General features: G+C 43.4%; 51 protein-coding genes. 21 read left to right on the top strand and 30 right to left on the bottom strand.

Annotated features, from left to right (window positions below; all coding sequences use genetic code 11):
- The first annotated feature begins 61 nt into the window (after positions 1–61).
- From AACQ79_RS12870 to AACQ79_RS12850, 5 genes are all read left to right on the top strand, one after another.
- Positions 62–559, top strand: coding sequence for a tripartite tricarboxylate transporter TctB family protein (locus AACQ79_RS12870; protein WP_010318351.1), 498 nt, complete (start codon positions 62–64; stop codon positions 557–559).
- Positions 560–568: 9 nt separating this feature from the next.
- A complete protein-coding gene (locus AACQ79_RS12865; RefSeq protein WP_017046152.1) occupies positions 569–2095 on the top strand; it encodes a tripartite tricarboxylate transporter permease in 1527 nt (508 codons plus the stop codon).
- Between the two features lie 141 nt (positions 2096–2236).
- Entirely contained in the window at positions 2237–2938 is a 702-nt protein-coding gene (locus AACQ79_RS12860; RefSeq protein WP_019282824.1) for a response regulator, read from the top strand.
- A 27-nt stretch (positions 2939–2965) separates the two neighbouring features.
- On the top strand, positions 2966–4267 hold the full coding sequence (locus AACQ79_RS12855; protein WP_088728827.1) for an ATP-binding protein: 1302 nt from the start codon (positions 2966–2968) through the stop codon (positions 4265–4267).
- A 145-nt stretch (positions 4268–4412) separates the two neighbouring features.
- Positions 4413–4781 (top strand): diacylglycerol kinase, encoded by a 369-nt coding sequence (locus AACQ79_RS12850; protein WP_170899189.1) that lies wholly within the window; start codon positions 4413–4415, stop codon positions 4779–4781.
- Between the two features lie 104 nt (positions 4782–4885).
- Here AACQ79_RS12850 and AACQ79_RS12845 read toward each other — a convergent pair whose 3' ends face one another.
- Entirely contained in the window at positions 4886–5977 is a 1092-nt protein-coding gene (locus AACQ79_RS12845; RefSeq protein ID WP_170899198.1) for an alkene reductase, read from the bottom strand.
- 123 nt (positions 5978–6100) lie between these two features.
- Between AACQ79_RS12845 and AACQ79_RS12840 the strand changes: the two genes are divergently transcribed.
- Positions 6101–7033, top strand: a complete 933-nt coding sequence (locus AACQ79_RS12840) for a LysR family transcriptional regulator (protein ID WP_047689171.1) — start codon at positions 6101–6103, stop codon at positions 7031–7033.
- 93 nt (positions 7034–7126) lie between these two features.
- On the opposite strand, the gene mglC is transcribed toward AACQ79_RS12840, so the two are convergent.
- The 3 genes from mglC to mglB form a co-directional block, all read right to left on the bottom strand.
- Entirely contained in the window at positions 7127–8134 is a 1008-nt protein-coding gene (mglC, locus tag AACQ79_RS12835) for a galactose/methyl galactoside ABC transporter permease MglC (protein ID WP_013856962.1), read from the bottom strand.
- Between the two features lie 10 nt (positions 8135–8144).
- A complete protein-coding gene (mglA, locus tag AACQ79_RS12830) occupies positions 8145–9653 on the bottom strand; it encodes a galactose/methyl galactoside ABC transporter ATP-binding protein MglA (protein WP_013856963.1) in 1509 nt (502 codons plus the stop codon).
- A gap of 137 nt (positions 9654–9790) precedes the next feature.
- Positions 9791–10765: a galactose/glucose ABC transporter substrate-binding protein MglB gene (gene mglB, locus AACQ79_RS12825; protein ID WP_026027227.1), complete on the bottom strand. Its 975-nt coding sequence runs from the start codon at positions 10763–10765 to the stop codon at positions 9791–9793.
- A 551-nt stretch (positions 10766–11316) separates the two neighbouring features.
- Here mglB and AACQ79_RS12820 point away from each other — a divergent pair.
- Entirely contained in the window at positions 11317–11802 is a 486-nt protein-coding gene (locus AACQ79_RS12820; protein WP_231140389.1) for a NifB/NifX family molybdenum-iron cluster-binding protein, read from the top strand.
- Positions 11802–12005, top strand: coding sequence for a (Na+)-NQR maturation NqrM (gene nqrM / locus AACQ79_RS12815; protein ID WP_013856966.1), 204 nt, complete (start codon positions 11802–11804; stop codon positions 12003–12005). Before AACQ79_RS12820 ends, nqrM begins: the two co-directional genes overlap by 1 nt.
- Here the strand turns inward: nqrM and AACQ79_RS12810 are convergent.
- A complete protein-coding gene (locus AACQ79_RS12810) occupies positions 12002–12280 on the bottom strand; it encodes a DUF134 domain-containing protein (protein WP_047689176.1) in 279 nt (92 codons plus the stop codon). The two genes, nqrM and AACQ79_RS12810, sit on opposite strands and share 4 nt — an antisense overlap.
- Before the next feature lie 39 nt (positions 12281–12319).
- Here AACQ79_RS12810 and AACQ79_RS12805 point away from each other — a divergent pair, with 39 nt between their 5' ends.
- The 3 genes from AACQ79_RS12805 (at position 12320) to AACQ79_RS12795 (ending at position 13929) form a co-directional block, all read left to right on the top strand.
- Positions 12320–12727, top strand: a complete 408-nt coding sequence (locus tag AACQ79_RS12805) for a PaaI family thioesterase (RefSeq protein WP_017042460.1) — start codon at positions 12320–12322, stop codon at positions 12725–12727.
- Positions 12728–12831: 104 nt separating this feature from the next.
- Positions 12832–13128: a PTS fructose transporter subunit IIB gene (locus AACQ79_RS12800; RefSeq protein ID WP_170899188.1), complete on the top strand. Its 297-nt coding sequence runs from the start codon at positions 12832–12834 to the stop codon at positions 13126–13128.
- Between the two features lie 6 nt (positions 13129–13134).
- Positions 13135–13929, top strand: coding sequence for a PTS sugar transporter subunit IIA (locus tag AACQ79_RS12795; protein ID WP_088728822.1), 795 nt, complete (start codon positions 13135–13137; stop codon positions 13927–13929).
- Positions 13930–13931: 2 nt separating this feature from the next.
- On the opposite strand, the gene AACQ79_RS12790 is transcribed toward AACQ79_RS12795, so the two are convergent.
- Positions 13932–14834: a helix-turn-helix transcriptional regulator gene (locus AACQ79_RS12790; protein WP_170899187.1), complete on the bottom strand. Its 903-nt coding sequence runs from the start codon at positions 14832–14834 to the stop codon at positions 13932–13934.
- 327 nt (positions 14835–15161) lie between these two features.
- Here AACQ79_RS12790 and AACQ79_RS12785 point away from each other — a divergent pair, with 327 nt between their 5' ends.
- Both AACQ79_RS12785 and manA read left to right on the top strand, forming a co-directional pair.
- A complete protein-coding gene (locus tag AACQ79_RS12785) occupies positions 15162–17060 on the top strand; it encodes a PTS fructose transporter subunit IIABC (RefSeq protein WP_170899186.1) in 1899 nt (632 codons plus the stop codon).
- 153 nt (positions 17061–17213) lie between these two features.
- On the top strand, positions 17214–18410 hold the full coding sequence (gene manA / locus AACQ79_RS12780; protein WP_170899185.1) for a mannose-6-phosphate isomerase, class I: 1197 nt from the start codon (positions 17214–17216) through the stop codon (positions 18408–18410).
- A gap of 95 nt (positions 18411–18505) precedes the next feature.
- Here manA and AACQ79_RS12775 read toward each other — a convergent pair whose 3' ends face one another.
- From AACQ79_RS12775 to AACQ79_RS12715, 13 genes are all read right to left on the bottom strand, one after another.
- The gene (locus AACQ79_RS12775; RefSeq protein ID WP_017042466.1) at positions 18506–18682 is read right to left on the bottom strand and encodes a hypothetical protein; all 177 of its coding nucleotides are present in this window, start codon (positions 18680–18682) and stop codon (positions 18506–18508) included.
- Positions 18683–18941: 259 nt separating this feature from the next.
- The gene (locus AACQ79_RS12770; protein WP_013856975.1) at positions 18942–19217 is read right to left on the bottom strand and encodes a hypothetical protein; all 276 of its coding nucleotides are present in this window, start codon (positions 19215–19217) and stop codon (positions 18942–18944) included.
- Between the two features lie 188 nt (positions 19218–19405).
- Positions 19406–20179: a DUF5718 family protein gene (locus AACQ79_RS12765; protein WP_013856976.1), complete on the bottom strand. Its 774-nt coding sequence runs from the start codon at positions 20177–20179 to the stop codon at positions 19406–19408.
- Between the two features lie 31 nt (positions 20180–20210).
- The gene (gene citG, locus AACQ79_RS12760) at positions 20211–21170 is read right to left on the bottom strand and encodes a triphosphoribosyl-dephospho-CoA synthase CitG (protein ID WP_013856977.1); all 960 of its coding nucleotides are present in this window, start codon (positions 21168–21170) and stop codon (positions 20211–20213) included.
- Entirely contained in the window at positions 21157–21678 is a 522-nt protein-coding gene (citX, locus tag AACQ79_RS12755; RefSeq protein WP_013856978.1) for a citrate lyase holo-[acyl-carrier protein] synthase, read from the bottom strand. The genes citG and citX (AACQ79_RS12755) overlap by 14 nt, the downstream gene beginning before the upstream one ends.
- Entirely contained in the window at positions 21679–23196 is a 1518-nt protein-coding gene (gene citF, locus AACQ79_RS12750; protein WP_170899184.1) for a citrate lyase subunit alpha, read from the bottom strand.
- A gap of 12 nt (positions 23197–23208) precedes the next feature.
- Positions 23209–24084 (bottom strand): citrate (pro-3S)-lyase subunit beta, encoded by an 876-nt coding sequence (citE, locus tag AACQ79_RS12745; RefSeq protein ID WP_029189992.1) that lies wholly within the window; start codon positions 24082–24084, stop codon positions 23209–23211.
- Positions 24084–24383, bottom strand: coding sequence for a citrate lyase acyl carrier protein (gene citD, locus AACQ79_RS12740; RefSeq protein ID WP_013856981.1), 300 nt, complete (start codon positions 24381–24383; stop codon positions 24084–24086). Before citD ends, citE begins: the two co-directional genes overlap by 1 nt.
- A gap of 246 nt (positions 24384–24629) precedes the next feature.
- Complete coding sequence (locus AACQ79_RS12735; RefSeq protein ID WP_013856983.1) at positions 24630–25319, bottom strand: response regulator; 690 nt, start codon at positions 25317–25319, stop codon at positions 24630–24632.
- A 2-nt stretch (positions 25320–25321) separates the two neighbouring features.
- Positions 25322–26953, bottom strand: a complete 1632-nt coding sequence (locus AACQ79_RS12730) for an ATP-binding protein (RefSeq protein WP_212756381.1) — start codon at positions 26951–26953, stop codon at positions 25322–25324.
- Positions 26954–27062: 109 nt separating this feature from the next.
- On the bottom strand, positions 27063–28367 hold the full coding sequence (locus AACQ79_RS12725) for a sodium ion-translocating decarboxylase subunit beta (protein ID WP_029189993.1): 1305 nt from the start codon (positions 28365–28367) through the stop codon (positions 27063–27065).
- 9 nt (positions 28368–28376) lie between these two features.
- The gene (gene oadA / locus AACQ79_RS12720) at positions 28377–30173 is read right to left on the bottom strand and encodes a sodium-extruding oxaloacetate decarboxylase subunit alpha (protein ID WP_013856986.1); all 1797 of its coding nucleotides are present in this window, start codon (positions 30171–30173) and stop codon (positions 28377–28379) included.
- Positions 30174–30200: 27 nt separating this feature from the next.
- A complete protein-coding gene (locus tag AACQ79_RS12715; RefSeq protein ID WP_019281352.1) occupies positions 30201–30440 on the bottom strand; it encodes an OadG family protein in 240 nt (79 codons plus the stop codon).
- 428 nt (positions 30441–30868) lie between these two features.
- Between AACQ79_RS12715 and citX (AACQ79_RS12710) the strand changes: the two genes are divergently transcribed.
- Positions 30869–31399, top strand: a complete 531-nt coding sequence (citX, locus tag AACQ79_RS12710; protein WP_170899183.1) for a citrate lyase holo-[acyl-carrier protein] synthase — start codon at positions 30869–30871, stop codon at positions 31397–31399.
- 113 nt (positions 31400–31512) lie between these two features.
- On the opposite strand, the gene citC is transcribed toward citX (AACQ79_RS12710), so the two are convergent.
- From citC to gyrA, 6 genes are all read right to left on the bottom strand, one after another.
- The gene (citC, locus tag AACQ79_RS12705) at positions 31513–32604 is read right to left on the bottom strand and encodes a [citrate (pro-3S)-lyase] ligase (RefSeq protein ID WP_013856990.1); all 1092 of its coding nucleotides are present in this window, start codon (positions 32602–32604) and stop codon (positions 31513–31515) included.
- A 259-nt stretch (positions 32605–32863) separates the two neighbouring features.
- On the bottom strand, positions 32864–34369 hold the full coding sequence (locus AACQ79_RS12700; RefSeq protein ID WP_170899182.1) for a tripartite tricarboxylate transporter permease: 1506 nt from the start codon (positions 34367–34369) through the stop codon (positions 32864–32866).
- Positions 34370–34380: 11 nt separating this feature from the next.
- On the bottom strand, positions 34381–34875 hold the full coding sequence (locus tag AACQ79_RS12695; RefSeq protein ID WP_019281353.1) for a tripartite tricarboxylate transporter TctB family protein: 495 nt from the start codon (positions 34873–34875) through the stop codon (positions 34381–34383).
- A 95-nt stretch (positions 34876–34970) separates the two neighbouring features.
- Positions 34971–35963, bottom strand: coding sequence for a Bug family tripartite tricarboxylate transporter substrate binding protein (locus tag AACQ79_RS12690; RefSeq protein WP_013856993.1), 993 nt, complete (start codon positions 35961–35963; stop codon positions 34971–34973).
- A 412-nt stretch (positions 35964–36375) separates the two neighbouring features.
- Entirely contained in the window at positions 36376–38022 is a 1647-nt protein-coding gene (locus AACQ79_RS12685) for a methyl-accepting chemotaxis protein (RefSeq protein ID WP_017046166.1), read from the bottom strand.
- Between the two features lie 357 nt (positions 38023–38379).
- A complete protein-coding gene (gene gyrA / locus AACQ79_RS12680; protein WP_017044297.1) occupies positions 38380–41103 on the bottom strand; it encodes a DNA topoisomerase (ATP-hydrolyzing) subunit A in 2724 nt (907 codons plus the stop codon).
- A gap of 294 nt (positions 41104–41397) precedes the next feature.
- Between gyrA and ubiG the strand changes: the two genes are divergently transcribed.
- The 4 genes from ubiG to yfaE all read left to right on the top strand — a co-directional run bounded on the left by ubiG (position 41398) and on the right by yfaE (position 46348).
- Entirely contained in the window at positions 41398–42105 is a 708-nt protein-coding gene (gene ubiG / locus AACQ79_RS12675) for a bifunctional 2-polyprenyl-6-hydroxyphenol methylase/3-demethylubiquinol 3-O-methyltransferase UbiG (RefSeq protein WP_017044298.1), read from the top strand.
- 480 nt (positions 42106–42585) lie between these two features.
- Complete coding sequence (gene nrdA / locus AACQ79_RS12670) at positions 42586–44868, top strand: class 1a ribonucleoside-diphosphate reductase subunit alpha (RefSeq protein WP_017046168.1); 2283 nt, start codon at positions 42586–42588, stop codon at positions 44866–44868.
- A gap of 68 nt (positions 44869–44936) precedes the next feature.
- Positions 44937–46070, top strand: a complete 1134-nt coding sequence (gene nrdB / locus AACQ79_RS12665; RefSeq protein ID WP_010318364.1) for a class Ia ribonucleoside-diphosphate reductase subunit beta — start codon at positions 44937–44939, stop codon at positions 46068–46070.
- Positions 46070–46348, top strand: a complete 279-nt coding sequence (gene yfaE / locus AACQ79_RS12660; protein ID WP_013857000.1) for a class I ribonucleotide reductase maintenance protein YfaE — start codon at positions 46070–46072, stop codon at positions 46346–46348. Before nrdB ends, yfaE begins: the two co-directional genes overlap by 1 nt.
- Positions 46349–46415: 67 nt before the next feature.
- On the opposite strand, the gene AACQ79_RS12655 is transcribed toward yfaE, so the two are convergent.
- Both AACQ79_RS12655 and AACQ79_RS12650 read right to left on the bottom strand, forming a co-directional pair.
- Positions 46416–46670, bottom strand: a complete 255-nt coding sequence (locus tag AACQ79_RS12655; protein ID WP_013857001.1) for a hypothetical protein — start codon at positions 46668–46670, stop codon at positions 46416–46418.
- A 263-nt stretch (positions 46671–46933) separates the two neighbouring features.
- Positions 46934–48172: a CinA family nicotinamide mononucleotide deamidase-related protein gene (locus tag AACQ79_RS12650; protein ID WP_088732332.1), complete on the bottom strand. Its 1239-nt coding sequence runs from the start codon at positions 48170–48172 to the stop codon at positions 46934–46936.
- A gap of 156 nt (positions 48173–48328) precedes the next feature.
- Between AACQ79_RS12650 and AACQ79_RS12645 the strand changes: the two genes are divergently transcribed.
- The 3 genes from AACQ79_RS12645 to AACQ79_RS12635 all read left to right on the top strand — a co-directional run bounded on the left by AACQ79_RS12645 (position 48329) and on the right by AACQ79_RS12635 (position 51952).
- Positions 48329–49267: a DUF3943 domain-containing protein gene (locus tag AACQ79_RS12645; protein WP_228209333.1), complete on the top strand. Its 939-nt coding sequence runs from the start codon at positions 48329–48331 to the stop codon at positions 49265–49267.
- A 202-nt stretch (positions 49268–49469) separates the two neighbouring features.
- A complete protein-coding gene (locus tag AACQ79_RS12640) occupies positions 49470–49982 on the top strand; it encodes a glycine cleavage system protein R (protein ID WP_013857004.1) in 513 nt (170 codons plus the stop codon).
- Positions 49983–50341: 359 nt separating this feature from the next.
- Complete coding sequence (locus AACQ79_RS12635) at positions 50342–51952, top strand: methyl-accepting chemotaxis protein (protein WP_026028013.1); 1611 nt, start codon at positions 50342–50344, stop codon at positions 51950–51952.
- A gap of 54 nt (positions 51953–52006) precedes the next feature.
- Here the strand turns inward: AACQ79_RS12635 and nspC are convergent, their stop codons facing one another.
- From nspC to AACQ79_RS12620, 3 genes are all read right to left on the bottom strand, one after another.
- Positions 52007–53140, bottom strand: a complete 1134-nt coding sequence (gene nspC, locus AACQ79_RS12630) for a carboxynorspermidine decarboxylase (protein ID WP_017046172.1) — start codon at positions 53138–53140, stop codon at positions 52007–52009.
- A 64-nt stretch (positions 53141–53204) separates the two neighbouring features.
- Complete coding sequence (locus tag AACQ79_RS12625; RefSeq protein WP_017044304.1) at positions 53205–54449, bottom strand: carboxynorspermidine synthase; 1245 nt, start codon at positions 54447–54449, stop codon at positions 53205–53207.
- Between the two features lie 16 nt (positions 54450–54465).
- Positions 54466–57354: a pyridoxal phosphate-dependent class III aminotransferase gene (locus AACQ79_RS12620; RefSeq protein WP_170899181.1), complete on the bottom strand. Its 2889-nt coding sequence runs from the start codon at positions 57352–57354 to the stop codon at positions 54466–54468.
- Between the last annotated feature and the right edge of the window lie 317 nt (positions 57355–57671).

Below are 57671 nucleotides of genomic sequence, written 5' to 3'. Positions count from 1 at the left end.
CAATTCATTAACTCGCTGCTACACGGCTCTTTTCTCCCCTATTTTTACCATGGAGTTGGATATGTCGGATCTGCCAACCAAATTTTTCAGCAAAGAATATTTACTGTGCCGCGATCGCGTTGGCGCGTTGATCTTCCTTGTTCTTAGCCTTTGCTACGGCTATCAAACGACTCAAATACCGATGTTTCCCGGTGATGAATATGAACCGTTTAACGCCCAAACCTTGCCGACTCTGCTGACTTACGCTGGAATTGGCCTCTCTTTGTTGATGCTGGTGTTAGGGCAGCCCGATAAACAAAGCGGCGCGGTATTGCACTTCAACTGGAAATTGTTGATTGGTTTTTTAGTGTTGATGGCGCTGTACGGACTTGGCCTAACCTATTTAGGCTTCGTACTGGCCACCAGTTTCTTTCTACTCGCTGGCTTTTATATTTTGGGTGAAAGACGCAAATCAGTGTTATTTGGTGCTTCTTTTCCCTTTGTCATCGCGTTTTATCTGCTGCTTACTCAAGGTTTGGACATTTACCTTGAGCCCGGCGTTATTTTCACACTCTGGTAGGAACTGATTATGTTAGATGGAATTTTACAAGGGCTTTCTACCGCCATGATGCCAATGAACATCTTCATGGTGATTGTGGGCTGTTTCGTCGGTACTTTTATCGGCATGTTACCCGGGCTTGGCCCGATTTCGGCCATCGCGTTGATGATCCCGATCACCTATGGCCTTGAGCCATCTTCAGGTTTGATTTTAATGGCCGGCGTTTATTACGGCGCTATTTTTGGCGGCTCCACTTCCTCCATTTTGATTAATGCTCCCGGATGCTCGGCAACCGTGGTCACCGCGTTTGATGGCTACCCCATGGCGCAAAAAGGCCAAGCTGGTAAAGCGTTAGCCATCGCCGCTTACGCCTCTTTTACAGGCGGAACCTTGTCAGCGATTATGCTCTTGGTCGCAGCGCCTGCACTGGCCAGCGTGTCACTGAGTTTTCAATCCTCTGACTATTTTGCGTTGATGCTACTCGGTCTATCGGCGGTCGCCGCCTTTGCTGGAAAAGGACAAGTCCTTAAAGCATGGATGATGGTTGTTCTTGGCTTGATGCTCTCTACCGTTGGTATTGATAAAGGCGTAGGTGTGGAACGTTTTACCTTTGGCTTAACTGATTTAATGGACGGTTTTAGCTTCCTCTTGCTGGCGATGGCGACATTCGCTTTAGGCGAGACATTAATGGGTATTTTAAAACCGGAAAACGACACGCGTACAGATGAACAGAATAAAATCAGCAACTTGGGCAGTATGAAAATCACCAAGGCAGAATTTAAAGAAGCGGCTCCCGTTTCAATTCGTGCTTCCATTTTAGGTTTTTTCACTGGCGTGTTGCCCGGCGCTGGCGCAACCATCGCCGCATTTTTGAGTTATGGTATGGAGCGCAGCTTAGCGCCCAAAGATAAAAAAGAAGAGTTCGGTAAAGGGTCTTTGCGTGGGCTTGTTGCACCAGAGTCAGCCAATAACGCCGCCTCTAGCGGATCTTTTGTTCCGCTGTTGACACTCGGCATTCCCGGCTCTGGCACCACAGCGATCATGCTTGGAGCCCTGCTCTCTTACGGCATTCAACCTGGCCCTCGTTTATTTGTTGATCACCCTGATGTCTTTTGGTCTGTCATCATCTCAATGTATCTCGGTAATATTGTACTTATCATCCTTAACTTACCGCTTATTCCATATATTTCAAGGCTATTGGCGGTGCCAAGAACCGTATTGCTGCCGATGATTTTGTTCTTCTCAATTACCGGTGTTTATTTGGTTTCGTTTAACACTATGGATGTTTACGTAATGTTGATCGTCGCGATGGGGGCGATTGCTCTACGGTTAGCCAACTTCCCACTGGCACCACTGCTGCTTGGCTTTATTTTGGGTGGATTAATGGAAGAGAACCTTCGCCGCGCGTTGATGATCAGCGATGGGGAGTTAAGCTTCTTGTGGGAACGTCCGATCACTTTCGTGTTTACCGTGCTTGCAGTCGTGATGTTGACTAGCCCACTTGTGGTGATGCTGGCGAACAAACTTCGCTCTTCACCGACCAAAGCAGTTGAATAACAAGAGATTGTATCAATAGAAACTCATCCAACCATACAAAGACCTAGCGAAAATGCTGGGTCTTTGCTTTACTATGCACTTCAAATTTTTCCAATGTCAGCGATTGTCATGTCGTTCATCGTACCTAATCTAGGAGTCTCCATGACGGATAGACACTCTTTAATCATCGTTGAAGATGATCTAAAACTCAGAGAAATGTTAACAGAATACTTTGAAAGTCAAGATATTAGCGTCATTGCCCTTGCTGAAGGTGCCAAAGCGAGCGCGGTCATTTTAGAGCAACAACCAGATATCGTGTTACTGGATTTAATGCTACCCGGTGAAGATGGGCTGACAATTTGTAGACAGATCCGTCCTATGTACAACGGTAAGATATTGATGCTGACCGCCAGTGATGACGATTTTGATCACGTTGCAGCACTGGAAATTGGTGCCGATGATTTTGTGACAAAGCCGATTAAACCACGCGTCTTGCTTGCAAGAATGCGTATGCTATTGCGCAGAGTCGACAGCGAGCCAATTCAAACCGCGAAAACCGTGCTTGAATTTGGGGCCTTGTCTCTCAATCAATCTCGACATCTGTGTGAAATGAATGGTGAGGCCGTAGCGATGACCGACAGCGAATTCGACTTGCTGTGGCTACTGGCATCAACACCAGATCAAGTCCTATCACGGGATGTATTAACCAAAGCGTTACGCGGGATTGAATACGATGGGCTTGATAGAACCGTCGATAACAAGATTGTCATTTTGCGTAAAAAACTCGGTGATGATTCTTCCACACCGAAACGCATTATTACGGTCCGAGGGAAAGGATACCTTTTTGTACCAGACACGTGGTAATGACCACGTATTTTAGAAGAAACCTGTATGCGTCGTATCTACGTTGAATCTTTTGTTGGTTTATTGCTCTTTTTTTTAGCGACACTCATTACCATTGAACTGGTCGTTTACCAGCTTGGTACTGACTACGATTACGTACTTGAAGATTATCAAGCTGAAGCATTTCATGACTTGGTCACTCGTATTTATCAGCATGAAGGTGAAGCCAACACCTTAAATGTACTAAAAGAATATGCCGATAAAACACGACAACTGATAGAGACGCATACTGAAAAGACCTTACCCTCAGATGTGCGAGCGTTTTTCTTTACCACCGCCCCCAATGCCTACACCTACTACGATGATGACCGTTTTTTATGGCTGCGCCTTACGTCCACCTCACCAATTTACAGCTTTAAACCCGATGAAGAATCACCACTGAGGCAAGCCATTTTCTTCGCAGATAATCTCTCACTTTTGCTGCTTGTCGTTGGTTTTGCACTGTACTGTGTGTTGCTGATCTGGTTCATCAGTCGGCGAGTGCGTGAATTGGAAAAAGTGACCTTAGCCTTTGCCGCTGGTGATCTGACCGCTCGCGCCTCCATCAAAAGCGGCGATAAAGTCGGCTCTTTAAACAAAAGCTTTAACTACATGGCGAGCAAAATTTCCGCTTTGGTGCTCAGCAATAAAGCGCTGAGTAATGCCGTGGCTCATGAGTTACGCACTCCTATCTTTCGGATCCAATGGCAAGCAGAAATGTTGGCCGATGAATCTCTGACACCAAAACAAGCGGCGAAAGTCGCCAGTATCATCGAAGATACCGAAGAGATGGAAACGATGGTCGATGAACTTCTTTACTACGCGAAAGTTGAAAGGCCAGAAAACGAACTCAATATGCAGACAATTCAGCTCAATTACTGGCTCGAACCGATACTAGATAAATGGCGCAGCAACAGCATAGTCGAGATCCAGTTGCTACCATTAGCACAAGTCGCCACTTTACAGGTCGATCCATACCTTCTCAAAAGAGCTCTGGATAATTTATTAGGTAATGCTCAGAAATACGCCAAAAGCAAAATAGCCGTTGAAACCTCCGTGATCAACGCAGGTCAAGCAGTGCAAATTGATATCCATGATGATGGAGAAGGGATTGACCCGCAGCACTGGCCATTCATTTTTGATGCTTTTTACAGCGCGGATCTCTCACGTGGAGCGCGACAATCAGGCTTCGGATTAGGCTTGGCCATCGTCAAACAGATCGTTTTACGCCACAACGGCCAAGTATCGGTGGCTAAAAGTGTGTTCGGAGGCGCTTGCTTTACTCTTGTACTACCCGTGGTGGGCGTTTAATATCGGGCCACTTAAGAGAATCAGTGAACTGACGTCATTGATTCTCTTTTTTAACATGAGGGTGCGGGGCGAAGGCTATTTTACGTCTACACGTAATTCACTCATGCCCATTGTCATAGTTATTCATTATTAGGTTGTTCATTTTATGAAACCAGGTCGTACGGGTATAAAGCGTCTGTTTTATGCCACAGGTTATTCAATACAAGGGCTGAAAGCCGCGTGGCTAAACGAAGCCGCTATTCGACAAGAAACTGTCACTTCAATTTTGTTGATTACCACTACTTTCTTTTTGCCTATCACTAAAATTGAGCAAATCATGATGATTGGTTGCTTAGTCTTAGTTGTGATTGTGGAGTTGATGAATTCCGCCGTGGAAGCCGTGGTTGACCGCGTCGGTAACGAATGGCACGAACTCAGTGGCCGCGCCAAAGACATCGGTTCAGCTGCCGTACTGATCGCGTTGATATTTTCTGCATTCACATGGATGTTTATTCTGTGGCCTTATTACTTTTAGCGTATCATTTTGGCGCGCGTTAATGGCTCATTGTTTTATAACGGCCAACCAGTTGTAAAAAAGCCAGTAGAATCATAAAACAAACGACTGCTGGCTATGTCGATTTAGGAATGGTTTGGATAATCTGTATATCCCTTAGTACCTCCACCAAATAAGCAACTTGGATCAAATGCCGATAATGTACGGTTCATTTTCAAACGCTCGACTAAGTCTGGATTCGCAATAAAGGGACGCCCAAATGCGACTAAGTCAGCGTAGCCATTTTCCAAGATTTGGTTTGCTCGCTCAACGTCATATCGGCCTGCAACAATAATGGTATTGGTGAACAGCTCACGTAAATGTCGGCGAAAATCTTCAGGGATTTGTGGAGCATCATCCCAATCAGCTTCTGACAAATGCAGATACGCAATACCGAGTTTCTGTAATTGCTCCGCCGCTTGTAAAATCGTTGGGACGATATCTGGGCAGTTCATATCTTTAAATGTGATGTAAGGCGCCAAGCGAACTCCAACTTTGTCAGCGCCAACCTTATCAATGATTGCACTCACAACTTCCATAAGAAAACGCAAGCGGTTTTCTCTGCTGCCACCATATTGATCAGTGCGATGATTCGAATTGGTTCGCAAAAACTGATCGATCAAATAGCCATTACCACCATGAATTTCGATGCCATCAAAGCCAGCCGCAATCGCATTGTGTGCAGCATTAGCAAAATCGCGTACCACTTGGTTAATCTCTTGCAATGTCATTGCTCTTGGTTCAACGCATTCCATCATCTCACCGGCACTCCCCGGCTGTGCAATCCAGACTTTGGTATCGACTGGAGCAATAGCTGAAGGAGCCATCGGCTTTTGACCTTGTTGAAAAACAGGATGCGATAATCGCCCTACATGCCATAGCTGATTCACTATTTTTCCTCCGCGATCATGCACGGCTTGAGTGACCTGCTGCCAACCCACTATTTGTTCTGGCGTGTATATGCCAGGAGTAAATGAGTATCCTTGGCTATCGTCTGATATTTGTGTTGCTTCAGTAATAATCAGACCAGCACTCGCTCGCTGAGCATAATATTGCGCCATGATGTCGTTGGGAACATTACCCGGTTGACTTGTCCGAGCCCGCGTCATCGGGGCCATTACCAGCCGGTTATTCAAAGAAAGTGGACCGATTTGTGTCGGGGAAAATAAGCTACTCATCATTCAATCGCTCTGTATTGGGTTGTTATCCATAGGCTATAACAAAAGAATCACTAAATAATCTAGCTATAATTAAAAAGAGTATTTAGGATTACTTAACAATAACTGCGATATAGAATCTTAATGAACAAATTATTGAACATGGAGGTCTTTGTTGCCATTGTTGAGCAACAAGGGTTGGCGGCCGCCGCAAAAGCCATCAATATGTCCGCCGCTTCAGTCACACTAAAACTGCAAGAGCTTGAACGCCACTATGGCGTGAAATTGCTGCAAAGAACCACACGTAAAATTGCATTGACGGAAGCCGGCGAACGTTTCTATCCATTATGTTTACAAACCTTAGCCAACATCACTGAAGTCGAGTCTTCGCTATTCGCCGAGAAAACACACTTGGAAGGCAATATAAAAATTTCGGCACCCAAAGATCTCGGGCGACAACATTTATTGCCACTGCTCGACTCCTTCTTAGCAAGGCATCCTAAAATTGTGCCTCAGATTACCTTTAGTGACAGTGTGTTAGGGATATATGAAACAAAACTTGATTTGGTATTGCGTTACGGCACACTCAAAGATAGTCAATTGGTTTCCAGAAAATTAGCAACAAGTCGCCGCGTTCTTTGTGCCTCACCCGCATATTTAGCGTGTCATGGTCAACCGACACACCCAGAGGATCTCAAACAGCATGCTTGCTTGGGTATGCTACGCAAAAGTGAATCATTAACGCGTTGGTCTTTTCTTAAAGGAGATGTCGTTCAAGATATCCTGATCAAACCATCACGTTTGTCTAATGATGGCGAAGTGATTCGTCAGTGGGCACTCGAAGGCGCAGGTATTGCACTCAAATCACAACTCGATATTCAACCCGACCTCAATGCTGGGAAACTCGTTCTTCTCTTGGAAGATTATCGGCAAAGTTTTAGTTCACACGATTTGGCCACAGGATCGGACTTGCATCTGCTCTATCCTAATCGTGATCACCAACCGTCACGTATCAAAATATTGATCGAGGAGATTGTGCGCTATTTTGAAAAACGTACGCTTCCTACTGGGCAATAGCAAAAGAGCGCCGATAAAAGCGCTCTTTGTTTATTTTATTTCGACAATTTTCGGCGATTAAATGTCGAAAATTGTATTTCTGCTCTTAGGCGGCTATTTCTTATTCGCGTACTTCATTGAGTCTAACGCGACAGCGAAAATAATAATGCCGCCTTTAATGATGTACTGCCAGTAAGGGCTCACGCCAATGTAGGTCATACCATAGTTGATCACAGTGAAGATAAGCACACCCGTGACCACACCCGCAATGCTTCCGACACCGCCAGCAAATGACACGCCACCCACAACACAGGCTGCAATCGCATCCAACTCGTACAGGAAGCCAAGGTTATTGGTCGCACTGCCGATACGGCCAGCTTCCAACATACCGCCAAACGCATAGAACACACCCGATAGAGCATACACTTTCAGTAGCGTCAATGGCACATTAACACCAGAAACTTTTGCGGCTTCTGGGTTACCACCGACCGCGAAAATGTTCTTACCAAAAACGGTCTTATTCCACAAAATCCATGTAAAGATAATCGCGATAATGGCGTAGAAGGTTATGTACGAAAACCTAAAATCTCCAAATCGAATAAAACCTTGAGTGAATGAAGAGAAACGCTCATCAAAACCTGCAATTGGAGATGCACCCACCGAATCGTAGTAGAGAGAGTTAATCCCGTAGACGATGATCATGGTGCCTAATGTGGCGATAAACGGCGTTACTTTTAAATAAGCAACAATCACACCGTTCACTAAGCCGATGATCGCGCCGATCGCGCACACACAAAGAATCACAGCCACAATCGGCACGTCACCAATGCTAGGGAATACTTTGTTGACGTTATCAATTGATTGTAAAAGTGTTGCCGAAATTACAGCGGCTAAACCCACTTGACGTCCAGCAGAAAGGTCGGTTCCTTGCGTTACAATCAGCCCCGCCACACCCAATGCAATAATAACGCGCACTGAAGATTGCGTTAATATATTACTAAAGTTGCGTAAACTTAAAAATGATGGCTCCTGAATAATAATAATTGCCAGAAGAATAAATAGAACCGCATAGATCGCACCTTCCTTTAGGTGCTTCATTGCAAATGTTTTAACTGAATCCATAATAATTTCCCTAGAGGTAACGAGAGGCCAGCTCTAATATTTCATTCTGTGAAGTGTCTTTAGTATTAACGATTCCCGCAGCTCGGCCATTACTCATCACCAATATTCTGTCGGTAATGCCTAACAACTCTGGCATTTCGGAAGAGATAATAATAATCCCTTTATTCTTTTTCGCTAATTCCAATATCAATTGATAAATTTCAAACTTTGCTCCGACATCAATACCCCGAGTCGGCTCATCAAGCATTAATATTTCTGGCTGAGTTAACAACCAACGGCCAATAATGACTTTCTGCTGATTACCACCAGACAAAGAACCGATTGATGTTTCATGAGAAGGTGTTTTTACACTCATGGAGTCGATTACCCACTGTGTATCACTCCTCATTTTTTTATTACTCAGTAAACCTAATTTGGTTTTGTATTCATCCACATTGGCAACCAAAGAGTTAAAGGTAATATCTAAATTACTGTAAATGCCGGTTGAACGACGCTCTTCTGTCACCAACGCAAAACCACTATTGATCGCTTCATGTGCATCACGGTTTTTCATCTCTCGGCCATGTAACATAATGTGGCCGTTACTACGCTCACGAACCCCAAAAATGGTTTCCACAATATCAGTGCGTCTTGAACCGACGAGCCCAGCCACACCTAAGATTTCACCTTCTCTGAGATCAAACGAAATATCCTGAATAGAGGGTTGGTTCAGTGCTGTTAAATTTTTGATTTCGAGGATAATTTCTTTTGGCACATTGGTCTTTGTGGGAAAGCGCTGTGTTAATTCACGGCCAACCATCATCGAAATGATTTTGTCCATATCGAGCCCTTTCAACGGCCTCGTATCAACCCATTGCCCATCACGCAAGATGGTTATCTCATCACAAATAGTAAATATTTCTTCCATTTTGTGAGAGATGTACACCACGCCACAGCCTTTTTCTTTCAACTTGTTAATGATAGTAAAAAGATGCGATACCTCTTTTTCAGTCAAAGAGGACGTGGGTTCATCCATGATCACAATGCGCGCGTTATAAGAAAACGCTTTCGCTATTTCGACCATCTGCCTTTGTGATACCGATAATTTAGCCACTTTAATTTTCGGGTCTATATCAATATCGAGTTCATCAAAGATCTCTTTGGTATCGCGATACATTTTATCGTGATCGACAAAGAGTCCTTTCTTTGGGTAACGCCCTAGCCAAATATTATCCATTACAGAACATTGTAATACTTGGTTAAGCTCTTGGTGGACCATGGAAACACCCGCCTCCAAAGCTTGCTTAGACGATTGAAAATTCACATGTTCGCCTAAAAATATAATATCACCTTCGTTTTTATCATAAATTCCAAAAAGGCATTTTAATAGCGTCGACTTACCTGCACCATTCTCTCCCATTAATGCATGAATAGAGTGTGGTCGAACTTTCAAATTAACTTTATCTAATGCCTTAACCCCGGGAAACTCTTTACTCACTCCTGTCATTTCTAACAGAAATTCATGCTCTTGATTTACCATGGCATCACTTATTTATTCTTTGATTAATACCATTCAATATTAAATAAAATTTAATCAGCAATTATTTATTATTGATTGTATAAACACCCTATAAGTTAGGGAGTAAAGGGGGAATGACTTCCCCCTTGAACTTTAGGTTACTCGAGTGTCGATTTATCCACACCAACATAAGGAACACGAACAATCTTATTGGCCATTTCCCATTGAGTGCCTTCGGTTGCAGCTTTGCCGTTGGCTAAATTACGTGCAAGTTCAAATGTCGCTTTGGCTTGTGAATCTGCATCATTAAGCACAGTGCCTGCCATGTCGCCAGATTTAACTAATGCTAATGCTTCTGCTAACGCATCAACACCGAATACTGGTACTTTCGCACCCGCACCACGTAACGCTTCAATCGCACCCATCGCCATACCATCATTATTGGCAATCACGACTTCGATTTTGCTGCCGTTGGGGCCAGATAACCAAGCATCCATTTTATCTTTTGCCATGGCGGTATCCCACATACCAGTATCCATGTGTAGCTCTTCTGTTTTGATGCCATTTTCGTTAATGGTTTTCACAGAATAAGAAGTACGAGCTTCCGCATCTGGGTGACCTGGTTCGCCTTTCAGCATTACATACTGCAGTACACCGTCACCGTTTTTATCCCAAGCAGGATTGGCTTTCCAGTGTTGCGCAATGAGATCGCCTTGGATGATGCCCGACTCTTTTGAATCTGTACCCACATAATAGGCTTTGTCATATGAAGCGAGCGCTTTAGCACTCGGTTCTTTATTGTAAAAAACGATAGGAACATCATCCATTTTCGCTTTTTGAATAATACTTGGTGCAGCTGCAGGGTCGACAAGGTTGATCGCCAGTGCTTTCACGCCACGAGCCAACATGACATCCACTTGGTCATTTTGCATTGATTGGCTGTTTTGTGAGTCATTCATCAAAACCTTGGTGTTGCCGTCATTATTTGCCTGTTTTTCAATCGCTTGGCGAACAACTGACATAAAGTTATCATCGTACTTATAAACGGTCACACCGATCGTTGTGTCAGCCATGACTTGAGTGCCGAAACTCATACCAGCCGCAAGCATGGCTAAAGTAGTTAACTTTCTCATTGAACAAGTCCTATTTGTTAGTGTTGTTATTACGTTGTGTAGGGGGAGAAACGTTAACTCTGAGAAACAGCAGTGAAAACGTTTACCTTTCAAAGTATAGTAGTAAAACAAACAATTAATGTGAACCAGTTAAAATTTCAGTTTTGAAATCGCATTTTCATGCGGTTTCTTGTGAATAGTTTGATAACTATTGCAAAACTAAGTAATCATACGTAACGCAATGTAACATCGAGACCTATTTCTCTTTTTAAAAGTGCGATCCACCACGAAAGAGATCATACCTCTCAAAACACCAGATGTTAACGTTTACACTTGCGAGTTTCCAATATGCAATAGATTTAACTTTCATTTGACTGCTCACAAAGTGTAGATGAGGCTTGTTACATACGCCTGCAATTTATTCGTGTATTTTTACGCCATATCGGGTCTCGATTTACCAAACAGCACCACGACTTTTAATTAATGAACTCTTACATTGTCATTTTTATTATTGGCATATGCCAATAATAAGGTGTATTTTAAATACAAGAACCCGATAAACTTTAGGAGCCATGATGATTTATGCCATCCCTTGTGATCAAAACTCGCCTTTTAATCACTTTGCCAAAGCGCCTCAATTGATGATTGTGGACGATACCACCGCCACTAGCCAACGTATTGACGTTACTAAAACCGAGGGCAGTTGTGGCCACAAAAAACAGCTACTTGCACTGCTAAGAGAGAATAGAGTGGACGCTGTTATCGTCCGCAATATCGGACAAAATATGTTAGCAGCAATTTTAGAAAAGAAGATTGAGGTATATTACGCACCAAGAGGCAGCCAATTAACATCACTTCATCCAAACCATCTTCTGCCCGTCACCGACGTCTCTTTTGGCAAGCCTTCAGCCAATAAATCGAAGAAACGTTGTGCTAGTCAATGTGGATCGAAGAAAGTGGATAAACATAACAAACTGGCACCCAGAATGCTGTCACCAACTACCATAGAAGCGTTGAAGAAAGTGCTGAAAGTAAAAGCGATTGTCGAGGGAAAATAATGACTTATGTTATAACCTTTGCGTTTTTTATTGGCATTATTGTCTTGATGGCGATCGGTGTTTTGTTTCGCCGCCGCTCGCTGCAAGGCAGTTGTGGTGGGTTAGCAAATATCGATATTGAAAGAGAATGTAACTGCGTAGACGTTTGTGATGAGCATCAGAAGGTGTTGTATCAAATTCAAGAACCTGATCACGAGCGTTAGCGCTCAACCAACATCAACGCATGACCTTCCACCAAGCAAGTCGCGACTTTCGCTCTTGCTTGGTTAACGATATTACCAAAGGTTTGTCGCGATATGCCCATCTGCGTAGCCGCTTGTAATTGGCTAAGCCCCTCTTTATCAGCCAAACGCAACGCTTCAAGTTCTTCTGGCAGTAAATCTACTGTGTTCAATTCAGATAATTTGACACCGTTGGGTTTGAAGCATGCATACGCCACTTGACCACAAACACGACGAATTTTTTTGGGTCTTGCCATTTTCTTCTCCTAATCATTTAAAAACAGTTTGGTGAACTTATGAACATTCAGCCTCCCCTACAACATTGCCACTGCGCGGTGTGTTGTGCCCCGTTCTTTTCTGAAACGCACACACTGCAATTTAACCAAACAGAAACGGGGAGAGTATGCGCACAGATTGTAGCAACAGAAAAGATGCAAGGCTATCAAGGGGTCATGCAGGGTGGACTTATCAGCACCTTACATGATGCGGCCATGACACATTGTCTGTTTGCACAGTGCATTTATGCGATGACAGCAGAGCTAAACGTACGTTATCTGCACCCTATTCCACTGAATGTACCGTTGCAAGTCGAAGCGCATCTTATCAAACAAAAACGTCACATTTACTATCTGTGCAGCACCATTTTTTATGATGGGCTTCCCTATTCTACGGCCAGTGCAAAGTTTATGTGCAAAGCCGAGTAGCTTGAGTGCTACAGTCATTAGGGTGCTGGCTTAGCGTAAACTTCGGTTGAGTCACGCTTTCATCCTCCTTATACTCACTCATCATTTCTTTATTATCTTTCGTTATGAAAATTATCGCAGTAACTGCTTGTCCAACAGGCATCGCGCACACCTATATGGCCGCAGACGCACTCAAAAAAGAAGCGAATAAGCGTAATATCTCAATTAAAGTCGAAACCCAAGGCGCAATGGGTGTCGAGAACCCACTGATAGTGGCAGATATTGTCAACGCGGATCTGATCCTCATCGCTTCAGATATCGACATTGAACAGCGTGAACGTTTTGTTGGTTGCAAAACGGTTCAGGTGTCCATTGAAGAAGTGTTGACGAACGTGCAATCTGTTTTAGATCGTTATTTGTAACCGCCGATGATCACAACGCGCATCACCTTTGTTTTAAAAGCAGGCGGTCTGGTCAGCTGGCAATTAAATGAATTGAAAGATCTCAACCGCCATTTTCGCTCGGTGGTGGTGCTGTTTAACATCACGCGTGACAACAAGGCAATGCTCAACCATACACTGCAAGTGTTAAGCCTTGGTTCAAACCCGGGAGATGTATGCCAAATTGCCATTGAAGGGCTCGACGCCGAGTTGGCCTGCATGGTGATGACAGAGTATTTACGCGAGCACACACTGCTTATTTCAACATCACACAAACAAAATGCCAAAGCGGAATTGGCGTTTGCCACCCACTCTGCTTTTCAACTGCCCTTTTCGCTACAGTGGCATTACGCCACATTAGGCCCTGAGCTTAGCAAATCAGAGGCACTCGACACAATTGCTAAGCAGATCATGCCCACGTATTGTCATGATATTTTGCATGCGCTGGAAAAAAGAGAAGCCATCTCCCCGACCATTATTGGCCGTGGAATAGCGCTCCCCCATGTCATTCACGCACGAGTTGCCCAGCCAACACTGGCGGTTCACTGGTTAGCAAACCCGCTATCATGGTCAGAAAAATCCGGCGATGTGTCGCTGATCATCACCTTATTACTGCCGACATCAGCGCCGCGAACCGTGATTAAACCGGTCACGCAGTTAACTCGTTGGTTGCTGGAAGAGGAACATCGTCAATGGCTACTTACGGCAAAAAGAGAAGAAACCCTTAAAGCCATTTTGCTGCACGTGATGGCTAAGCCGGACGACCCAATACAAAATGAATAGCTTTATTGCGACAGAGTTCGATATTCAGATGGAGTCATACCCGCTTTGCTTTTAAATACGCGGAAAAAATAATTCACATCTTGAAATCCACAGCGCGTGGCCACTTCAGCTAAACGAAAGGTGTATTTCTTCAACATAAATTTTGCCCGTTCAATTCTTACCCAAGTGATGTAATCAGCAAGAGTCATGTGTCCTTGTTGGCGAAACATGCGCGATAAATGGTTGGCGGAAATGTTAAACCGCTGTGCGATGCCGTCACGGCAAATATTGCGATGAAAATTTTCTTGGATATAGATGCAGATACCTTGATATAAATCTTCACTGCGCTTTTTAGGAGAAGCGGTCGGTTGATCAAGCATTGTGGCGCTGTAACTCAACAGAGCCAACAACAAATGTTCGTCCATTGGGCTTTTCTGAGGCTCACGTGCTAATGCATTTAACCCTTCGAGCATGTGATCAATCGCGTGCCCAGTACGCGTTGGGATACTGTGTTTCTGAACATCATAAAAACCACTCTCGCCTTTGTGTTTACTGACCAAACTAAACCCCATTTGACGACGGCCAAATAGCAAACTCAAGACCGAACAGCTCTCTTGCCAATCAGGTTTATTCCAGCAGTTCGGAGGTATATAAAGCGCATCACCAGATAAGATGTTGACCTTACTAATACCTTGTTCAATCTCTTCGATTTCGTTGCTATACACGCCGCTTAAAACCAATTCTAGACGAGGAAAATTGACTTGGTAACTGAACGCTGGCGGCGTTATTTTGTCCCCAGCAAACCATATTCGATTAAAACTTTCTCGCTCCGAGAGCAGCACTTCAATCACATTTTTAAATACTGGGATCACAAAATTCACCCTATACCCATCAATAAACGAGGCAACTATAATCCAACACCTCATGAATCACCAATCATTACGCATTCGATAACTCCGATCGAAAAAGCAAAATAATCAATTTATCCAATTGAATTAAAATAAAAAATTAATCATAAATTAAAATTATCACCCTAAAACCAAAATAAGAGCCTGATCACGTTTGCAGCCACAGGTTACAATAATCCAGTAAATGCCAGTTTCGTACACTACCACTGTTCACCCGAGGCGCTCACAATATCTCCAACAAAAAGCGCGGTGCGCAATAACAATATCCCCAAACAGTTTGAAGTTGCAGCCAACATGGCTCAGTTCTACGTGCGAAGGGGATAAAAACCATATAGGGGACGAAACATGATCACTCAACTCATTAATGAGAACTTGATCCTGCTTGATTTGAAAGCAACATCAAAAGATGGCGTTTTCTCAGAGCTGGTCGATGTACTGTTAGAACAAGGACGCATCAGCGATAAATCGCAGTTTTTAGCCGATATCTATGCTCGTGAAGAGCTTGGTAACACTGGATTTGAAGATGGTGTCGCGCTGCCTCATGCCAAAAGTTCCGCCGTTATCTCGCCTGCAGTTGTGATAGGCATCAGCAAAAGCGGTATCGAATATGGCGCGGAAGATGGCTTGCCTTCTAAATTATTTTTCATGATAGCCTCGCCTGATGGTGGTTCAAATCATCATATTGAAGTGCTGGCAGAGCTCTCTTCCAAGCTTATTGAAGAAGGGTTCATCCAACGTTTCTTAGACGCAAAAACAGAGCAAGCAGCGCTAGATTTGTTGCTACAAAAAACCGAAAAAACAACCGATGTTGAAGCCAATAAAGGCTTTTTGATTGGCGTAACGGGCTGCCCAGCCGGTGTCGCACACACTTATCTTGCCGCTGAAGCGCTGGAAAAAGGGGCCGCCGCGATGGGTTATCAAATTAAAGTCGAAACCAACGGTTCGATTGGGGTGAAAAACAGCCCAACGGATGAAGAGATCGCTAAAGCTGATGCGATCATCGTGGCTTGCGACAAGCAAGTTGACATGGTGCGCTTTGCGGGTAAAAAACTGATTGAAACGGGCGTTAAAGCGCCGATTCGTGATGCAAAAGGGTTGATTGAAAAAGCCCTCAGCGCACCAAAATATCAAGCCGATGCCAGTGCCAAGACTTTAGATGGGAAAGGCAAAGCGGCGCAAGCTCGCTCCGATTTATACCGCTATTTGATGAATGGTGTATCGCATATGATCCCATTCGTTGTTACTGGCGGTTTGTTGATTGCTTTAGCACTCGCTATTGGCGGCGAGCCAACCGAAGCTGGTATGGCCATTCCTGACGGCAGTATGTGGAACCAAGTGCTGAACGTCGGTGTGGTTGCTTTTACGTTGATGATCCCCATTCTTGCAGGTTACATCGCGTATGCGATCGCCGATCGCCCTGCTCTGACTCCTGGCTTAATTGGTGGTTGGATCGCTAACAACGGGTCATTCTACGGCGCAGATGCAGGTACAGGTTTTATCGGTGCCATTATTGCAGGCCTTTTAGTCGGTTATTTCATCAAATGGTTAACAAGCATCCATTTTCACAAGTTTATTCAACCACTTGTGCCAATCATGATTGCACCCATCGCAGGCTCACTCTTTATCTCTGGGCTCTTTATTTTTGTTATCGGCGCGCCGATTGCAAGCTTGATGGATGGCTTAACCGCACTACTTACGAGCATGAGCTCAGGTAACGTGATACTGCTCGGTATTGTGCTCGGCGGCATGGCTGGCTTTGATATGGGTGGCCCATTTAACAAAGTGGCATTCCTCTTCTCTGTTGGTATGATTGCCAGCGGTCAAACTCAATTTATGGGTGCAATGGCGTGTGCCATTCCAGTCGCGCCACTCGGTATGGCTTTAGCAACCGTACTGGGCCGTAAACTGAACTTGTTTGAAGCCTCTGAAATTGAAGCAGGGAAAGCTTCCGGTGCAATGGGCTTGGTTGGTATTTCTGAAGGAGCAATTCCATTTGCCGCGCAAGATCCGATGTCAGTCATTCCAGCAAACATCTTGGGGTCGATGGTTGCAGCGGTTATGGCGTTCACTTTTGGCATTACAAACAGTGTTGCCCACGGCGGTCCTGTAGTAGCATTGCTCGGTGCCATGAATAAGCCTTTGCTAGCTTTGCTTTGCATGGCAACCGGTGCTGTAGTGACAGGTGTTGTTTGTATCACTCTGAAAAAAATGCGCCAAGCGAAATTACAACAAGCAACGGCTTAATGATCAAGCACTCTCCCCCGAGAGTGCTTGATGTTCATCAACGCTGAGCTTCTGATTTTATGTTGTACTCCCGCTTTAACTCGGGAGTTTTTTATTTCTCTTACTCTGTGTACTGCTACTTTGTTTTTATTTTGATTTTTTGTGAGATGTACTATGACCAATAACAAACAACCTTTCTTTTTGATGGACAATGTCATCCAAAACTATGCGTGGGGAAGCACGACTTCGATTCAGCACTTGTTTGATATTGCTAACCCAACCAAGGCTCCACAAGCAGAAATTTGGATGGGAGCACACCCAAATGGATGCTCACAAATTCATGTGAATGGAGAACCTGTTTCGTTGCTTGAGATGATCAACCAAGATAAAACAGCGTTTCTTTCTGCTGCTACTGCAACAACCTTTGGTGAGTTACCTTATCTTTTCAAAGTACTTGCCGCAGCGAACGCCCTTTCGATTCAAGTTCACCCAAGTAAGCAAGAAGCGGAAATTGGCTTTGAGAAAGAAAACCAAGCGGGGATCTCACTCAATGCCGGACATCGCAACTATAAAGATCCTAACCACAAGCCGGAATTGGTTTACGCCCTTACCCCTTATCAAGCGATGAATGGGTTTCGCCCAATCACAGAGATTGTTGAACAATTTCAAACGCTGAATATCAATGCGATTTCAACCCTGGTCGATGCTTTTGCACACAACCCAACATCACAAGGTTTAAAAACCTTTTTTAGTGCATTGCTATCATTAACTGGCGAGAAAAAAGAACATGCGGTGAATGCATTATTAGCGTATGCCCATCATCATTCAGATGATGATCTTTTTGAGCTCATTTTAGAGCTGGCACAACAGTACCCCGGTGATATCGGTCTATTTTCTCCATTAATGCTCAATGTACTCACTTTAGCTCCGGGTGAGGCCATGTTTTTAGACGCCAGAACGCCACACGCCTACTTGAAAGGTACCGGGCTTGAAATCATGGCCAACTCAGACAACGTGTTGCGCGCTGGCCTAACACCCAAACACATGGATATTGAAGAGCTCGCATCATGCACGCTATTTGAAGAAAAACCAGCTTCAAGCCTGTTATTGAAACCAATCGAAGAAAATGGAGCATTATTGTTCCCTGTCCCAGTCCGCGATTTTAAGTTTGCGATTTACTTCAATACCGCGCAAGTTAACGTGAAAATCAACAGTGCTGAAATTATCTTTGCCATTGATGCTGATGCGACCTTAACCCATGACAATGGTGAGTCTCTAACCGTGAAAAAAGGTCACTCAATCTTCATCCCCGCATACGCTGAACATTATCAACTGTCATCACTTGGACGTGTCGCACGCGCGTATAATTAACAGCCGACATGATAAACAAAAAAAGCCAGCATCTGTTCTGCTGGCTTTTTATTTGGGATTATTACGAAAATTTGCGCTAATCAATTTGTGGGCAGTTAGATATTCTGCGACTGCTTCCAAACCGCCAGTTCAACCCACATTTGTTCGAGTTGTTGCAACTCTTCTTCTGTGAGCAGTGCTAAGGTCGTTTGAGATTCAGATGTCGGACCGTCTTTGAGAGAGCGAATCTGCGCATAAAAATCCTTCTTTAATTGCGATATCACAGGGTCCACAACCGATTCCTATAAAAATACTAAAATTCTCAAAAATAATACCATTTTTCATAGACATGTCTTATGTCGTGTTAAGTTATGGAATAGTTATCACATTTCTAATGTCGGAGGTTAAGGCATCACAAAGCACACCTCCAATTCCATAATCAACATTACACTTTTCAAACATTAAAACCAGAACTACAAATTTTAGATAAAAAAAGAGCAATGCAAAATAAATGGCATTGCTCAACTTCCAACAAAATCCCTACAAGGATATCTACAAACTTAGCTCTGCTGGAACAACACTGACTTTCTCATCAAGTTCAATGGGGTTTAAAAAATTAGCGCTGTGTTCTTTACACAAAGGTATAACAAATAGCCTATCATCACTAAAACCAGTTTGTTTGACCAATACGCCATGATGATGCTTGTTTATGCAATTATGTTCTGCACAAAATTGGTATTCATTATTATTAAAGTGATTCCAGTAACTAAGCCAATTCTGTTTTGATTCTTCACTTAAATTTTCGTTAAATGTATTGGTTACAATCATTGTTCAATCCTGTCGATGAGCACAAAATGATAATATGACGAAATAGAAACCATAAGTATGAATAAGCTATCACTTTCTTGACGTTCAAATATCATTTAATGAATTCTATGAATTTAATTCTCACGCCGACTAATGCTTGACTATTAAAAAATAGAAATTTAAATAGAAAAACAAATATCCCTACAATGTCAAATAATATGTTGAGACAATGATAATATGTATTGGTTATTGATAATATATTGTGATTTAAACATTCTCTTTATTTCATCCTCATTAATATGATTTATATCATAAGCAGCGATATGAACTTTATCACCTTTCTGGATAAAGTTCATATCACCCCAATAGGTATAATTTGGTGCACCAGTAAAGAGAATCAGTTCATTAGGAAAACCTTGTTTTTCTATTTCAGGTAAAATAGTGCTATACATACCTTCATCAACTTGGTTATTAATCACGTTAGTTAACCACACCATTAAATGACAATAGAATATTTTTAGTTCGGTGCAATCAACTTCTGGCGTTGCTAAATAGAAATCACCATCTCGTTCAATATAGGAGATAAGCTTTAAATTCTCACCATAATTTGAAGGACTTAATCTCAGCACATCCCACCAATAGTGATTAATCCCTTTAGAACATTCTCCCCAAGATTTTCGTTGGTCAATTTTATTGGAACCTGTCAATTCACGAATAGTAAAGTCATTGCCTATAGTAAGCTGTTTTGGCATTAAAGCGCTCACTTTCCCTTGCTCATAACTCACTTGGCAACGAATAACAAATTCTGGCTCAATATCAACTTTACTTCCACTTCTTGGGTAGTAGATTATCTTCCCTGAGGTTAACGTTTCCGGATGAGAACAATCAATCACAAAGATACCATTGGGCAATGCCGTTTCTTGTACTTGTTCTGCACCACTTAAATGACCTGAATAATTACCAATAATACCGATACACAACATGAAACTTTCCCTTTATCACTGACTTTATTGCTTATATTGACACTTGTTTGTTCACCAGTATCTGTGAACAAATATCGAGTTGAGCAAGCAGCCAAGTAGCAGCCAGCAAATCTGCACTACCTCCTGGACTGAGATTTTTATGCGTAAATTGCTGGTCGAGTAGCGTAATTTCACTGTCAAGGTTGGTGTGGGGATAATGGCTTTTTTCCAGTAGCTGCCTTGATTGACTTTGTACGTAGTCGAGACCCGACATTCCACCACGGTTAACCACATTGCTGTCACAGTTGTGGCTCATTAAAGAGAGCAAGGTTTTTGACAGCGCTTGCTCTTCCGAATGGCCTTGCAAAATGCACTCTTGGTAAATAGGCAGCCCGTAACAATAAATGGTAGGGTAACCTTTTGAAGCTTCTCCTCGAATGCCCGTAATTCCAAATTGTTTGTACAGTTTTTCTCCAGCAGTTACGGGGATTTTATTGGATAATTTTAAATCATCTACCACCAAACTTGCGCAACACTCTTTGATAACGGCTCTCACTCGTTGTGAGTCGTAACTGAGTCCTTTTTGATACAGCCAGCCGACTGCACCGCATATCAGGCCAAGGGTAAAAATCATGCCTTTATGCGTATTAACTTTATTGGTTGCGGAAAACATCGCTTTCTCTGCCTGAATACCAACAGTTCTTAAACCCGGCAGCAGTGATTTGGCTGGTAAATACGACATTCTGGCTCCTGCTTTAACGAATGCCTTCATAAACGGCCGAAGTGCATCGCAACTGCGCACAAATGTATGGATGTCCATATCATGGTGCGCACCGTTTGAGGAGCAATCTACCAGCCCCGCTTTTGGGGTTAAATGCACTTCTAACATCATGGCGTGGTAGGCCAAATTGCCTGCTAACACACAAATATTCAGCCTCAACGCTCCACGTTCGGCTGGTTGATATAGGCAGCAGTCATCCATCAACCATTCAATGCTTCTATTGGCAATCATGGGTTATCTCGCTCATTTTATGGATCAATTCAGACAGAGGATGAGTTCGGTTACGAGCGCAACTTTTCGCCTCGTTCTCACATAATAAACAGCGTCGCTTCGGCAAACGTAACATTTCTCTCGACATTGGAAGACCAGAGGTTGAAATCACATCGATATCAAATAGACGCCCATAGTGATGATTCTCCTCCAATTTCACCATCAAGCATTTTAACCGATAGGGATCTTCGCATTTTGCAGCGATCAAAAGCTCATAGCCGGTGACTTCCACAACAGTTTCCATCCGAACAACCGCAATGTTGTTTGCTAAACAGGTTTCTAAAATCGCATAGTATCCAGCATCAAACGCTTTTTCTGATATCGCATTTTTCTTAACAACCCCCACCATGTTGATCGTGAAACTGATCAGCGGCAGAGAGTGAGTGTTAACCCACTCTCTTTGTCGATAGGCTCTTTGTTCTTTACAATCAAGTAATTGCTGTAAATTAACTTGTGGCCCACTGTACACTCACAACTCCTTAACTTGCCGAATCACATCAAGCACTGAACCATCACGGTAACGAACATAGCCCACCACTTTTTCTTCAAAAGCAATGGAGCTTGGTTTACCCGTCAATAATTCTGCCCTCTCTTGCAACTGCTCGATGCTCATTAGAATCAGGCCACTTTGTTGCAATTTTTCGGCAATTTCAGGTCGATTCGGGTTAACTGCCACACCATGATCAGTCACTAACACATCAATTTCGCTGCCAACGGTCACGACATTCAATACTGATTCTACAACCGTAGGAATTCGGCCTCTGACCAAGGGAGCAACAATAATCGTCAAATTGGCCGAAGCCGCAGTATCACTGTGACCACCCGATGCGCCGCGGATAACACCATCGGAACCGGTAATCACATTGACGTTGAAATCGGTATCGATCTCTAGTGCACTTAAGATCACTACATCCAATCGATCTACTACCGCTCCTTTGGAGGCAGGATTAGCATATTGGTTAGCGGAAATTTCAATGTGGTTTGGATTGCGAGCTAAAGAGTCAATCGCATGGCCATCGAATGACTGAACATCGAGTAGCGTTTTGATCAAGCCTTTTTCATGCAGATCCACCATAGTGGATGTAATACCACCCAGTGCAAAACTGGCTGTAATATTCTTTCTGACCATTTTTTCTTCAAGAAAACGAGTCACCGCTAAAGAAGCACCACCCGAGCCAGTTTGCATTGAGAAATCTTGCTTAAAGTACCCAGAATGCTCAATAACATCGGCCGCTTTCCGTGCAATCAAAAGCTCACGGGGGTTACTTGTCATACGTGTTGTTCCACCGCCGATTTTTGAAGCATCGCCGACACATTTCACCAGTACCACACTATCAACACTATCTTGCGCTATTGAAGCTGGTTGGTTTGGAAATTGAACCAGTTGCTCGGTTAAAATAACCACATGCTTAGCGTACATGGCATCGATTTGTGCGTAACCCAAAGAGCCACAACGTGAATGACCATGTACGGCATTGGCATTACCAAATTCGTCACTGGTAGAGACACCAAGAAACGCAACATCAATATTAAGTTCACCAGATTGTATAAGCTGAACACGACCACCATGCGAATGAATGTGGATCGGCTCATTCATGGATCCGTTGGAAATAAATTCCGCCAGCTCACCACGCAATCCGGAGGTATAAATCTTACTCACTACACCATTTTCTATGTGCGTAATAAGCGGTGAATGGATTTCGGCCAACGAGCTGGAGGCTAAGGTTAAATTCTTTAATCCTAGCTGCGCGAGGACATCCATCACCATGTTGATGATTTGATCACCACCACGAAAAGAGTGATGAAATGAGACAGTCATACCATCTTTCAACCCACTGTTGCGCACAGCGTCTTGAACGGTTTTGAACAGCTTACGTGACTTTTTTTTGTCACGGTCATATAAGTGGGGAGTAAGCTCATGTGGACCCGCATAAGGTCTTAAATTGGGAGCCGTTAAATCAAATTCACGAAGTTTTTTATTATTCATCCAACTGCTGCCTTACTGTTTAATACCGGATTTTGCCCGCTCTAGTGTCCATCGAGCACGTTCAATGATCGGCGCATCCACCATTTTTCCATTGAGAGAAACCACGCCAGAACCTTGTTGCTCAGCGTCTTGCGCCACCTCAATAACGGCGTAAGCGTGATCAACTTCTTTCTGTGATGGAGCAAAAACGTTGTGGATCATTTCGATTTGGCGAGGGTTAATCAGCGACTTGCCATCAAAACCTAATGTTTTGATCTGTTCCGCTTCGTGAAGAAAGCCTTCGTCATTGTTCGCATCGGAATAAACAGTATCGAAAGCCATGACGCCGGCGGCACGAGCAGCTTGCAGTATTGAACAGCGTGCAAACAAAAGTTCAGTGCCTTCAGATGTGCGTTGTGTACGCAAATCGCGTACATAATCTTCTGCGCCCAACGCAATACCAATCAAACGTTTTGAACCACAAGCAATCTCAACAGCGTTATTTACTCCCATCGCCGATTCAATCGCAGCAAGCATTTTGGTACTGCCTAACTTGCGACCAAATTCAATTTCAGCTTGTTCTATGGCAAGCTCCATATCCACCACATCTTGCAGCGTATCTGTTTTGGGTAAACGCACCGCGTTCACGCCAGCTTTGACGACGGCCCTTACATCAGCATGTCCAAAATCAGATTCCAAAGCATTAACACGTACAATCGTCTCAATATTTTGGTAGAGCGGGTGTTGCAGTGCGTTGTAAACCAACATGCGCGCCGTATCTTTCTCACGCAGGGAGACGGAATCTTCTAAATCAAACATGATTGCATCGGGTGTGTAGATGAATGCATTGCTTAACATTGCCGCATTGGAGCTTGGGACAAAAAGCATGCTTCTTCGTAGCTTACTCATTAAATTGCCCCCCAAATAATGTCGTTATTAGCGATATTCGCTGCGCGCATCACTGCGGCTTGTACGCGAGCGCGGATCACACAATCAAGGGCTCCTTTATCATTAATAGTGACGATGGCAGAACTGACACCCATCTCCTCCAACGTGTGAGTTACAACCTGACGGATAATTGGCTCAAATTGCTTTTCGACCGAGCTAGTAATGTCAATTTTCAGATGACCGCCACCGCTAGGTGTCACTTCAACGAGTAGGTCACTCGACTCAAGTGTTCCAGCGTAGGAGCGCTGACTAATATGCATACGAAGTCCTTAAGATACGTCTATTGGATGTTTGAATTTTTTGACAATAGATGTTTATCCGCTATTGCCTGTTGCTAGCATTGTCGTCAAAGGCTGGGCGATTAAAGGGGACGCTGCTCAAGTTTCGCTGTAGGGTAAAAACCATTAACGTTTTTAATGAATTTAATCGCGAGTAAAGAAAGAACAATAGCAATGATGTGAAAACGCCACCCTGAAAGAGTGGCGCGGTAGCGATAAGCATAAATACTAGGCGTTTTTAACGTAGACCCGTTCAGGTCTACCGACCCGGCCATGCTCATTTTCAACCGAGATGAAACCGCTGGCGGCGCAATATTCAAGGTAGCGTCGCGCAGTGGTTTTACTGATCCCCACTTCACTGCCTAAACTTTCCGCGGTGTATTTAAGGCCGCTATTGGCTCTAAATACTTGTTTAATCATATCCAATGTTAACTCACCAATCCCTTTAGGAAGGCGGCTGGATTCTTTATCCCGCGTCTGGATATTAAATAAATCATCGACATGGCGTTGGCTGATGTTGTCAAACGCTTTGATGGCACAGTGGTATTTCAAGTATCGATTGAGCGTTTCTTGCAGTCTATCGTAAGAAATAGGCTTTAAAAGGTAGTCAAAACAACCACAATGAAGCGCGTCTTTTACTGTTTCCATCTCACTTGATGCCGTCACCAAAATCACATCGGGTTGATTGCCACTCTTATCGGCGATGATCTCGCGCAACAAATCAATCCCACGGCCATCGGGCAAGTAGTTATCTAAAATGATCAGGCTAGGTTTATGGATCCGTATCATCGTTTTCGCCATAGCAATGGTCGATGCGATACCGATAGGATTGAACCTTATCGTCTGACGGAAGAAATGTGCATGAAGTTCAGCGATTCCAACTTCATCTTCTATAATTAATACATCAATCATATTCATTCTTAATTACCTTTATTCGGAATAAAAATTGAAAATATCGTTCCCTTAGGTTCCGCATCATCAACTAATATAACTCCACCAGCATTCATCACGTATCGATTGATAAGATATAAACCTATTCCATGGCCTTCACTATCTTTTTTACTGGTTACCCCACGTTCAAAAATAGTACTTGCTATATCCGATGATATACCACAACCATTGTCAGAGACTTCAACCACTAAATCATCACCAGCATCTGTAATTAACACGGTAACAATTTTATTACTTTCAGGGTTCTGAAGTGTGGCTTCAAATGCGTTATCAATCAAATTCCCAATAATAGCGGATAATTCATTTGGTTCTATTTTTTCATTTAAATGACGTAACTGGCAAGTGGGATCGAACTGCAATTCTAGCCCTAGCTCGCAAGAGCGAGAATATTTTCCTAGCAGGATTCCTGCAATTTGCCTTAGTTTTATTTTTGAACTTATAAAGTCAATTAATTGTTGCTTTTTTATGTTTTCACTGTTAATTAATTCTAATGTTGCTTTATTATCTCCTATTTCTATTAAACCACTAATTGTTGATAATTTGTTTGCATGCTCATGACGCATCACACGTAAATTATCAGTGTATTGTTTTATTTGTGTTAATTCTGCCGTAAGTGAATTAATATCATTCTTTTGACGAAAGCTAACAACCCACCCTATGAGTTCTGTACCATCAAATATAGCAACTCGGTTGGCAATGATCGTTTTCCCATTGATCGATACAATTTCATCTTTAATATTTTTTTCAAACGGTGTCTGAAAGAAAAATTGAGAATTAGTTACATACTCCAAAATGGAACGAGATTTCATATGTTTTGGATCACGCTCTGATCCCAGTAATTCTAACGCGCTACGGTTGATCGCTAAAATAGAACCTACTTTATCGATAGCAATCACTCCCTCATAAACGGACGATAAAATCGACTTTTGAAGATACAGTGCCAACGCAATTTCTGAAGGTTCCATGCCATTCATTTTCTTTTTTATGTGACTAGAGAAAAACCAAGCACCAATTAATGTCAAAAAGAATGTAAAGATGAGTTCATAAACCAGTGGTTGAAAATAAAAATTGACCCACTGTTCAAAGCGATTGAACAAATAGCCCACAGAGATCACACCGATTATTTCACCATCAAAATCGACGATCGGCGCCTTGCCACGAACACCATAGCCTAAACTTCCCTCTTGAATGGAAACATAAGCCTCACCTCGCTCTAATACTCCTTCATTATCGCCACCTTGCATTGGTTTGCCGATGCTCTTTTTAACGGGGTGAGATAAGCGTATGCCATCAGCATCGCCAATTACGATAAAACTAGCATCCGATATTTTATGCAATCGGCTAATAACGTGGTCAATCGCGGCAATATTTTTAATCCGAACTTCTTGAATTAACTCAGGATCACTTGCAATCTCTTTAGCTTGAATAAGCGCTCTTGTTCCAACTTGATGCTCAAGCGTATTAATAAGCCCTTTATGAAAGTTCATACTCACTAGAGAAAGTTGAACCATCATTAGGCAAAATATTAATATAAATACCCGATTTCTAAATGATAGACCATTTTTCATTCTTGCCACTATTTGCATAGAATTAATGCTCATACTCGAAACTTTCCTTTAATTAAACTTCTTATTTAGTCTATTCATCGGATATTTTGCTTGGCAAAATAATAAAAAGGAAGATACCGTGATCTTCCTTTTTAAATTACGGTTAGCCTCCGATCACATACTTGATCATTACTCCAGCCGCTACAGCCGAACCGATAACACCAGCCACGTTTGGTCCCATCGCGTGCATCAATAAAAAATTTTGTGGATTAGCTTCTAGACCCAATTTATTACTGACTCGCGCTGCCATCGGTACCGCCGAAACCCCTGCAGAACCAATAAGCGGGTTCACTTTTTCGGTGCAGATACGATTCATGGCTTTTGCCATTAGCAGACCCGCCGCTGTACCCACACAGAACGCAACAATACCCAACGCTAAAATACCTAATGTTTGAGGTTGTAAGAACTTGTCTGCCATCAACTTCGAACCTACCGACAATCCAAGAAATATCGTAACGATGTTAATTAAGGCATTTTGAGCAGTATCACTGAGCCGTTCCACCACCCCACACTCACGCATTAAGTTGCCAAAGCAAAACATCCCAAGTAGCGGCGTGGCCGAAGGCAGCAACATCGCAATCAAAATAAGCAGCATTAACGGGAAGCAAACTTTTTCAACTTTACTAACGGTTCTAAGCTGCGTCATTTGAATTTTACGCTCTGCTTCCGTGGTCAGCGCACGCATAATCGGCGGTTGAATCATAGGAACCAACGCCATGTATGAGTAAGCGGCAACAGCAATAGCACCCAATAATTCTGGCGCTAGCATACTCGAAACATAAATCGCAGTAGGGCCATCAGCCCCCCCAATGATACCGATAGCCGCAGCCTGAGCCACACTAAAGTCCATCAGCCCCAATTGACTAAGACCTAACGCACCAAGAACGGTAGCGAAGATACCAAATTGAGCAGCGGCTCCTAGCAACAAGGTTTTGGGGTTCGCCAATAGTGGGCCAAAATCCGTCATAGCCCCCACGCCCATGAAAATGACCAACGGGCCCACACCAGATGCAATAACCACGCTATAGAAGGTATACAACATACCATCGCTGTAATTGAATTGTTCAGCCAATAAATGCAAATTCATTTTTTGTAGCGGAGTTGCCATCTCAAGCGCGTGCTTCACCGAATCAGGAGCCGCTTCCGTGATATTAAGCACAGAGGAAAAAGCGCTCATAACATCGCTTTTCCCAGCGTAGATCGCCGCTTCTATTGCATTAACGGCTAGGTTTGCATCTGGCAAGTTTGCTAAAATTCCGCCGAAACCAATCGGTACTAGCAGTAAAGGTTCGAACTTCTCCACTATGGCCAAGTACAGCAACAAAAGACCGATGATAATCATAACGGCTTGGCCTAGCTGTAAATGGAAAAATCCGAAATCATTGATTAGCGCTAAAATACTGTCCATCATCGTTCCTTACGCTAACGCCATCAAAGCATCACCAACCTGCACGGAATCCCCTTCAGAGACACTCAACTTTTCAATAATGCCATCCCGGGCTGCGCGGATTTCCGTTTCCATTTTCATGGCTTCTAAAATCAGCAGTACTTGGCCTTCTTCGACTACATCTCCTACCTTGGTGTGTATTTTCCAAATGTTGCCTGCCAGAGGAGCAGCCACTGTTTCAGCGTTACCTGAAGGAGCACTAGGGGATGCCGAAGCAGCCGCTGCTTTGGGGGAAACGTTGGACGCAGTTGCAAGAACCTGTGGATCACCGCCTTCGTTGATTTGAACAACGTAGCTTTGGTTATTAACACTCACGGTATAGATCGCTTGTTCTTCTTTGCAGGCCACAACGGGGGCTTTCACCTCAGCAATACAAGGCTTAGGCTCAAATGCAGCTGGATTCATTCTATTTTCTAAGAACTTCCAACCCACCTGGTCAAACAGTGCTATGGTAAGAACATCGTCAATCACCTCTTCAACTAAAGAGATATTTCTCTCTTTGGCCTGTGCTTGAACACTCAATGACAACGTATTGATTTCTGGTTCAATTAAATCAGCAGGTCGACAAGTGATTGCCGCTGCGCCTTTCAGCACTTTCGCTTGAAGTTCGGCATTCACTGGCGCTGGTGTCTGTCCGTATTCTCCTTTAAGAACACCAGCCGTTTCCTTGGTGATGGTTTTGTAACGCTCACCCATCATCACATTGATCACCGCTTGCGTGCCTACGATTTGTGACGTTGGGGTAACCAGTGGAATAAAACCGAGATCTTCTCTTACGCGAGGGATCTCTTTCAGCACTTCGTCTATTTTATCAAGTGCATTTTGCTGTTTGAGTTGGCTTTCCATATTGGTCAGCATGCCGCCAGGCACTTGAGCCACTAAAATACGTGAATCGGCTCCTTTTAGCTGCCCTTCGAAAGCATGATATTTTTTGCGAATTTCACGGAAATAAGCGGCGATACTCTCTAATTTGTAGATGTCTAACCCGGTATCACGTCCTGTCCCTTTTAAGGCCGCGACTATGGACTCAGTACAAGGATGGCCATAAGTACCACTCATCGAAGAAATGGCAGTATCAACGCGATCCACTCCAGCCTCAATGGCCTTCAGTAATGTCATATCAGCAAGGCCTGCCGTTGAATGACAGTGTAAATGAAGCTCTATATCAAGCTGTTTTTTCAGTGTAGAAACCAATTCGCTGGCTTCATACGGCGTCATAACACCCGCCATATCTTTGATTGCGATGGATTGCACACCGCACTCTACTAATTGCTCCGCCACATCAACCCAAGATTGCATGGTGTGAACTGGGCTCGTGGTATAGCAAATGGTGCCTTGAGCATGAGCTCCATACTTATTGACGGACTGAATGGCCTGTTTCATGTTGCGTACATCGTTTAATGCATCAAACACACGAAATACGTCCATTCCGTTGACAACAGCACGCTCAACAAATTTATCAACAACATCATCAGCATAATGGCGATAGCCAAGGATGTTCTGTCCTCTAAATAGCATTTGTTGCTTGGTATTTGGCATCGCCTTTTTAAGCTCGCGCAACCGATGCCATGGGTCTTCCCCTAAAAAGCGGATGCATGAATCGAACGTGGCTCCGCCCCACGTTTCCAAGGACCAGTAACCAATTTGATCAAGTTCCGATGCGATGGGTAACATGTCATCAAGACGTAAGCGAGTAGCAAAAAGAGATTGATGCGCATCGCGCAAAACGACATCGGTGATGCCAAGTGGTTTATTGTTATTAGACATTAAAAATCCCCTATATTCGAATCATGATTAACTGAATTTTTTCTTATGGTGGTGAAGGGCTGCAGAAATGGCAGCGACAAGCGTATCTTCAGGTGCCGTGGTTTTATCTGACACTGTAGGCTTGTTGATTAACACTGGTAAAAAATAAGATGAGAGACTGGTCAACACTCTAATTGCGCCCACCAGCAACAATAGGAAACAAAACACAAACCCCATGCCTAATGCCATTAGGGTTATGCCTTCATAAATAATTGGATCTTGGCTCATGGTTATTCTAAAACCCACATTAAAATCGGTGAGATTAGTCTACTGAGCGAAGCTTATGGACTTCGTGAACTTCATCATTCAAATGACACCATTAAACAACTTAAATGGTGTTTATTTATTTAATTCATATTGATGTAAATACCGTTTAAATTCATCAAATTGATAACAAACAATTTACATCAAGCACACCTAAATAACCAAATAAGCAGGGAACAAGCCCATATTTAAACCCAATCAAACAGGAAAGTGACGAAATAGCAGATAATGGTAGCCAACTTTATAGTGACCGGATGTCAGCAAGGAATAATTAACATCATTAAGGTCATTTAAAACTCAAGTGCTGCGTGTAATTGTCCGCTAATTCAAATTTTGATCATCATTTCGCCGTTATGGTTTAAATATGGGATATGCCAAAATGAGAAAACACCATGCAAAGCAACCAATACCGTAACACCATAGACAATTTGACAAATCTACAACAAAGAATTGAACGTCAATCTCAACTCTTAAAGCAATTTCAGGCGCCCCTGATCACGCTTACATTAAATTTGCCGATTGAATTAGCTCAAAAAAGATACACCGAAGTGATATTCAATAGCGCACTTGATGCTATAAATGAAAAGATCAATGCACTCAGATCACAGGTACTGCATCGTCAGATAATCCATTCCAATTTTGGTTCAGAAGCCTATTATATTACTCAGATTACATCGGCTAACGTTGTAAAAAAAGCGATGATCGATATTGAACAGATACACCCTTTAGGTACGTTATTTAATATCGATGTAATGTGTCTGCGAGGGAAAACCATTTCTAGAAAATCTTGTGGTATGGCACCACGGCAGTGCCTAATGTGTGGCCAGCCAGTACAGAAATGTTCATCGACTCACCAACATGCATTGGATGAGCTAGAAAAATGTATCGTTTCATTATGTAATCAGGCTTACAGCTATAGTTAAAAACTAGTCGTTAGTTAAATATGTAAACGCGATTTTCATTCGAGCCCATCGGCACAATGAGTGTAATAAATAAAAGCGCCCTTGCATTGCGGCGCTTTTGCATTGGTATGCATTCAACATTGTATTGCGATATTGCCTCTATCTTTCATCGCCATCGTTCTTCTCTTTACTTGGTAAACGGATGTATCAAGGCTAAATAACGGCTTCAAATAGTTAAGGGTCGTTTCTGGAACAAGTTGCGCAACCATATCCCATTGATTATCGAACAGTAGATTTCTCACTAATGACGCCGAAATTGGCGTATTGGCTTTTTCTGTCCGTGGAAGCTCAATCAAAGCGATCGGCGCACTGTCTAACGTCGGTGTAGTCAACCATTGCAGCATCTGCTGATTATAAAAACGTGTAACGGCGCAAATAGGTTCAGTTCCCACATACCTACGTGTGATCCCCAATGCGGGTGCAATATAATTGCGAAATAATTGCAGATCGACCGCAGTATGACAGTAGTTCGTCACCCCTTCATCTTTGAGAAAGTAACTAGGAAAAGTCGCGCGCGAAATAATATAGTCTGAACCTTCGTGGATAATGACATTTTTTAGATCTTTCACACCTGAACGTATCATTGCTAAGCGATCTTGATAAGAAAAAAAGGAACGATCCTCTTTAACCACAAAAAAATGGACCCAATCGCATTGTTGAGCGGCCTGTTCAATCAGGTAACGATGCCCTCTCGTAAAAGGATTGGCATTCATCACAATACTTCCGATGTGATTGCCAGGTTGCTTTAGCTTTGAGAGTTGGTGGCAATAATCGGTGAGCCGGGACTTGCTGTTTTCTAGCAGAATGACGCGCCCTTTTACAGCGGTAAGCAAATAAAAACCCGCACTGTGAAACATCGCGTAATTTTCAGGTTTGGTGTAAATAAAAAGATTGTAACGCCCCAAATCGTAAGCAAGCGTGACCAATTCACTTAATAATGTTGTTGATAACCCTTGTCCTTGGTGCTGAGTGTCTACCGCAACGGACTTGAGTGTATTCCCCGCCAAACCACCGCATCCAACAATGGATTGGTTATAGTAAGCGATGACAAAGAGTTCAACATCCGCATCAACCCCGAGTCCCATTTTTTGCAAGAATAGACTGACGGGCTCCATTCTTCTTGCATTGCTCTTTTTTATTCGTTCAAAACTGTATGACGTGAGCACAGGCCTTTCTCATTTAAAAATTCACCAACAAATTATCTTGTTTCTTTGACTGACTAACGTTGAGTTTCATCATATAGGGTATCAATGATTAATTATTTAAATGGCGTTAATGAATTAATTCAGCATTTTTGGATAATATTTAACCAATACCATTTGATTTTATATTAATGACAAAACCCTCCATCTATTCGATGGAGGGTTTTGTCGCTATTTACATCAATGCAACACTAAATTTCATCTCGTTTAAAGAACTCGAAAATTATGCTGGCTGTGATGTTTGTTTTGTCTTTCTGTACATACCAAATAGTGGTAGTGCAATTGACAATACAGTAATAGCAATTAATACCTGTGATACGGTTGAGCCTGCAAAAATAGATAAATCTTGATTGGAAATCCTAAACGCTTGGCGGAATGATTGCTCCATGGTGCCACCCACTATCACGGCAAGAATCATAGGCGCAGTGGGGATATTCACTCGCTTCATGATCACACCAGCCACACCCAAGATGATCAGAATGTAAAACTCAATCACTGAGCTACTGATCGCGTAACAACCGATAAATGCCAAACCTAATACAATTGGGTATAACACTTTAGGTGGAATGGCTAACACTCGTACTAACAAACCTGCCAGAGGAATATTCACTATAGCCAGAATGATGTTTGCTACAAACATACTTGCAATCAGACCCCAAGCCACATCAGCATGCTGTACAAATAGCAATGGTCCAGGCTGAATACCCAACATCAGTAACGCACCCATCATGACGGCCGTCGTACCAGAACCTGGAACACCGAGCGACAACATCGGGATCATTGCACCAATCGATGCAGCGTTGTTAGCCGACTCTGGTGCTGCAAGGCCTTCAATTGCACCATGGCCAAACTCTTCACTGTGTTTTGAAAGCTGCTTTTCGTTGTTGTAGCACATTAACGAGGCCATAGTCCCATCCGCACCGGGCAAGGAACCGATGATGAAACCAATGGGAGCACTGCGAAGAATAGCCCATTTGGAACGTTTCCAGTCATCCCCTTCAATCCAAATGCGTTTGAATTTGGTTTGTGCTTTTTTCGTGCCTTTACTTAACGAACTGAAGCTCTTAAAGACTTCACCCATTGCGTAAATACCGATAATCACCACCAGAAAATCAATACCCGTTTGAAGGTGTAAATTACCAAATGTAAATCGTTCTGCTCCACTTTGCGCATCAATACCGACCGTTGCAATAGCAAGACCGATTACCATGGATAAGAAACCTTTCAACATATTGCCTTTCGACATGGATGCGGTCATGGACAACGCAGCCACCATCAACAAAAAGTATTCCGCAGGACCAAATTTAAGCGCGAATCCTGCAACAGGTTCAGCAAGTAGTGTCATTAAAATTGCGGCTATCGTACCGCCGATCAAAGAAGCAATCGCTGAAATCGCTAACGCGGATTCTGCTCTGCCCTTCATCGCCATCGGGTAGCCATCGAAGGTTGCCGCCAAGGCGGCACCATCTCCGGGAGTATTGATCAAGATCGAGCTACGAGAACCACCAAACATCGCCCCAATGTAAACACCCGTCATAGTGATCAAGGCGGCCGTCGGCCCCATAGCAAACGTCATGGGAAGCAGAACAGCAACACCCGTTGCGGGGCCTAAGCCTGGAAGCATTCCCACAACAGTACCCAATATGCCACCTAACGTGACTAGTAATAGATGATAAGGTTGAAAAGCGATACCAAAACCATTCATTAAGTTAACAAAAATATCAGTCATAATTATTTGCCTTATTCCATAAACGGTAATGGTGGAAGACTAATGCTTAGTAACGTGCTGAACACAAAATACACGCAGACAGAGAACGCTAATGCAACCAAGATGCTTTGTTTCCATGCCTTGATTCCACTAGTGATCGTCAACATTGAAAACAAGAAGAAGAAGGTGCTGATTACATAGCCAAGTGGGTCGAAAATCAGAGCGTAACCAACAGAAACAATGCAGGTATATAAAATTCTTTTACGATCAAACTTCTTCACTTCATCTTCATTAATCAAAGCAATAAAAGCCATGACAGAGGCTCTCATGTTACTTTTAGCCAGAAGAATGCAACCTACCATCAGAGCAAGTACTGCAATGCCCATTGGGAAATAAATAGGATCAAGTGGGTTGCCGAAGGCAGCTCTTGGCATGGTATAAGTCATGCCTCCATATATAAGACCAAATCCGACGCTAAACAAACCTGTAAAAGCATCCCAGTTTGGACGAATCTTGTTATTTTCCATATGTAACCCTTTTGCGAGGAATGATTGAGAAACAATGCGATTGGAAAGAATTCGGGGACACGACAACACTCTGAGCCCCCAATATTTAAGATGAATTATTTTTTCTTAAATATTTCCGCTAGGATCTCTTTATATTGCTCATTAGTGGTTGCCAAAAATTGAGTGAATTCCTCACTATTCTGGTAAGCATCATCCCAGCCATGACGTTTGCGTGCTTCCGCCCACTCTGATGTTTCCGCCATTTGTTTTAACTTGGCATTCCAATAAGTGACCGCGTAATCAGGCATATCTTTCGGGCCAAATAACCCACGCCAGTTTTCGAAAGTCGCATCAATTCCTTGTTCTTTCACTGTTGGAATCTTAGCAACTTCGCCTTCACCAATTCGTTTATTAGCTGTGTGTGCCAGCGCTACTAGGTTACCGCTTTCAACCAATTGAGCGACATCACCAAGACCGGTCGAAATGAGGTCAACGTGTCCACCCAATACTTGAGCCACCGCGCCGCCGTCCTGAAAGGAAATGTAATCAATCTGGTTTAGGTTCGGTACGCTTGCTGCTTTCGCAATCATCAGAAATTGAATGTGATCCATACTGCCTGCAGCCGATGTTCCACCAATTTTAACGCTCTTTGGATCCTTTTTAAGCGCATCCATCACTTGATTGATTGAGGTGTATTTTGAATCTTTTGAAACGACGAATGCGCCATAGTCAGTGATCAAACGGGCTAATGGAGTCGTATCCTCATAGCTGTATTTGCTTGCACCAGTAAGGTGAGTAAGCAAAATAGGTGGAGAATAAACAGCAATTAATTTGTCACTGTCTTTTTGCGTTTGCATATAAGCTAAGTTAACGGCACCACCACCACCAGGGCGGTTAGTGATCGGTAAATTCGATTCGACTAAGTTGGTATCTTTTAGGGTCTTAGCAACGGTACGAATGGTTAAGTCCCAACCACCACCAGCACCTGCTGGGGCTATAAATGAGATTGTTTTAGGCGGATAATCTTTCGCCATTACCGTTCCTACAGGAATAGCGCAGATAGAGGCAATCGCTGTGCTGATCAGTATACTCTTGAGTTTCATATTCATTATTGTACCTATTATTTATAGTTATTCCCTTTAGCTCAACTATTAGCTAAATACTTAACTGTCATTCAGCCTCAAATTGATAATGGAATTATTCAATGAATACGAAAATGGTTATGTGATTCAAAACCCTATAAATTAGTTGTTTAATGCGGGATATGACGTTTATGATTTTAAACTGAGTACGCTTTATTAAAACCCACTCACGTATAAAATAAATACAATACATAACAAATGGTTAGATAAATATCTCATTTAAATAAAAATAACCAACTCATGTTTAACATCACAGAATCAAGAAAATTGTGACGTGTGACAAATAATAAAAATAGTGAGTGATAGGATATTTAATTCTTATTTTAAAAATAAGAAAGAGAGCCTCCACTCTCTTTCTGTATCGTATTAATCACCACAATTACAATTTAAAATTATTCACTAGGCTATCGAGTTGCTTAGAAACTTTTTTCAAATGTTCGCTACTGACAGTGAGCTCCTCAGCCACTGTTGTTGTTTCCATGGTGAGATGATTAATATCTTCAACGGTGCGGTTGATTTCACTGACCACACTTGATTGCTCTTCCGTTGCCGTCGCCACTTGAATGTTCTGATCACTAATATTCTCTATATAAACGCGGATCTGTTTTAGCGAGCTATTGGCATTTTCAGCTTGTTCAACCACCAACAAACTCTGCTCTCGGCCTTGGGACATTGCCCCAACCGCCCGTTTCGATTCTTCCTGTAAGTTATTAATGACTCTTTGAATTTCTTCGGTTGATGCAGCAGAACGGCTTGCTAAATTTCGCACCTCATCGGCAACGACCGCAAAACCTCGACCTTGCTCTCCCGCTCGCGCCGCCTCAATCGCTGCGTTCAATGCAAGTAAGTTCGTTTGCTCGGAAATGCTACGAATAGTCTCAAGTATCGAGCTGATGTTAACCACTTGACCAGCCAAAGAGCCTACGACTTGTGCAGCTTGCTCTAATTCAGTGATCAAATCTGCAATTTGCACTTGTGCTTTCTCTACTACAGTGGTGCCATTTTCCGCCTGATGAGTGGCCTGTTTCGCAACGTCGGCAGCTTGAGCTGCGTTGTTTGCAATTTCGCCTACCGTTGCACCTAGTTCATGAATGGCAGTGGCCACTTGAACTGTTCTATCACGTTGCGAAGTGCAGTTGTTTTTAGTTAATAGTGCCCGAGCTGAAACTTGGTTAGCCGTATTCGCTAATTCATAAGAACTCGAAGCCACTTGCTTGATCGCTACATGTACTTTCTCAATGAAGTCGTTAAAACTGTCGCTAATTTTCGATAACTCATCTTGGCCACCTAAATCAATGCGAGCATCTAGCGCCATGTTTTCAGCTGCCAAAGCAATGGATTTTTGTAGGCTGGCCACTCGCGTTTTTAGGCCGATAACAATAAAGAATGAAGTGACAAACGAAATTAGCACGCCAATACCAATAATGATAAACATGTGATTTTGCCCTTGGGCATAACTCTTTTGGCTATTGACGTTCTGCTGTTTGGCCTGCTCTAGTAGCGAATCGAGGATCACATTGGCTTTTTTACGCAGTTCACCATAGGTAACCGCGTATTGATCTCGGTATATGTTGCGCGCCGTATCTAGATCGCCCTTTTCAAATGCCGCCAACATAGGATTAAGTTGAGTACTGACCATTTTTTCAAAGTCAGTCAACAGCTGCTGAACTTGTCTACGCTGTTCTGGATCCACTTGTGACTGAACTGCGTGCTCGACAGACTGCCTCATTTCAGGGATATCTTCGTCACGTGTCTCTTTCACGCGTGTGAGGACACCCTTTTTATCTCTTAACGACGTCTCTTGAAGTAACATCATATCGATACCAACCCGCATACGGGGAATTCGAGAGGCAACTTCAGCCATTGAACGCATTGGCGCGGCCGTATTGAGATAGAGCTGTTCTGCCTGTCGTTGAATCGTCGACATGCTATTGAAGCTCGCCATTCCAACAATAATCAACGCAACGCAAGGTAATAACACTGCAAAAATTAATCGCGATTGTAAGGTAAACCGATTAGCAAACATCTTTTATATCCTTTTTAGTTGTAGCGCCATTATGTTATGGGGACAGATCTTAACCAATGAATGGTTTCTTATTTATTAAAAAGTTATCTTTTCTAGAACGTTTTAAATTAAATTAATGACTTTTATGACGTTAACTCAATAGCTAAGTATAGGCAATTTTAGGTTGAATGAGAGATGTGGAGTCAGCCGTATTTGTGGCACAGATGATCTTTTCAAAAAGACCACCACGATTTCAACGCTGAATGGAAATCCTTCACTTGTTAGATGGGCTGCTCGCTAGAAGTAAAAAGCCGAAGCAATCAATGCTCCGGCTTTTATTCTTTATCACCTTAGAATAAAGGTGGATACGTGAAACGATTACTCGTCTTCAGAATCGCTGCTCGGTTCAGAGTCAGCCTCTTCTGCGTCACTTTGTACTTCTAAAATTGCAACGCTCGCTTCACCTTCTGGCAATTCCTCACCTTCTGGTAACTCAACATCTTCAATTTCTTCAATACGTTGTAAACCTACGACGTTTTCATCTTCAGCGGTGCGAATCAAGGTCACACCTTGAGTATTGCGTCCCACTTGGCTCACTTCCGCGACGCGAGTACGAACGAGCGTACCGGCATCGGTGATCATCATGAACTCATCGCCTTCTTCAGTTTGCACTGCGCCGACAACTTGACCATTACGCTCAGACACCTTGATTGAAACAACGCCTTGAGTTGCACGACCTTTAGTTGGGTATTCCCCTAAGGTTGTACGTTTACCATAGCCGTTTTGTGTCACTGTTAAGATGTCGCCGTCATTTGAAGGAACAATCAGCGATACCACTTGGTCGCCTTCTGCTAGCTTCATACCACGAACACCGGACGCTGTGCGTCCCATGGCGCGAACACCTTTGAACTTAATTTCTGGCTGGCCATGTTCATCAAGAACAGGCTGACCATTTTCATCCAATACTGGCGTTTCTTCTGATTCTTTAAAGCGAACCACCTTACCAAATTTAGAAAACAGCATAATTTCACTGTTGCCATCGGTAATGTCCACACCAATCAAAGAATCATCTTCACGCAAGTTAACCGCGATCAAACCGTTAGAACGCACGTTGGCGAAGCTTGAAAGTGATGTTTTCTTCACTGTACCGTCACCGGTCGCCATAAAGATAAACTTATCATCACTAAACTCAGTGACTGGTAAAATCGCAGTAATACGTTCCCCTTCTTCCAGAGGAAGAATGTTAACGATAGGTTTACCACGCGCTGTACGGCTCGCTAGCGGTAATTGATAGACTTTCAAACGGTATGTCTTACCACGAGTCGAGAAGCAAAGAATATGGTCATGAGTATTCGCCACAAGAAGACGCTCAATGTAGTCTTCTTCTTTCATCTTCGTCGCGCTCTTACCTTTACCACCACGGCGTTGTGCTTCGTAATCGCTGAGGATCTGGTATTTCACATAACCTGCATGAGAAAGTGTAACGACCACATCTTCACGAGCAATCAGCTCTTCCATGTCGATATCGTGAGTTGCCGCGGTAATTTCAGTGCGTCGTGCGTCACCAAAAGCATCACGAACAGTTTCAAGCTCTTCGCGGATCACTTCCATCAAACGTTCAGTGCTGGCAAGGATATGCATCAGTTCAGCGATTTCTTCCAGAAGAGCTTTGTACTCATCAAGAATTTTTTCGTGCTCTAAACCTGTCAATCTGTGCAGACGAAGTTCAAGAATTGCTTGGGCTTGTTGCTCAGTTAAGAAATATTTGCCATCACGGATACCGTATTCTGGTTCAAGCCATTCAGGACGAGCGGCATCGGTTCCAGCACGTTCAAGCATTGACGCTACGTTGCCAAGATCCCAACCACGAGCAATCAAGCCTTCTTTTGCTTCTGCTGGTGTTGCCGCGCGGCGAATCAATTCGATGATTTCATCAATGTTGGCTAACGCGAGAGCCAGTGCTTCTAGAATGTGGGCACGATCACGAGCTTTACGCAGTTCAAAAATAGTACGACGCGTCACCACTTCACGGCGGTGATCAACAAAGCATTTCAACATTTCTTTCAAGTTGAATAGCTTAGGTTGACCATTATCCAGCGCAACCATGTTGATGCCGAATGTTGTTTGTAACTGTGTTTGAGCGTAAAGGTTGTTCAGTACCACTTCGCCAACCGCATCACGTTTACATTCGATAACAATACGCATGCCGTCTTTATCAGACTCATCACGTAGTGCACTGATGCCTTCGACTTTTTTCTCTTTAACCAACTCAGCAATTTTTTCAATCAAGCGTGCTTTATTCACTTGATAAGGGATTTCTCTGACGATAATGGTTTCTTTACCATTCTTCTCGACTTCGATATCCGCTTTAGAGCGCATGTAGACTTTACCGCGCCCTGTTTTATAAGCGTCGATAATTCCTTTGCGGCCACTGATTAATGCTGCTGTTGGGAAATCTGGGCCCGGAATGTAGTCCATCAACTCATCAATGGTGATGTCTTCATTATTTATATAGGCCAAGCAACCCTCAACCACTTCCGTTAGGTTATGGGGTGGAATGTTGGTTGCCATACCTACTGCAATACCGGATGAGCCATTCACCAGTAGGTTAGGAATTTTCGTAGGAAGAACCGCAGGGATCTGTTCTGTACCGTCATAGTTCGGTACATAATCGACCGTTTCTTTGTCGAGATCGGCAAGCAGTTCGTGGGCAATTTTTGACATGCGTACTTCGGTGTAACGCATTGCTGCCGCAGAGTCACCATCGATCGAGCCAAAGTTACCTTGGCCATCGACCAACATGTAACGCAATGAGAACGGCTGCGCCATACGAACAATCGTATCGTATACAGCACTATCACCATGCGGGTGATATTTACCAATCACATCGCCCACAACACGGGCAGATTTTTTATATGGTTTATTCCAATCGTTACCAAGCACATTCATCGCGAATAGAACGCGACGGTGTACTGGTTTTAGGCCATCACGCACATCTGGAAGAGCACGACCCACGATAACGGACATCGCGTAGTCTAGGTATGAACCTCTTAGCTCATCTTCAATGTTTACGGGCGTGATCTCTCTAGCTAGATCGCTCATAGAGCCATTATCCCTCTATCTTTTGATCGTATATTCGATACGTACAAGGCCGAAAAATATAACACATAATTCACTACTTCGGCATCCCTTTCCCTTTCCTTTTATCAGGTTGTGACCTTTGTTGTGTATCAAGTGCCGAGAAATTGCACATTCATTCCATACCCGGCTGATTAATGGCCAAATTTTAGCCAAAAATTAATGAAATAAAGATAACCTGTAGCCTGTGATAATCAACTGGTTATAATACCCCACACAACTAAAGATGCCTATTTTGACAGCAAGAGCGAATCTAACATGACTAAAGCACAAAACGTTGATCTTAATGAAATTAAAAAGTTTGAAGAGATGGCGTCACGCTGGTGGGATCTGGATGGTGAATTTAAGCCACTGCATCAAATTAACCCGTTAAGATTGAACTATGTGTTGGTCAATGCCAACGGCCTATTTGGCAAGAAGGTGCTCGATGTTGGATGTGGTGGCGGAATTTTAGCCGAAAGCATGGCGCGAGAAGGTGCGCAAGTGACTGGCTTAGACATGGGCAAAGAACCGCTTGAAGTCGCTCGTTTACATGCTTTAGAAACCGGAACAAAGCTCACTTATATTCAAAGTACGATTGAAGACCACGCCGCTGACAACCCACACACATATGATGTTGTCACCTGCATGGAAATGCTTGAGCATGTTCCAGACCCATTGTCCGTTGTTCAAGCCTGCTCTGCGTTGGTCAAACCCGGCGGTCATGTTTTCTTTTCTACGCTCAATCGTAATTTTAAGTCTTACCTGTTTGCCATCGTGGGCGCAGAAAAGTTGCTACGCATTGTTCCAGAAGGCACACATGATCATGAAAAATTCATCCGCCCATCGGAACTGATTAAGATGATTGATAAAACAAACCTGCAAGAGCAAGGAATAACAGGCCTACTTTATAACCCGTTAACCGATACTTACCGTTTAGGGCGCAATGTTGATGTCAATTACATCGTTCATACTCAGCTTTTTTAAAGTCAGTGGTCATCTAATATGCCATTATCGATAGCGTATTGCTCACGTTAAAAATTAAGCCGAATAGCACATTTTTTCTCGGTTTCTAGGCTGTTTTTTGTGCTCTAGATTCCATTTTAACCACATCGAAAATCGCTCCCTTTTTTCCTCAAAGATCAAGAAGTTTTTTTTTGATTGTGGTTACATTTAAACCAAACTCAAAACGGTAATTTTCTACAATCAAATCGGCTCTTTGATCATCAGTAAGTGGGTACTAACTGTTTTTTTTATTTTTGCTAGTTATCCACAAGCTGTCCCAGATCTGTAACTTGAAATGAGCTTCAGATAGCACTATCTTGTAACTCGCAAAGCAAAGAACCCCTATATGTTGTGTTTGCACTACAATATATAGATAAATTCAGATCACAAAGCCGCGATGAAATTTACAACAATTCTACAAAAATACGGCCTTAATCAGTTTTGTTAGGGAAATGAAGCAGAATGAACCAAAAACTTACTGTCACCAAGCGTGATGGACGCAAAGAAACAATTGATCTTGAGAAAATCCACCGTGTAATCGCGTGGGCTGCGGAAGACCTGCACAATGTCTCTGTATCACAAGTAGAACTGAAAGCTCACATTCAGTTTTACGATGGTATTACGACCTCTGACATCCATGAGACTATCATCAAATCCGCTGCCGATTTGATTTCAGAAGAGACGCCAGATTACCAATATCTAGCGGCTCGTCTTTCGGTGTTCCATTTGCGTAAAAAAGCCTACGGACAATACGAGCCACCCACTTTGTACAACCATGTCTCTCGTTTGGTTGAAATGGGCAAATACGATAAGCACCTTATCGAAGATTATACTCGCGCAGAATTTGAAGAACTCGACACTTATATCGATCACGCACGTGACCTTAATTTTTCTTACGCCGCGGTAAAACAGCTTGAAGGTAAGTACTTCGTGCAAAACCGTGTGACGAAACAAATTTATGAGAGTGCCCAGTTCCTCTACATTTTGGTCGCCGCTTGCTTATTCGCGAAATATCCAAAAGAAAACCGTCTCGATTACATTAAGCGTTTTTACGACGCAACATCAATGTTCAAAATCTCGCTGCCAACGCCAATCATGTCGGGCGTGCGCACGCCTACCCGTCAATTTAGCTCATGTGTGTTGATTGAATGTGGTGACAGCTTAGATTCAATCAATGCCACAGCAAGCTCTATCGTACGTTATGTATCACAGCGTGCGGGTATTGGTATTAACGCGGGCCGCATTCGTGCATTAGGCTCGGAAATTCGCGGTGGTGAAGCATTCCACACGGGTTGTATTCCTTTTTATAAATATTTCCAAACCGCAGTGAAATGCTGTTCTCAAGGTGGTGTACGTGGTGGCGCAGCCACTGTCTTCTACCCTTTGTGGCACGGTGAAGTACAGTCGCTACTGGTATTGAAAAATAACCGCGGCGTTGAAGAGAACCGTGTTCGTCATATGGACTATGGTGTTCAGCTCAATAAGTTGATGTATTCTCGCTTAGTTCAAGGCGGTAATATCACCCTATTCTCCCCTTCTGATGTGCCTGGATTGTATGACGCATTCTTCGAAAACCAAGACGAATTCGAACGTTTGTATGTTCAATATGAGAATGACACTTCGATTAAAAAAGAGACGGTGAAAGCAGTAGAACTGTTCTCCCTATTGATGCAAGAACGTGCCTCCACTGGCCGTATCTACATCCAGAACGTTGACCACTGCAATACGCACAGCCCGTTTGATGCGTCTGTAGCGCCTGTTCGCCAATCCAATCTCTGTTTGGAGATCGCACTGCCGACGAAACCGCTGTCTAATGTTGAAGATAATGAAGGTGAGATTGCGCTATGTACGCTTTCGGCATTCAACTTAGGTTCAATTCAATCTCTGGATGATTTCGAAGAGTTATCTGATCTTGTGGTTCGTGCGCTAGATGCACTGTTGGATTACCAAGATTACCCACTGCCTGCCGCTTATAAGTCAACCATGAATCGCCGTACCTTGGGTGTGGGCGTGATTAACTACGCTTACTATCTGGCGAAAAATGGCGTGAAATATTCGGACGGTAGTGCAAATGGTTTGACACACCGCACTTTTGAAGCGATGCAATATTACCTGTTGAAGGCTTCAGTCGCGTTAGCCAAAGAACAAGGCCGATGCCCTCTATTCCATGAAACAAATTATGCCAAAGGCTTGCTGCCTATCGACACCTATAAAAAAGATGTCGACCAAATTTGCGCAGAACCTTTGCATTATGATTGGGATGCGCTGCGCGCAGAGATCATGGAATTTGGCTTACGTAACTCAACGTTAACAGCGTTAATGCCTTCAGAAACCTCTTCGCAAATTTCCAATGCCACCAACGGTATTGAGCCTCCTCGCGGTTATGTTTCAGTAAAAGCCTCAAAAGATGGCATCTTGAAACAAGTCGTGCCGGATTTCATTAATTTGAAAGAGAACTATGAGTTATTGTGGAATATTGGTTCTAACAACGGCTATCTGCACCTAGTCGGCATCATGCAGAAATTTGTTGACCAAGCGATTTCTGCGAATACCAACTACGACCCCAGCGCGTATGAAAGTGGCAAAGTGCCAATGAAACAGTTGCTGCAAGATCTGCTGACGGCATATAAATTTGGTGTGAAAACCTTGTACTATCACAACACTCGTGATGGCGCGAAGGATGATCAAAAAGACGCAGTACAGGCACAAGATGATGATTGTGCGGGCGGCGGTTGTAAGATCTAACTCTATTTCACTCAACGTATTCAATAATGCTCCCCACGCAGGGGAGCTTAAAAGGGATTGAGGCATTTATGGCTTACAGTACTTTTTCTCAAAAAAAGAATGATCAACTCAAAGAACCGATGTTTCTTGGCCAATCGGTTAACGTGGCTCGTTACGACCAGCAAAAGTTTGAAATTTTTGAAAAACTGATAGAAAAACAGCTCTCGTTCTTCTGGCGTCCAGAAGAAGTTGACGTATCGAGTGATCGCATTGATTACAACAAGCTTCCAGATCATGAAAAGCACATTTTCATCTCGAACTTGAAATATCAAACGCTACTGGATTCAATCCAAGGTCGCAGCCCTAACGTGGCACTGCTACCGCTGGTTTCGCTTCCAGAAGTGGAAACATGGATTGAAACCTGGTCATTTTCAGAAACAATCCACTCACGTTCATACACTCATATTATTCGTAATATTGTGAATGATCCTGGCATTGTGTTTGATGACATCGTCGAAAATGAACACATATTGAAACGCGCAAAAGACATTGCACACTATTACGATGATCTGATCCAACTGTCTAATGACTACCACCGTTTTGGTGAAGGAACGCATCAGATTAATGGTGAGAGCGTCAAAATTAGCTTAGGTGACCTGAAACGTAAACTTTATCTTTGCTTGATGTCAGTCAATGCGTTGGAAGCGATTCGTTTCTATGTCAGCTTCGCCTGCTCATTTGCCTTTGCAGAGCGCGAATTGATGGAAGGTAACGCCAAAATCATCAAGTTGATTGCACGTGATGAAGCTTTGCACCTGACTGGTACACAGCATATGATCAACTTGCTGCGTAATGGACAAGACGATTTCGCTTTCTTACAAATCGCTGAAGAGTGCAAGCAAGAGTGTTTTGATTTGTTCAAAGCGGCTGCTGAACAAGAAAAAGAGTGGGCTGAATATCTGTTTAAAGATGGTTCGATGATTGGTTTAAACAAAGACATTCTGTGCCAGTACGTTGAATACATCACCAACGTTCGTATGCAAGCGGTTGGTTTAGATATCGCCTACCCCGGCGCAACATCAAACCCAATTCCTTGGATTAATGCGTGGTTGTCTTCAGACAACGTACAAGTTGCACCTCAAGAAGCAGAAATCAGCTCCTACCTTGTAGGCCAAATTGACAATGAAGTTCGTGCCAATGACTTCGAGGACTTTGAGCTGTAATGGCGACCATTAAAATCAACAAAGTTACAACCATAGAATCAAACTCTTCCAATACTTTATTGGAAAGTATGGAGAGTGCGGGGCTAGAGCCAGAGTACAACTGTCGCGATGGTCACTGTGGTGCCTGTCGCTGCACGCTCGTTAAAGGCGAAGTGGAATACGTTGGTTTTGCGATGGCTTACACAGAGCGCAACGAAATATTGCCCTGTATTTGTAAAGCCAAAAGCCATGTGGAACTTGCTGGTGTTAATTATCGACCCAAAGCAAGGCGAGCCTAATCTCGATCTGCCAATAGTGCACTGTTAACGCATCACACATTGGCGCGTTAAAAAGGTAAAGCCAGAGCTATGCTCTGGCTTTATACATTCCTAAAAGAATGCCATCAGCTGTACCCATTGATACGGATTTGTTAGCGATTTCTCTGCCATCCCCATCAAACAATGAAAGTCTATATCCTTGATAGCTAGGCGTATCTAAGTCTGATGGAGCGTTGAGCCATAAAGAAACAACATCACTCATTTCATTACTCAATGCCTCACCTAAGATCACTTTTTGACTTGCAACTTTATACCAAACTAAAATTTTCGATTGGTTAAACATGTCAGCCTCCTGCTGAATTTCATCGAGCGGACTGACAGTGTACAGAGAAAAGATGTGTAAAAAAGACCCAATTTTGAAACAATTTTATCTGATGCGTGAAATCATGAGCTTAGTCTTTAGACGAAATAATCATAAGCTAAGCACCTCACCGAACCTACGGAATAAGCCAAAAAATCATGCAGTTACCACCCGATACAATTTAAATGTAAAGCACTTAATTATCAAAAACTTAGGTTTAAAAATACGCTAACACATTGAGTTAATTAGCCAATAACGCTCGCAGGTAAAAACATCTCTTTGACGGAGATCAATGCCCCATACTGAGCAAAAATAGGCTTATTCGATAAATAGCGGCGTAACATATCAGCCGCGATGGTCCCCATTAACTCCCTCTGCTCATCGGCGCTGTAACGACGCTTGAATTTGAGGATCTGTCCCCACTCTCCCTGCGGAGCCGATAAAGCTAGGCTAAATTGATCATCATTTAATACACCAGTCACGAGCGATAACGAAGTAGAACACTTTTCCTTCGTTGCGCCAGCAAGCGCTAATGACGCCGCGAGTGGATCTTGATCGCCTAAGCCCGATTCAACGTTGCGGCTCAAAATCCAGCAGTGACCGCTCAACGCTTCCACTTGCTCATTACTTAACAACCAACTGGCGAGCCAACCTTTGGTCGCTTGTTCTGCAATAGAGATCGATAATCCTTTGTCTTGCATTAAATGACCGATATGCGTGAGCATAGGTTCATCGACACTCACAACATGTTGTTCCAAATGCTGGTAGATGATCTGTAGTAGTTTTACTCGGCGTTCTAAATCACTTTTCGGACCAAACAATTTCACCTCAATAAAAGGCAGATAAGAACGATACCCCAGCATATACCCTTCCGGTAAGACTAATTTATCCAACTTATCTGAAATGGCCGATTCCGATGAACCCAGAGTGAATAAACGGCTGCACTCTAATCCCGTTTGTTGTGGGTATGTCGCTAGCAAGTCAGGTAAAATCTGTTCAGAGACCATCAACTTAAACTCTTTGGGTACTCCGGGGGTGAAATAACAAACACAATCATTAATCTGAACTTTAAAGCCGCAAGCCGTCCCTATTGGGTTATCAATGATGTCAGAGAACTCCGGTAACATCGCTTGTTTGAGGTTACTTTCTGGCATCACAACACCACGCTGCGCAAAAAATTCGTCCAGTTTTTGCTTCCACAGCACAGACAACACCAACTTTTGGTCCGCCGCTTGAGCCGCCGCCGCCGCACTTAAATCATCAGATGTTGGGCCGAGCCCGCCATTCACGATCAATACATCATTATTGAAACTGAGCATCAGTAACTCTTCAACCAAGGCTTGCTGGCTATCGCCTACCGTTGATCGTTTTACTAACGAAAAACCGTGCTGGAAGAACTCACTGGATAACCAAGCAGCATTGGTATCGACAATATCGCCATGGAGCACTTCCTCACCCGTGCTTAACATTGCTATTTTCAACATATCATGGTGTCCTTTTGTGTACGCTTACAGGTGTGCTATCAATCAATACGGCAGAGAATAAAGTGCAATATATAACGCTTTGAATGCTATTTTTCTCATAAGTTTCCTTATTTACATAATTTGCTGTTTTCATCACCGCCGCTTTAATAGATAATTGTGATTCTGATCATTAAAAACAAAACTTTGGAGCCCTCCGTGTCAAAGAAAAGCATCATACCATTGATGTTATCGTTTTCGGCTTGTGCTAGTGCCACTGCATACGATTTCAACCAACACATTGAGTTTTCCTATACGGTCGACTGCAATCAAGTTTCTTGTTTTAATGACGATCCGAATATTTACCAATCGAACTCTCCATTTTTAGCAAGCTTAGCAGAGTCGCAACCGCTAAACCTTGAAGAGCCCGCGCTGCCTAAATATCTTACCGTGCAAGATACAAAAGACTGGGACTATCTCAAAGGCCAAACCTACACCATCTTAGGATTAAGCGTAGCAACCGTTGGTTTAATGACATTTTTGCCTGCATCCATTACCAAATGGGATGAAGAGGATCGCAGCATAAGCGGCATAGGCAGCAAATGGAAAGATAACGTATCATCCGGCCCCACTTGGGATAGAGATGAGCATTATCTCAACTACATTATGCACCCCTACTTTGGCGGCGTTTACTACACAGCCGCAAGACATGCTGGATTTAATGAGTTTGAATCTTTTCTTTACTCCGGTGTTATGTCGACTTTCTTTTGGGAATATGGCGTAGAATCGTTTGCCGAGATACCGTCATGGCAAGACTTGTTTATTACGCCCTTTTTTGGTGCGGTTGTCGGTGAGCTGATGTTTGAAGCAGAACAAGATATTGTTACCACAGGTGGTGAAGTGTTGGGTTCATCGACTCTGGGTGATGTCACACTTTTCTTCCTCAACCCTGTTGGACATATCCATGGCTGGGTATCAAATGCTTGGGGAGGCGATGCCGAAGTAGAATTTAATGGCACGCCTTGGTTTGGCAACCAAGATGCCGCAAAGTTTGCTTTGGACTCAGGCGCTAGCTATGATTCGCAATTTTATGGCCTTAACCTCAAAGTCAGTTTCTAAAAAACAGGGCTAAACACAAGGCCAATGCCTAAAGCCAAGGCTATTTTTGTGGCCCAAGTATGAATACTGACAAGCAAGAGACTGCGTAAATGTAAAAAATTGACTCTCATCAAGTCTTATCTAAGATAGGCCTCTACACTGAAGTGAAAGGAATTCAAGATCAACGATTTATCTTTCGTTAGCTTGCTATGGGAGGCCTATTATGAACAGTACTTTTATCGTCAATTTCGTCGGCAGTGCAACACCAGCCACAATTAAACATCTTGCCGCTATCACTCATGAAAATGGTGGAAAATGGTTAATAAGTAAAGTGAACTTTATTGAAAACCAAGTAGCTGCCGTCATTAAAATAGAGTTACCGACCTCAAATGCCGTTATCGTTCAACAAGCATTTAGAGAACAACCCGATCTTCTGGTGCAGATTGTTGATTCTGACGTACATCAACACGAAAAAGAAACGATTTACCAACTGCGGATTGATGCAAACGACCGTGCAGGCATCGTCAACGAAATCACCCACCTTCTTGATAATCAAGGTATCAATATTTTAGATATGGATTGCCAACGCGTTTTTATTGCGGGTGGCGGTGGTGTCAGCTCAAGTTTATTTACCGCCAACCTAGCCATCAAACTCCCTGCTGCGATACAAATTGAAGACGTAGCCGATGAGCTTGAAGCGCTCAGTGAAGATACGCGCGTGATATTAGAAGTGTAATCTCGGTTACGCCCCCGAAAAAAGGAAGCTGATGCTTCCTTTTTTATCGACCTCACTATCTATTAAGTAAGATTAAAGTTGTGATTCAGTTAACAAAATCAACTAATTGCATTCGCGAAATGACGACCATATTCCAATATTAGAGAGCGGGTAAACATAATTAATCTAAGCCTGCAAATCCTAGATGCCGAATAACTTGAAGACGCCGTCAGATGGATAAACGGATGATTACTAATGAGTATTAACAAACCTTGTGACTCTGGCAATCAAACGTAACCAACATCACGGTAACCTCAAGTACAACAGGTAAACCAATATGCCCAGCAATAAGGTTGGGTTGTTTTAATGGTGGTAACGTCATGTTGAAGCTTGAAAATATTAAGGTCAGCTACAAGCTGACTGCTATTATCGCCGTTGCAATTGTTGGCTTATTGAGCTTACTGTTCATTGCAACTAGCGCGCTGAGAAGTAACTTAGTCGTAGAGCGTGAAGCGAGGTTGAACGCAGTTATCGATACTCTCCTCTCACAAATCTCACACCTTCAGAAAACACTCCCCGAAGACGAAGCTAAATCACAGGCAAAGATACTCATCAACAACACACGTTTTGACAGCAACAACTATCTTTTTGCTATCGATGAGTCTCGTTACACCATTGCCCATCCGATTCGCACTGATTTGGTTGGCAAACAGATGGGAAGCCCAGGAAAAGATACGCAAGGCGAGTTTTGGTTCACTATGGTTGAACTTGGCAAAAATGGTCAACAAGGCACATTGACATATCCTTGGCAGACTAACAGTGGAACACCCGCAGAGAAATTATCGGCAGTCCACGGGTTTGCGCCGTGGCATTGGATTATCGGCTCAGGCATGCTCATCAATGACATTGAAGAGGCAATCAACAAACAGATCCTCAAGATGGGAGGAGCGACATTGGCAGTTGTGTTTGTGATGGCAACGCTTGGGGTGGTCATCAGCCGAGCCATCATTATGCCGTTAGAGTCAATTAAAGAAGTCATGAAAAAAGTGGCAAGCGGCGATTTAACCGCACAAGTCCCTGTAATGGGAGAAGATGAGATTGGCATTGTGGCATGTCGTATCAATGACAGCGTAAGCGCTGTGCGTTTAGCATTAATCGAGTCGGTCACCTCAGCAAACCTGCTTGCAGAGGCCGCCATTCGCATCGCTTCTTCTGCGGAAGAAACTAGCCAAGCGGTGACCAGCCAACGTGACCAATTAAGCCAGCTCGCAACCGCGATGAATGAAATGAGTGCGACTGTTGCCGATGTTGCAGGCCATGCAGAAGAGACCGCAAGAGACACATTGGATGCCAGCAAAGAAGCCGGCTTAGGCGATAAAGACGTACATTCCAGTGTGGACAGCATTAAAGCGCTCTCAAAAGAGCTGGAAGTGGCCACTGAGCAAGTGCACAAACTCAAAGAAGGCGTGATGCAAATCAGTGAAGTTACCACAGTGATCAGCGGCATTTCTGAACAAACTAATTTACTTGCGCTAAATGCAGCGATTGAAGCCGCACGTGCTGGAGAACAAGGTAGAGGATTCGCAGTGGTCGCCGACGAGGTCAGAAATTTAGCTAGCCGTACTCATCATTCCACTGACCAAATCCAAACCACCATTAACCGCTTACAGCAACTGGCCGTTAGTACATCAAACGCGATGCAAAAAAGCCAAGATCTCGCTTATAACAGTGTGGAGCGGGCAGAAAATGCAGGCAGCGATCTTTCCTTGATCGTCAGTCATATTCAGCATGTGAGTGATAAAGCAATTCAAATCGCCACTGCGGCAGAAGAACAAAGTGCAGTGGCCGAAGAAATGAACCGTAACGTCAGTGGCATTAACGATTCAGCATTGGAGATGTCACAATCGGCAAACTATTTGGCAGAAGAGAGTGAAACCTTGGCCGCTCTTTCACGCCAATTAGACGAAAGAATGAAAAGCTTTAAACTCTAAGGTGTGATTTTACAAAAATAGGCCTCACCCACTGTATGGTGAGGCCTATTGTCATCAGTTTACCGACCATTGAGATAATGAACGTTTAAAGTCTTCATAGCCAAATTCATTCAGTTTCTGAAGCTCTCCTGTACTGCGTTGACAATACACGGAAGGCATTTTAAGGCCATTAAACCAATTCAATTTCACCATGGTATAGCCCGCGCTATCCATGATATGCAACCGCTGACCAATCGATAATGGCTGTTCAAATGAAGCCACACAAAATTGATCACCCGCTAAGCAAGAACACGAGCCAATGACATACTCATGTTCACCGTTCGCACTCGCTTCTAAGATAGCCGCAGGCTCTTTGTAAATCAGTGTGTCTAAACGATGCGCTTCAGTTGCCGAATCAACAATCGCTGTTTTCATGCCGTTTTCAACGATATCGACGACAGTCACCACTAAATCAGCCGTTTTCGTGATGATCGCCTCACCCGGTTCAAGATAAAGCTGAACCTGATGCTTTTCTGAAAAGGCCTTAAGCGCTAATGCTAATTTTTCTAGCGGATAACCAGGCCAAGTGAAGAACACACCACCGCCTAGGCTGACCCAATCTAACTTATCCAGATATTGGCCAAAACGCTCAGAGATCGAATCTAATAACGCAATGAACGCATCAGCATCTTTGTTCTCACAGTTCATATGGAACATCACGCCATTGATAGTATCGAACACTGAGTTATCAATATGGTCTGTTTGAACACCTAAACGAGAAAACTGACGTGCGGGATTGGCAAGATCTTGCCCAGCGTAACTTACGCCGGGGTTTAAACGTAAACCCAATGATGCCTTACCTTCAACTAAATGACGATAAGCGGCCAACTGGGATTGCGAATTAAAAATCATTTTGTCGCAAATATCGGCCACTTCTTTAACATCAGCTTCACTGTAGCCAACGCTATAGGCGTGTGTTTCACCACCAAACGTTTCGTAACCTAATTTTACTTCAAATGGGCCACTGCTGGTTGTGCCATCTAAGTAAGGTTTGATGATGTCAAATACTCCCCAAGTAGAGAAGCATTTTAAAGCCAAGACGAGTTTGACGCCCGACATCTCTTTGAGCTGCTTCGCGATTTCTAGGTTCGCGATCAACTGTGATTCATCAATCATAAAATAGGGCGTTTGGAGTTCGCTTTTTTGCATCTATTTATCACTCTCAAATTGAAGAAAGCCGACACATCTGCATCGGCTTAACTATCGAAAACTCTTATTTTAGAATTTTAATCTCTGGTTGCCCGATATCGAGCTCTTGAACATGCCAATCCAAACCTAATTTCGGCATCGTTTCTAAAAACAGATCAGGGTCAAGCTGTTCTAAGTTAAACACGCCCGCTTGTGCCCAATGCCCTTGGAAATACTGCAATGCCGCAGTAATGGCAGGAACGCCCGTGGTATAAGCGATGGCTTGGTGCTCTACATCATGGTATGCCACTTCATGGTCTGCATTATTATAGATAAAGACACTGCGCTGTTTACCGTCCTTCCAACCTTGCACCCAAGTACCAATGCAAGTCAGGCCTTTGTAACCAGGGGCCAAAGAGGTTGGGTCTGGCAGCATCGCTTTAAGCACTTGAAGTGGTTGAACCACAGTACCATCTTGCAGCGTCAATGGGTTTGGACTCAATAAACCAATATCACGCATACAATTGAAATAGTTGAGATAACGATCGCCAAAACCCATCCAAAATTCAATACGTTTGGCCGGAATAAACTCTTTCATCGAACGCACTTCATCGTGCGACATGGAGTACACCTTGTGCTGGCCGCACTGAGGAAAATCAAATTCTAGCATTCGTGAATGGCAAGGAACACGCTGCCACTGCCCTTCTTCCCAATAGAAAGAGTCGCCTTGAATCTCTAACATATTTGTTTCTGGATCAAAGTTAGTCGCAAATTTCTTGCCGTGATCGCCTGCATTAATGTCCATCACATCAATACTGTCGATTTCGTCAAAGAGGTGCTTCACCGCATACGCGGCAAACACGCTAACCACGCCCGGATCAAAACCAGCACCGAGAATAGCGGTAATACCTGCTTGCTTAAATTTTTCACGAAATGCCCATTGAGGATCATACGCTTCAGGCACTTGTTGACCTTCAGAGCAAAGGTCAACAGCAACCGATGTATCTAGATAGGAAACCTTGGCTTGATAACAGGCTTCCATGATTGGCACGTTTACCCAAGGAGGGCCAGCGTTGATCACAAGATCAGGCTGGACTTCTTTAATTAATGCAACTAACGAGGCTACGTCATCCGCCTTGACGGTGCGTGCCTCAAGTTTTTTAGTTGGATCTTTAAGGTTATTTTTTCCTTTGATCGATTCAATGATCTTCTCGCACTTTTCAAGAGTACGAGAAGCAAGAACAATATCACCGAGTATGTCGTTGTTTTGGGCCGCCTTATGTGCGACAACCCAGCCAACGCCTCCCGCGCCAATTTGTAAAATAGACATGGTTGTTTGTATTCCTTTATGCCTTGGCTAGCTCAGAGGCTAGTACTTCAATCTTATTAAGTAATGCTTTGAAATCTGACAGTTGTAAGCATGGGTTTAAAATGGTGAATTTAAGCGCTGTTTTGCCATCCACAATCGTCTCGCCCAACACCGCGACACCACGTGTCAATGCTTCTAAACGCAACGCTTTGTTCAACTCGTCAAAATCTACCGCTTGTTTATCCACGGAACGGAATAACACGGTGGAGAGAGCAGGCTCAGCCAAGAGTTCAAAAGCATCGTGATGCTGCACTAAATCTGCCACTTGCAGTGTTTGTTCTAGCAGATGATCGTACATTTCACCCAAAGCCTTAGGGCCTACGTTTTGCATTGTCATAAACACTTTCAATGCATCAAAACGCTTGGTCGTAGAAATAGATTTATCCACCAAGTTTGGCAGTTCATCATGTTCACGGTTAAGGTAATCCGCATGATGCAGTAGATACTTGAAGTGACTTTTATCTTTGAGCAACACCGCGCCACAACTGATCGTTTGGAAGAACAATTTATGGAAGTCGACGCTGACCGAGTGCGCACGCTCAACGCCTTGCAAACGTGCTTTATGGCTACTTAGAACCAATGCGCCGCCGTATGCTCCATCCACATGCATCCATAGATCATGTTGCTGTGCTACATCCGCAATCGTCGACAGATCATCAATCGCACCGTGATCCGTTGTGCCTGCCGTTCCAACAATAGCAAAAGGAATAAGACCTTCCGCTTTCGCTTGTGCAACAACCGCTTCCAGTTTGGTGACATCCATTGTGCCGTTTGGATTCGCATCAACCGCCAAAATGGCTTTCTCGCCCAACCCCATCCAAGAGGCCGATTTTTGCACGGTGAAATGCGATTTTTTCGAGCACACAATACGCAGCTTATCGGCATACTCAGGTAAACCGAGCTTTTGAATAGAATGACCACTTAATTTATCGGCAATCCAATCACGAGCTAACATTAAACCCATTTGGTTACTTTGCGTGCCACCACTGGTGAAAATACCATCCGACTGAGCGCCGAGTTCGTATTTCTCACACATCCAATCAATCACTTTCTGTTCAACATAGGTAGCAGAAGACGATTGATCCCATGAGTCCATGGACTGGTTTAATGCACCAATCATCGCTTCAGCCACTACTGATGGCATCAAGGGTGGCGTGTGCAGGTGAGCAATACAATCTGAGTGCTGAACGATAATGGAATTTTTGGCTACCAGATCTGCCATTTCAGAGATCACATCCTTCAATGGCGCATTTTTGTTATCCAAATCTACTGCGTAAATCGCTTCTTCAAGCTGCTTTGGATCCAAACCTGAATAAGGCGCTTTGGCTTGTTCAAAAACAGCTTTCATCGCAGAAGTGGCATGGTTCATCACATCGGCAAATTCATTGCTGCCCATTTCACCGGTTTGGATAAAATGCTTCTTCCACGCTTGATTTTCTGGCTCTGGATCTTTCTCGCCGCCACCTGCAGCTAGAATCGCCGCTTCAAGAGTGCGCAGGGCAAAATCGATCTGCTCGAATGAGATGATAATCGGTGGTAAGAAACGAATAACGGATCCTTCACGGCCACCTTTTTCAACCATCAACCCACGCTCAAGTGCCGCGCGTTGGATAGCGAGTGTTAATTGACCATCGGCCATTGGCTCGCCAAATTTGTTCATTTCACCGTTTGGTTTACGAATCTCGAGGCCGAGCATCAAACCTTTGCCACGAACTTCAGCAATACAATTCACGCGGCGTTGAATCGCTTCAAGCCCTTGGCGTAGGTACTGACCCGCGACATTAGCGTGTTCAACGAGGTTATCACGTAAAATAATTTCTAACGCTTTCGCACCAGAAACCATGGCCAATTGGTTACCACGGAACGTGCCTGTGTGCTCACCCGGTTTCCAAGTATCGATCTCTTTCTTGAACACAAGAATAGACATTGGTAGACCACCACCAATGGCTTTAGATAAGCAAAGAATATCAGGACAAATACCAGACTCTTCAAATGCAAAGCGGTAACCCGATTTACCCACGCCACATTGAATTTCATCGAAAACTAATAAAATACCGTGTTCATCACAGATACGGCGTAGCTCACGCAGCCAGAATGCTGGAGCGGGAATGACGCCTCCTTCACCTTGAACAGGTTCAACAATAATGGCCGCCGGTTTCATGATGCCTGCTTCGTCATCGTTCAGCAGACGTTCGATGTAGCGAATGCTCGCTTTGGCACCTTCATCGCCCCCTAAACCAAACGGGCAGCGCAAGTTGTATGGGAATGGCATAAAATGCACATCCGACATTAACCCTGTGCGACGAGCTTTAGTATTCAGGTTGCCCATCATGCCCATCGTTCCGTTGGTCATACCGTGGTAAGCACCGCGAAACGCAAACATGGTGTTACGACCCGTTGTCTGCTTCACCAGCTTGATAGCCGCTTCAACGGCATCCGCACCAGAAGGTCCACAAAATTGAATCGCGGAATTTTTTGCAAACTCTTCAGGCAAAAATGCTTTTACTTGCTTGATGAATTTGTCTTTAGCGTGCGTTGTCATATCCAATGTCTGATATGGCAGACCTGAATCTAACTGCTCTTTCAGTGCTTGATTGATCTCAGGATGGTTATACCCAAGCGCCAACGTTCCCGCACCCGCTAAGCAGTCGAGGAAAATTTGTCCGCGCGTATCTTCTACTAACGCACCATAAGCTTGCTTGATGGCAATCGGTAGACGGCGTGGGTATGAACGAACTTCAGATTCATGCTCAATTTGATCGAGTAGAATTTGGTCCGGTGTGAGATCATAAATACCTTCAACAACAGGTACCTGAGATGAAAAAATGTTTGCGATAGTGTTATCGACTTCAAAGGCTGTGCTCATTTCCCTTCCCCTTGAATGTGAAAATTTCCGCCTATTTCCTTGGTTTGGTTTGAATATAAGGAAATATGACATAGCAATAAGCTCCGTATTAGCCAAAAGGCAAAAACGGAAATTGGTTCATCGTCTTCGATGAAAGATTACTAAATCAGAGAATCAAGGTTCGGTGATAGAACTGTCTTCAAGCACAGGGCATAGAGGAAGTACAAAGCTGATTAACGTCAGTGTGTTAAGTGATGATGAGTTCAATGTTGGGTTTCCCATTCACATGCAGCTCCCGCTGCAAGAGTATCCCGTCTATCAACAAAAGGACTTGCTGA

Origin of the sequence: Vibrio sp. 3-2(1) (assembly GCF_963887575.1) — a bacterium.
Taxonomy (GTDB): domain Bacteria; phylum Pseudomonadota; class Gammaproteobacteria; order Enterobacterales; family Vibrionaceae; genus Vibrio; species Vibrio anguillarum.
Note: the sequence above shows the minus strand (reverse complement) of the source record. Positions and strands in the feature narration are given on the sequence as shown.

Bases quoted from the DNA above. Each gene is read 5' to 3' on its own strand.
- AACQ79_RS12870 (WP_010318351.1), top strand. From the start codon at position 62: ATGTCGGATCTGCCAACCAAATTTTTCAGCAAAGAATATTTACTGTGC.
- AACQ79_RS12865 (WP_017046152.1), top strand. From the start codon at position 569: ATGTTAGATGGAATTTTACAAGGGCTTTCTACCGCCATGATGCCAATG.
- AACQ79_RS12860 (WP_019282824.1), top strand. From the start codon at position 2,237: ATGACGGATAGACACTCTTTAATCATCGTTGAAGATGATCTAAAACTC.
- AACQ79_RS12855 (WP_088728827.1), top strand. From the start codon at position 2,966: ATGCGTCGTATCTACGTTGAATCTTTTGTTGGTTTATTGCTCTTTTTT.
- AACQ79_RS12850 (WP_170899189.1), top strand. From the start codon at position 4,413: ATGAAACCAGGTCGTACGGGTATAAAGCGTCTGTTTTATGCCACAGGT.
- AACQ79_RS12845 (WP_170899198.1), bottom strand. From the start codon at position 5,977: ATGAGTAGCTTATTTTCCCCGACACAAATCGGTCCACTTTCTTTGAAT.
- AACQ79_RS12840 (WP_047689171.1), top strand. From the start codon at position 6,101: ATGAACAAATTATTGAACATGGAGGTCTTTGTTGCCATTGTTGAGCAA.
- mglC (WP_013856962.1), bottom strand. From the start codon at position 8,134: ATGGATTCAGTTAAAACATTTGCAATGAAGCACCTAAAGGAAGGTGCG.
- mglA (WP_013856963.1), bottom strand. From the start codon at position 9,653: ATGGTAAATCAAGAGCATGAATTTCTGTTAGAAATGACAGGAGTGAGT.
- mglB (WP_026027227.1), bottom strand. From the start codon at position 10,765: ATGAGAAAGTTAACTACTTTAGCCATGCTTGCGGCTGGTATGAGTTTC.
- AACQ79_RS12820 (WP_231140389.1), top strand. From the start codon at position 11,317: ATGATGATTTATGCCATCCCTTGTGATCAAAACTCGCCTTTTAATCAC.
- nqrM (WP_013856966.1), top strand. From the start codon at position 11,802: ATGACTTATGTTATAACCTTTGCGTTTTTTATTGGCATTATTGTCTTG.
- AACQ79_RS12810 (WP_047689176.1), bottom strand. From the start codon at position 12,280: ATGGCAAGACCCAAAAAAATTCGTCGTGTTTGTGGTCAAGTGGCGTAT.
- AACQ79_RS12805 (WP_017042460.1), top strand. From the start codon at position 12,320: ATGAACATTCAGCCTCCCCTACAACATTGCCACTGCGCGGTGTGTTGT.
- AACQ79_RS12800 (WP_170899188.1), top strand. From the start codon at position 12,832: ATGAAAATTATCGCAGTAACTGCTTGTCCAACAGGCATCGCGCACACC.
- AACQ79_RS12795 (WP_088728822.1), top strand. From the start codon at position 13,135: ATGATCACAACGCGCATCACCTTTGTTTTAAAAGCAGGCGGTCTGGTC.
- AACQ79_RS12790 (WP_170899187.1), bottom strand. From the start codon at position 14,834: ATGAGGTGTTGGATTATAGTTGCCTCGTTTATTGATGGGTATAGGGTG.
- AACQ79_RS12785 (WP_170899186.1), top strand. From the start codon at position 15,162: ATGATCACTCAACTCATTAATGAGAACTTGATCCTGCTTGATTTGAAA.
- manA (WP_170899185.1), top strand. From the start codon at position 17,214: ATGACCAATAACAAACAACCTTTCTTTTTGATGGACAATGTCATCCAA.
- AACQ79_RS12770 (WP_013856975.1), bottom strand. From the start codon at position 19,217: ATGATTGTAACCAATACATTTAACGAAAATTTAAGTGAAGAATCAAAA.
- AACQ79_RS12765 (WP_013856976.1), bottom strand. From the start codon at position 20,179: ATGTTGTGTATCGGTATTATTGGTAATTATTCAGGTCATTTAAGTGGT.
- citG (WP_013856977.1), bottom strand. From the start codon at position 21,170: ATGATTGCCAATAGAAGCATTGAATGGTTGATGGATGACTGCTGCCTA.
- citF (WP_170899184.1), bottom strand. From the start codon at position 23,196: ATGAATAATAAAAAACTTCGTGAATTTGATTTAACGGCTCCCAATTTA.
- citE (WP_029189992.1), bottom strand. From the start codon at position 24,084: ATGAGTAAGCTACGAAGAAGCATGCTTTTTGTCCCAAGCTCCAATGCG.
- citD (WP_013856981.1), bottom strand. From the start codon at position 24,383: ATGCATATTAGTCAGCGCTCCTACGCTGGAACACTTGAGTCGAGTGAC.
- AACQ79_RS12735 (WP_013856983.1), bottom strand. From the start codon at position 25,319: ATGAATATGATTGATGTATTAATTATAGAAGATGAAGTTGGAATCGCT.
- AACQ79_RS12730 (WP_212756381.1), bottom strand. From the start codon at position 26,953: ATGAGCATTAATTCTATGCAAATAGTGGCAAGAATGAAAAATGGTCTA.
- AACQ79_RS12725 (WP_029189993.1), bottom strand. From the start codon at position 28,367: ATGGACAGTATTTTAGCGCTAATCAATGATTTCGGATTTTTCCATTTA.
- oadA (WP_013856986.1), bottom strand. From the start codon at position 30,173: ATGTCTAATAACAATAAACCACTTGGCATCACCGATGTCGTTTTGCGC.
- AACQ79_RS12715 (WP_019281352.1), bottom strand. From the start codon at position 30,440: ATGAGCCAAGATCCAATTATTTATGAAGGCATAACCCTAATGGCATTA.
- citX (WP_170899183.1), top strand. From the start codon at position 30,869: ATGCAAAGCAACCAATACCGTAACACCATAGACAATTTGACAAATCTA.
- AACQ79_RS12700 (WP_170899182.1), bottom strand. From the start codon at position 34,369: ATGACTGATATTTTTGTTAACTTAATGAATGGTTTTGGTATCGCTTTT.
- AACQ79_RS12695 (WP_019281353.1), bottom strand. From the start codon at position 34,875: ATGGAAAATAACAAGATTCGTCCAAACTGGGATGCTTTTACAGGTTTG.
- AACQ79_RS12690 (WP_013856993.1), bottom strand. From the start codon at position 35,963: ATGAATATGAAACTCAAGAGTATACTGATCAGCACAGCGATTGCCTCT.
- AACQ79_RS12685 (WP_017046166.1), bottom strand. From the start codon at position 38,022: ATGTTTGCTAATCGGTTTACCTTACAATCGCGATTAATTTTTGCAGTG.
- gyrA (WP_017044297.1), bottom strand. From the start codon at position 41,103: ATGAGCGATCTAGCTAGAGAGATCACGCCCGTAAACATTGAAGATGAG.
- ubiG (WP_017044298.1), top strand. From the start codon at position 41,398: ATGACTAAAGCACAAAACGTTGATCTTAATGAAATTAAAAAGTTTGAA.
- nrdA (WP_017046168.1), top strand. From the start codon at position 42,586: ATGAACCAAAAACTTACTGTCACCAAGCGTGATGGACGCAAAGAAACA.
- nrdB (WP_010318364.1), top strand. From the start codon at position 44,937: ATGGCTTACAGTACTTTTTCTCAAAAAAAGAATGATCAACTCAAAGAA.
- yfaE (WP_013857000.1), top strand. From the start codon at position 46,070: ATGGCGACCATTAAAATCAACAAAGTTACAACCATAGAATCAAACTCT.
- AACQ79_RS12655 (WP_013857001.1), bottom strand. From the start codon at position 46,670: ATGTTTAACCAATCGAAAATTTTAGTTTGGTATAAAGTTGCAAGTCAA.
- AACQ79_RS12650 (WP_088732332.1), bottom strand. From the start codon at position 48,172: ATGTTGAAAATAGCAATGTTAAGCACGGGTGAGGAAGTGCTCCATGGC.
- AACQ79_RS12640 (WP_013857004.1), top strand. From the start codon at position 49,470: ATGAACAGTACTTTTATCGTCAATTTCGTCGGCAGTGCAACACCAGCC.
- AACQ79_RS12635 (WP_026028013.1), top strand. From the start codon at position 50,342: ATGTTGAAGCTTGAAAATATTAAGGTCAGCTACAAGCTGACTGCTATT.
- nspC (WP_017046172.1), bottom strand. From the start codon at position 53,140: ATGCAAAAAAGCGAACTCCAAACGCCCTATTTTATGATTGATGAATCA.
- AACQ79_RS12625 (WP_017044304.1), bottom strand. From the start codon at position 54,449: ATGTCTATTTTACAAATTGGCGCGGGAGGCGTTGGCTGGGTTGTCGCA.
- AACQ79_RS12620 (WP_170899181.1), bottom strand. From the start codon at position 57,354: ATGAGCACAGCCTTTGAAGTCGATAACACTATCGCAAACATTTTTTCA.